The organism is Deltaproteobacteria bacterium (assembly GCA_016874775.1).
GTDB lineage: Bacteria > Desulfobacterota > Binatia > Bin18 > Bin18 > VGTJ01.
Map to the genome: position 1 here is coordinate 1 of VGTJ01000013.1, position 51,178 is coordinate 51,178.

Consider the following 51,178-nt stretch of genomic DNA (forward strand, 5'->3'; position numbering starts at 1 on the left):
GTTGGTGTGGGAGGCCCAGCGAGTTTCGCGCGTTGGGGTTTGAGGGCGTGCTCAATGAGGTGTTGGCGACCGACATAGGTCCCCGAGATCGGGCAGGTGCCCAGTACAGTCCACGTGGCGGTATCAGCCAGCAAATTGAAGAAGGTCATGCCATCACCGTTTGCCGCGGAGCCGCACATAGAGGGTCGCGCCGTAGTACGCAAAACCGAGACTCTGCGCGAGCGCGAGCGAGTGTGTATTCCACGCGACCGCGCGCCATTGGAGAATTAAGCCACGAGCGAAGGCTGCGGTCGCGAGCGCCTGGATGGCGGCCTGCGCAAATCCGCGGCGCCGGTGGTCTGGATGGGTAGCGACGCTAATATGCGCAATAGAAGGTAGCCAAAGTTCGTAGCTTGCTACGGCACAGAGGCTATCACCGGAGAACACACCAAATGCAGGTACAGCATCCGCAGTGACTCCACTCTCTTCGATTTCGTGTGGAGGGAGTGCCGCGACGAGCGCACGATAAGCAGCCGCATCTGCCGTAGAAAGTGCGCGACCACGGTGAGGCTGTGCTGCCCGAAACGTCGTGTCATCGGCATAGAGGCAGTACTCTTTTTGTCGAGCGCCACCGTTCTGCTCTCCGTTACTCGGGTTACAAATTCGGCATCCTTCTGAGTCTTGTTACTCGGTGTGTTTCCATACAGGTTCGTCCACACTTTCTGGACCAGCGTGATACTCTGCGGGAGTTGTTGCTTCCCTAAGGGGCCATCTGTACAGCGGCTAATGATGAGGACGGGGTGCTTTCGTTCTTCCACTTCATCAGGATCGGCAATGCGAAACGCTCGCATCTCATCACAAAAGCTCGGGTGCGCTTGTCCTGCGTCAGAGACGGTAACGACGGCAGGAGTGCCGAACACTTTCAGACAGTGATCTTTTTGTGGAGCAGGACAGCGGTTACACACCTCCTGAGGATCATACACCCGGTACGGTGGTGACAGCGTTAATATGTTTGCCATATCGTTAGAGGTAATCTTCGAGAGAAGCGACTGACCAGCAAGAGCGGATACGCATATTCCGTGCTGAAGAAAGACGGCCAGGAGAACGATGTGTAGTCTCGTATATGTTTGTCGTACGGGTTTCATAGTCCTGGTCCATATCGGGGATTCCGTGAAACGCTTTATCGGTTGTCCAGCGAGGAAGGGAGGAGCGTTGTTTGTCAGCGTTGCTCTTCTCGTGCCGCTTCTCCTATTCATGCTGGAGCGTTGCAAGTGCCGACCCTCAAGAAAGATGGACACCCGTGCCTGGACTCGCAGGAGGACAAGTACTTGCACGGAGAACCATGGTATCAGCGGCCGATGCCACCAAAACGATGGTGACTACCTCAAAGCTAGCGAAAAATGACGATCCGTATCACATCATCCAACGGATATTGGCTGAGGCGATTGAAGTAAAGAGCGAGTCAACGGATGACACTGCACGCGCCACGTTATGCGAAGAATTACAAAAGGCCGAAGAGACGGCCAATAGCCAGAAAGAAGAAAGACGTGACTTCTGGTCTAGAGCGAACGTCGCTGATTGTGTGCTCGTACGCGCGCTACTTGATCACAACCTCGAAGCGCAAGTCGATACTATCGTCAAACTGTATCGCGAAGCCCAGTCGCGCGGTGCATCGTTACGCGAATGGCGTTCCATCGTCGAGAATTTAGATTTTATTCGCCGATTTGTACGTGCGCAGTGGAAAGCAGAAGATCAAACGCGAGTCTTACCTGCGTTGAGGAGTATCTATGAGAAGTTGGAGTTCTTCTTAGATGAGCGCAATGGCTCAAGTGCACCTCAAGGAAGGCGGACTCGACCTCGACGGCGATGAGCTCCAGTGCTACACCTCCTGGCGTTACAATCCAGTGAAAGAGGGACGCTATGGAAAATGGAACAACGCATCCGCGTATGCTCGCGGGCTGTAAGGTACTCGACTTCACGCAGTATCTCGCTGGACCGACCGTGACACGCCTGATGGCGGAGCTGGGAGCCGACATTGTTAAAATCGAACCTGGGCCAGGTGGCGATCCGTCGCGACTGTTGCCCTTTATCAAAGAAGGACGCAGCGGTTACTTCGTGCAACAAAATCGTGGCAAGAAAAGTCTGTGTATCGATTTCAATAAACCTGAAGGAATTGATGTTCTTAAGGCACTGGTCAAAACGGTTGACGTTGTGGTTGAGAACTTTGGTCCTGGTGTGATGGAGAAACGCGGGCTCGACTATGCTTCACTGAAGAAAATCAATCCCAAGATCATTATGGCCTCGATCTCCGCCTTTGGCCGCAAGAGTCCACTCTCACATCGAGTGGGATACGACCTCATTGCCCAAGCGTTTTCTGGCATTATGCACATGACTGGCGAAGCCGACGGGCCACCGCAGTTTGTCGGCTTAGGCATGGCTGATGTGAGTAGCGGCGTGCATGCGTTTGCGGCACTCGGCTTTGCGCTCTATTACCGCGAGAAAACTGGCGTGGGACAGCATATCGACCTGGCGATGATTGATGCGCTGTACCATATGCACGAAGTGAACCTGCAGGTGCATGCCTTGAGTGGTGGAGCGTATGTTCCTCAGCGTTCAGGATCTCACCATCCGTTAGTGTGTCCAGTCGGGACCTTCAAAGGCCCAAAAGGTTGGATCGTTGTCTTAGCACTTGATCGGCAATGGGAAGGCGTGTGCAAAGCATTGGGCAGACCAGAGCTGGTGAAAGACCCGCGCTTTGCCACTGGCGCAGACCGGGGGAAAAACCAAAAGGAACTGGTCGCGATTATCGAAAGCTGGATGCAGACCTTTGCAACCGATGAAGAAGTGGTAGCAGCGCTGGATCAACATCGCGTACCGTGTGCGCCAGTGATGTCGATTGTGGACACGCTCACGCATCCCTATTTCAAAGCCCGCGATATGGTGCGGCAAGTGCCGGATCCGGTCTTTGGCGAGCTGACCATTCCTGGGTTTCCGTTCAAGTACTCCGAGTTTCCAGACCTGCCGAATATCCAAGCACCGTTGTTAGGCGAGCACAACGCCGAAGTGTTGCACTCGCAGTTAGGATATTCAGAAAAGCAAATCAGCGAATTGCAAGCGAAGGGTATTCTTTTTGTCGGGAACACCTAACCCCGCTACGCCTCAGCAAACTCGCTCTTTTGCCGAAGCGTTTCGCTATTGGTTCACACTTGGTTTTATCAACTTCGGCGGGCCAGCCGGACAGATTGCCCTCATGCATCGCGATTTAGTCGAGCGGCGTGGCTGGATTTCTGAAGAGCGTTTCTTGCACGCCTTGAACTATTGCATGCTGTTGCCTGGCCCGGAGGCGCAGCAGCTTGCCATTTATATTGGTTGGCTTCTTCATGGAGCGCGTGGCGGGGTCGTTGCTGGTGTCTTTTTCGTTCTGCCCTCGGTCTTCGTCCTGCTGTTACTGTCGTACATATACGTTGCGTATGGTCAGGTTCCAGCAGTCGCCGGAGTGCTCGCGGGTGTGAAATCGGTGGTGGTGGCGATTGTTGTTGAAGCCGTGCTCCGCATCGGTCGTCGTGCGCTCAAACGTTCAGAGCATGTCCTCATCGCTGGAGCCAGCTTTCTCCTGATCTATTTCCTGCACGTGCCGTTTCCACTCATCGTGCTAGGTGCGGGAATTGTTGGGCTGTTGGATTCCCATCCTGCGACCAGGCTCAGGACAGGCCGCGACGCGAGTCCAGGTTCTCAGGAACAACGCTTCTTCGTGGCGCGAGTGCTGATAATCTGTCTCATATTGTGGAGTGTGCCGTTCGTTTTGTTGATTACTGTGCTTGGCTGGGACAGCGTCTATGCCCAATTGTATCGCTTCTTTACGGTCGCCGCGTTTGTCACCTTTGGTGGTGCGTATGCCGTGTTAGCGTACGTGACACAAGCTGCCGAGTCGTACGGATGGTTGACGCATGCGCAAGCCGTTGATGGACTCGCGCTCGCTGAGACGACACCAGGCCCGCTGATTATGGTGCTACAGTTTGTCGGCTTTATGGCAGGGTGGAGTCGTGCAGAGAATGTTGCCCCGCTAACAAGTGCAGTGATGGCGGCTCTGGTCACGACATATACGACGTTTCTGCCGAGTTTTATGTTCGTGCTAGTTGGAGCGCCGTATATCGAACGCTTGCGTGATAATGCGCGGCTCACTGCGGTGCTTTCTGGCATTACTGCTGCTGTTGTCGGCGTGGTTCTCAATCTTGCCTTGGTGTTCGGTCTTGCGGTGATCTGGCCATATGGGGTTGCCGCAGGACCTGACTGGTTCGCTGTCGTGCTGTGTATCGTTGCGGCCTTCCTCCTTTTTTCTCACGCCCTTGAGGTTTGGTGGGTCATCCTTTTAGGAGGCCTCTTTGGTCTGGGGCGAGAGGTTGTCTAATGGCTGCCACTATCATAGAAGGGACGTGGTCCAAGAAAAGCAAAGGAGGAAGAGTCTATGGCAACGATTCCAAATGAGCAAATCCAAGTGTTTGGTAAAGGCACTTTGCAAGCAGAAGGTGTCGTCATCGATAAGGAAGGCAACGCTTGGGGTGGTGGCCGCAATGGCAAAGTGTACAAAGTGAGCCCGGATGGCAAAGTCCATGAAGTCTGTCAGCTTCCCGAAGGCTCGATTCCCAACGGTGTCGCACTCGATCGCGCTGGGAATTTTGTCTATTGCGATCTCGGAAAACAGGCAGTGATGAAGTGCGCGCCAGATGGCAAGGTGTCGATGATTGCTGACAGAGTAGGGGACGTGAAACTCACGCTGCCCAACTTCTGCAGCTATGACGCTGAAGGCAATCTATATATTTCCAATTCCAGTACTGAGGACATCAGCAAAGTGTTGGGCGAAATCACCGCACCGTCACCGAAAGGCGCACTGGTGCGGGTGCGTCCGAATGGGAAGGGCGATGTGATCGCGACCGGTATTTATCTCGCCAATGGTACGGCGATCGATCCGAAGGAAGACGCTGTCTATGTCCTGGAAAGCACGCGCAATGATGTCTTGCGTATCCAGCTCAATAAGGACGGCACGTTTGGCAAACCGGAAATTTATTCGAAGGATTTTCCTGCGTTGCCAGACGGGATGGCGTTCGATGTCGATCGCAACCTCTACATCACGCTCCCGGCCTTTGTTACCAAGGACGGCATGACGCCTGCGAACATCGTCATCAAAGTTGATACGAATGGCAAATGGACCGAACTGATTAATGATCCGTCAGGTCAGAAGACCATCTTCCCGACAAACTGTGCGTTTGGTGGCCCAGGCATGCAAGACCTCTTCCTTGCTAACCTGGAAGGTGACTTCTTCTCGAAAGTGCGCCTGTCGGCCAAAGGACATCCGTTGTATCATCAGAGATAGTTGTCAGTTATCGTCTTTTTCCCTCTCCCTCTTAGGGAGAGGGCTAGGGAGAGGGTGACTCAATTGGGTATTGTTGATGAAAGATGAGGAAGACCTCTCTTCTCGCCTTCTCAATCCGCAATCCGCAATCCGCAATCGCCATTCTGCAATTCCCCCATTATTTTACCGTCTCTGCCGCAACGCCCGATACTGCCCAACTGCCACTCCTAATATCCGAGGCGCTGGAGATGTTCCCGTCAACGGAATCGGTTCATACGCTGGATTCGCAGCTTCGAGCAACAACGCCGCACCTTTCTTGCGTAGCCGTTTCACGGTGACTTCTTCTCCGAGAAGCGCGACGACAATATCGCCGGGATTGGCCGTCGCTTGTTGGCGGACAATCACATAATCCCCTTCGGTAATTCCCACCTCGATCATACTGTCGCCCTGAACCCGTAGCGCGAAGTGACTCCCGTCTCCTAACAAGGAGTTATCTAAACTTAAACTACCTTCGTGATTTTCGACCGCCAGTAATGGTCGCCCGGCGGCAACGCGTCCAAGAATGGGGATGCTGCCAGCGATCGGCGTAATAGGTTGGATGACTTCAATCGCGCGGCGACGACCAGGCGTGCGGCGTAGATAGCCTTTTCGTTCCAAAGCCGTCAGATGATCCTTCACGCCTTGCAGGGACGTGATGTCCATTGCCTGCGCCATTTCCTCCAAAGTCGGTACGTAACCCCGCTTGCTCACAGAGGTTTCAATAATCCGTAACAGTCGTTCTTGTCGTTCGGTGAGAGGGATAGTTGACATAGGTGAACCATACTGTAGATAAATACAGTATGTCAAGAAACGCTCTTCACAACAGGAGGTGAAGTATGGCTGCTCAGATTAAAGGCGGGTGTGCATGCGGTACCGTGCGTTATGAATGTTCTGCAGAGCCGCTGATGATGGGCAATTGTCATTGCCGTGATTGTCAGAAGGCGAGTGGGGGACCTTTTGTCACGGTCGTCGCGGTGCCGAAGGAAGCGCTCAAAATTACTGGGGAAGTGAAATATCACGAAGTCACGGGAGATAGTGGCCAACCGATCAAGCGTGGATTTTGTGGCAAGTGTGGCTCTCGTCTGTTTGGCTTCCCATCGGTTGCTCCGTTTGTTGGGATCAGCGCCGGGAGCTTAGACGACCCGAGTTGGGTTCGACCGGTCTTTGATATTTACACCTCAAGTGCCCAGCCGTGGGATTATATGAACCCTGAACTTGCGAAATTTCCGAAGGCGCCTCCGATGTAATTGTTCCGTCCGTCCCTCGCTGCTCCTGGCCTGATGACCGATGCTCTGCAGAGCGGCCGTTGGGCTAGGGGCGCTGGCCAGCCGCTTGTCATTGCTCGATTGAATACAAGGAGTCTCTATTATGACCCACTCTGGACAGTGCTTATGTGGCGCGGTTCGCTATCAACTTTCGGGTGAACCCAATGTCGTGGCCTTATGCCATTGCCGCGACTGCCGACGGAGTGCAGGTGCGCCGATGGTGGCCTGGGCGATGTTTCCCGAGGCAGCCTTGACTCTGACGAAAGGCCAGCCGAAGACTATTAACTCGTCTGGTACAGCGATGCGCAGTTTCTGCGCGGACTGCGGGAGCGGGCTGTTTTACCGGAATGCAACAGTGCTCCCAGGGATTGTCGATGTACAGTCTTCAACCCTCGACAATCCCGATGCGCTCCCACCAACCATACAAATTCAAACGGCCGAACGGCTCGGCTGGATGACGCAGGTGCATGAACTTCCTGAATTCGAGCGATTCCCAACGTAGGGCACCCTCGTGACTACGAGTGCTGCAGACAAAGAGCCTCAGTGGAGCCGAACGAGATCGAGGCTCTTCACTACAAGTTTAAGGAGGAATGCGTATGGCAGTCAAAGCAATTCCCGACGGCTATCACACCGCGACACCTTACTTGATCGTACAGAACGCCACTGCCGCGATTGATTTCTACAAGCGTGCGCTCGGTGCCACTGAGCTGATGCGCTTGAACGGTCCTGACGGCAAAGTGGCACATGCAGAGATCAAAATCGGCAATTCACCGATTATGCTGGCTGATGAAATGCCGCAGATGGGGTTTCGCAGTCCTCAGGCGTTTGGTGGATCACCTGTGAGTTTGATGATCTATCGTGAAGATGTGGACGCCCAATTCCGCCGGGCCACTGATGCAGGGGCAAAGGTGCTCATGCCAGTGAAAGATCAATTTTATGGTGACCGTAGCGGAACATTGGAAGATCCTTTCGGTCATGTGTGGATCCTCGCTACGCATATCGAAGATGTGCCCCTTGAGGAGATCAATCGACGTGCCGAAGCGGCGATGGCGCATTAACGAGGGTGGTCATTGCTCTTTGTTCGGAGCAGTTTCGACGCGAAGGAGATAGCATGGTGACATGGAAAAAGTTGGCCGCTGTCGAGCCTGAGCTGGCAAAGATTGGCTGCTTCCTGTTGTTTCAACACGGCGTTGGTCTCGCCTTCTTAGCGACGATTCGCAAAGACGGCGGACCGCGCCTCCATCCTGTGTGCCCGGTGTTAGCGGATGACCACCTCTACCTCTTGATTACACCTACTTCTCCCAAACGCTACGATCTGCTCCGCGATGGTCGCTATGCTCTGCAATCATTCCCGCAAGACAAGGAAGGCAGTGAGGAATTTTATATGACCGGCAGAGCTGAGTGCATCACAGATGGTGTGCTACGGGCGGCAGTGTTTCGGGCAACCAAACATATTGCTAGTGAACATGAAGTGCTCTTCGAGCTGAAGATCGAGCAGGTTATGCACACAAGGTGGGAAAATATCGGAACACCACACATACGACCGATTCACAGAAAGTGGAGAACTTCTCGCGTCACCCAGTACGCTAATTCTAAATTGTAGGGTGGGTACTGCCCACCTTTTTCTTCTTTCGCTAAGGAGATGTTTATGATAGTTTCCCCATCATCACTATTTGATCTCCTATCGACCTATGTCCATCTCAAAGATGGAACTGGTGCTGTGCCAATCGCAGTAGGGGCAGATTTCTGGGAAACGATTGACAAACGAACTGAACTGCACAGCGGACGACTCGTAACGCTCTTCCACATCCAAAGCACTGATGAGTGGACCAACTGGGAAGTACATCCGGCTGGTGACGAACTTGTGTGCCTTCTTTCGGGAGCGATCGATCTGATTCTACAAGAAGAGGGTGGCGAGCGAATCGTCGAACTCCGATCCAGAGCTGCCAGCATTATCCCGCGCAGTGTGTGGCATCGTGCCATCGTTCATACACCTAGTGAGGTGATGTTTATCACTCCCGGTGCAGGAACACAGCTTCGACCTGTCAAAGAAATATAACAGATTTCAGTAGTGCTCTCTTTTCTTGGTTGAGCGAGTGAGTCAGGAGTCTCACATGGCGACCATAAATACAATCCTTCAGTCGGTTTTGTGGCGTAGGCTCGACGTACCAGGGCACGACGCCTGTGCTCTCTGGCATGTTGATGACGGCTGGCGTTTAGCGGGGACGGCGATGTTTCGCACGGAAGAGGGCCGACCCTGCCATCTGAGCTACGTAGTGCATTGTGATTCTTCCTGGCGTACTCGATCTGCCTCGGTTAGTGGGTGGCTTGGCCAGACTCTAGTGCAGATTGCCCTTGAAGTCCTGCCTGGGGAGCGTTGGACGTTGAATGGTGAAGTACAAGGAGAGGAAACTCTGGGTCTCATGGATATCGACCTTGGTTTTACTCCAGCTACCAATCTCGTTCAGTTCCAGCGTTTATCCCTATCTGTTGGTGATAAAATCGAAGCACCCGTCATGTATCTTCATTTCCCTGAATTGACGCTGGGTAGATTAGATCATTGCTATCATCGTATTGCTTTCGACAAATATGACTATCAAGCCCCACGCTTCGGTTACGCAGCTATCTTGCGGGTGTCTGACATGGGATTTGTGACCGACTATCCTGGATTGTGGACCGTTGAGGAGATCCACTCACAACACGAGGATTCACGTAAGCACGAGTAGAGGAGAACATGACGATGCGACGCGAATCATCGGCAAGTCAGAAACGCCAAGAGCGAGAGAAAAACGAGTCACTTGTCTTTCGACCATTGACGCCACGCCTCATGGATGTGCTAGGGACTGTGTTGCGTGGAAGCTGGGGCACAGGGTGCTGGTGCATGTATCCACGCCTTACTGATACTCAGATGCGTGCATTGCCTGGCTTTGGGTCTTTGAACCAACGTCGACGTGAGGCAATGACGCAACTCGCCAGACGCCGCCGTGCTCCGGGAATTGTGGCATTCGAGGGAGATGAACCTGTTGGTTGGGTAGCTATTGCTCCGCGCACTGAACTATTGCGTGTCGAGTCATCACGGGCGACGCCTCGTATCGATGATGAAGATGTATGGGTGATTCCGTGCGTCACTGTTGGTAAGACCGCTCGGGGCCGAGGGATTGCAGTTGCGTTGATCAAGGAGGCTGTAGCGTACGCGTTTAAGCATGGCGCGCCAGTCGTCGAGGCGTATCCACGCGCAGGCGATACGCGTACGAGTAACGACAACGCCTACTTTGGCACGGAGCCGCTTTTTCGTCGCGCTGGATTTCGCGTGGTTCGTACGCCTCCAGAGGATCTTCCACGTAATTGGGTGCCGCGCGTGACGATGCGGTACGTTGAGAGCTAGCAGGAGGGCTTCTAGATAAACACGGAGAAGAGGTTTAAGAAAGTAAAAAATGGTGGTTCCTGCGCAGCCAAAAATTTACCATATCGTGCATGTGGACCGGCTACCATCGATTATCGCAGCTGGCTGTCTGTGGTGCGATGCGGAGATCATTCAGCGTGCACCGTTGGGAACGACCATTGGTATGAGTGATATAAAGCAACGACGACTCAAGGAGTTGACTCTAACCAGTCACCAAGGGTTGCATGTCGGTGACTGTGTGCCGTTCTATTTTTGTCCGCGGTCGGTTATGCTTTATTTAATCCATCAGGCGAATCATCCGAAGTTGGATTATCGCGGTGGGCAAGGTCCAATCGTACATTTGGAGGCTGATCTTCGCGCTTCTGTTGCGTGGGCTCCACGAAATAACCAGCGTTGGGCTTTTACCCTGTCAAATGCCGGAGCGTATTATTTCGAGGACCGCTGTGACTTAGCTCACTTGTATGAAATCAACTGTGAGGCTGTACAGACCAATCGATGGAGTGGGAACGGGATTGCCTCGTCAACTAAGGAAGGGAAACAGGCCGAGTTTCTAATGGAGCATAATTTCCCTTTGGCGTTGGTCGAACGAATAGGAGTAGCTTCATTGGGAGTCCATCAGCAGGTGACCGGTGCATTGCGAGAGAATAATTATCGACCGCTGGTCGAGATCAAACCAGAATGGTACTACCCGTAAGAAGGCGGCGAAGATGATTGAATACAAGTGTGGCGATATTTTGCGAGAAGACGCGGAAGCCCTCGTTAATACGGTAAACTGTGTTGGGGTAATGGGTCGTGGTATCGCGCTTCAATTTAAGAATGCCTTTCCTGAGAACTTTCAGGCCTACGCCGCAGCCTGCAAAAATGAATCGGTACAACCAGGCCGAATGTTCGTATTCGAGACTGGACAACTGACTAACCCACGTTACATCATCAATTTTCCTACTAAGCGACATTGGCGCGGCAAGAGCCGCTTAAGCGATATAGAGGCAGGTCTAAAGTCGCTGGTTGAAACAATACGACGATACAACATCCGCTCCATTGCGATGCCGCCTTTGGGGTGCGGATTGGGTGGGCTCGACTGGTCAGGGGTCAGACCACGTATTGCGGCGGCTCTGCAATCGCTTACGGATGTGCACGTGATTGTTTATGAACCCAACGGAGCACCTGCGGCAGAGAAAATGGTACATACCCGAGAGGTGCCGACTATGACTGCAGGGCGAGCGGCGCTAGTGGAATTGATGAGTCGTTACCTTGGTGGCCTACTCGATCCCTTCGTCACTCTCTTGGAAGTGCACAAACTGATGTATTTCCTGCAGGAGGCTGGCGAGCCGTTGCGGCTGAAGTACAAGAAAGCCCCTTATGGTCCTTATGCTGAAAATCTTAGTCACGTCTTGCGTGATATTGAGGGGCACCTTGTTTCTGGCTATGCCGATGGTGGTGACACACCGAACAAACAGCTCAAGCTGGTACCAGGAGCAATTGAGGATACCACAACGTTCCTGCAGCAGCATCCTAATACTCGAACTCGCTTTGACAGGGTTGCAGATCTGGTAGAGGGGTTCGAGTCGCCCTTTGGCCTGGAGCTTTTGTCTACAGTCCACTGGGTAATGAAACGCGAGTCCGTTAGCTCTGTGGACGAGGTGGTTACTCACACGTACGCTTGGAACAGTCGAAAGCGACAATTTACCTCTCGACAGATTGCTCTGGCTGTGGATGTGCTGTCGAACAAGGGATGGGCCAAAAAACTGGAACCGAGAATGCGCCCATAAGACCAGGCTCTAACAGGGATGGGAATCGGTATCCTCTTGTGAGGTTATCTGGCCGATCTGCATGTGTATGCTTTGGAACCTCGGTATCTTGTTCGTTTGGCAATGCATGCATTCAAGTATCGTATGCGTACGGGTAGACACTGGCACCAATACGCGTCCGACTGCAGATTATGGCTGTACTGAAGATCGCTGCTGTCTACTTTTCCCTCGTGTTCGGTACTGGGTTTGTGCTGGGCATACTCCGTGTCTTAGTGCTTGTTCCTTTGGTTGGTACACGCGCGGCTGAGCTGATCGAAATGCCTTTTATGCTGCTGGCGATTATGGTTGCCGCACGCTGGTTGTATCGTCGATTTGCGACGGCAATTACCCTGCACGCCTGGCTCGCGGTCGGCCTTCTTGCGATGGGTCTCGTTCTTGTTGCCGACGTGTTTGTTGGTGTCGGTCTGCGAGGAATGGCACTGACCGAAGTTATGTTCAATCGCGATCCGGTGTCAGGGACAGTGTACTATGTACTGCTGGTCGTGTTTGCACTGATGCCGTACTGCGTCGCGCGCTTCTTTCCTAAATTTTCTCCATAAACAACTGACACGGCCCGTTTATGAGGATTCCTTGGGATGGTGTGGCCGTTGATAGGCGCTGACATAGGACGGGATAGCAATCGTAGGGGCAAGCCGAGAGTCAGCAACCGGCATTTGTGGTGTCAAGCGTAACGGCAATTCTCCAGCCCAACATGACAACTGGTAATCTTCCTCATCATCAAGTGGCGGACCGGTACGAATTTTTGCTGAGACCTCTTCGAGGGGGAGTCGCAACACACTGGTTGCTTTGAGCTCTTGTTCATTGGGCCAGCGCACCTCATCCCAGCGTTGTGGCGCGACATGATCAACCACAGCTTTGAGCGCGTCATACTTCTCTTGTGGATCGATCACTTCGTGAGCCATGCCAAGGACGAGGGCCGAGCGATAGTTCATCGAGTGATGAAATGCCGAACGTGCCAGCACGAGTCCATCAAGAATCGTTACCGTCACACACATCTGTACCCCTTGTTTCAGATTGCGCAACATACGGCTGGCGCTGGAGCCGTGGACATAGAGTCGATCGTCGAGCCGTGCGTGAATCGTCGGAATGACGTAGGGTTGGTCATCAACCGTGAACCCGACATGGCAGTATAAGCCTTCATCAAGAATGGCGTGGACAACTGCGCGATCATACGCTGCGCGTTTTGGCATGCGGTGCAACGTGGTGCGCTCGGTCGGGGTGAATTGTGACATTGCGTGATCCTTTCTTATTTGTTACAGTACAAAAATATGAAAGTAGTGTTACAATATCTAATCGCTGGAGATGATGCAAGAACCATTGTCGACAGCATCGAAGACGGGGTGCAGAAAGGAAGTATTCCCAATGGTGCGATGCTTCCTACGGTGCGGGCTTTAGCTACTGCACTGAGAGTGAGCCCCACGACTGTTGCTGCCGCGTATCGCACTTTGCGAACGCGAGGAGTATTGAGTGCGCAAGGACGGCGTGGGACGCGGATCAGCGCGCGACCTCCGGTTGCGAGTCGTCCGGCGGTATCAATTCCGCGCGGTTTACGGAATCTTATTCAAGGCAGTCCAGATCCGCAGTTACTGCCAGACCTCCGCGCACTCGCACCGAAGCTTGTGCTTCGTCCACGTTTGTATGGTGAAGTGACCAATCGACCACAACTTCTCGCTTTGGCTGCTGAGCAATTCGAAGCTGATCGTATTCCCACAACAGCATTGGCGATTATGGGTGGCGCACTTGATGCGGTTGAACGGGTACTGCAGGCTCACGCTCGTACGGGGGATCGTGTCGCCGTCGAAGATCCAGGCTACAGTGAGGTCTTCGATCTGTTCGGCGCGTTAGGTTTGATTGCTGAACCAGTGCCGATTGATGATCGCGGATTGCTTCCGGTTCCCCTTGAACAGGTACTGAAGAGTGGAGTAGTTGCTTGTATTCTCACTCCGCGCGCACAAAACCCCACTGGTGCGGCGCTTGATGAGCAGCGTGCTAGAGAGCTGAGAAAAGTCTTCGACAAATACGATGACGTTCTGGTCATTGAAGACGATCATGCCGGTCCAGTGGCTGGTGTTCCTGCCTTCACAGTCTGTCATCCGAAGAAACTACGCTGGGCGGTAGTTCGCTCAGTATCAAAGTCACTCGGACCTGACTTACGGCTGGCAGTCGTCGTAGGCGACACCACGACCATCGCCCGTGTCGAGGGTCGACAAAGCCTCGGGGCAGGGTGGGTGAGTCACATTCTGCAAGAGATTGTCGAAAATCTGTGGTCAGACGCCGCGACAACAAAGAAGCTGCAAGTTGCAGCAAAGACCTATACGGAACGAAGAAACGCGTTAATTCAGGCCCTCAAACTACACGGCATTGCCGCACATGGTCGCTCGGGGCTGAATGTATGGATTCCTGTACGTGAAGAAGGAAGCTTGATTACCAGCCTCTCCGCGGCTGGATGGGCTGTACGCGGTGGCGAGCGTTACCGTATCAAAAGCCCGCCGGCGATTCGCGTGACGATCTCTACTTTACAACCCACGGAAGCTATCCGCTTGGCCGAAGACATCGCGCAGAACCTACAGCCGGACCGACGAACGCATTCGGTGTAGCGCTTAGAAGAGCGGACTGGTCGCTTTCATCCCAAACCGTACTCGCCCACTATCTTCTATCCATTTGTGTGAGAGAATCATATGCTGTGCAATCACATGAACGTCGCGATGGGCGCGCTCAAGTGGACAATCGACATACAGCGATGACGTAGCGGCTGCTTCATACATGGCTGTCACGGTACTCTTCGCTGTGCGTGCGGCATGAATCGCCGCTTCCCATAGTCGTGCCCGCTGCTGTTCGGTTGCTGGGGTGCCTTGCTTGCTCACACTCCATAGGTTGCCAAGAACATGGTGCAAAAAGAGTCGCGCTGAGTCTACTGCCGCTATCGCCGAAGCAAGTTTCGCTTGCACTTCAGGTCGGTCGCGTATGCCTGGACCGAGGTCGGCTTGGACTTTTGAGGAAGCAAGGGCGAGCAAAGTGTCGATCGCAGTCTGTGCGAGTCCCAGACACATCGCGGCACACCAGGACGACATCATGGCCGCAAACGGCATGCGATACAGCGGTCGATCGAGTTGACTGACATCAGCGAACAAGTGTGTTCGTTCCATGGGAACAAACACATCGTCTACCACAACATCGTGACTACCCGTCCCACGCAGGCCGCCGACATGCCAGGTGTCTAAGATCCGATACGAACCCTTGGGTACATACGCCATCCGTAACTCAGGAGCCCCCGAGGCTCGCAGACGTGGAGTATGCCCTTCAGTGACGACATTCGCCAATACAATCCAGTCGGCCAACTCACAACCAGAGACGAGCGACCATTGTCCCGATACACGAAATCCACCGTTGGTGACAACCGCTTTCCCGGTCGGGCGCGTTGAGTTGGCGAAGAGGTAACGAGGATTGTGAAAAAGCTCTGCCCGCACGGAGTCAGAGAGAAAGTGACTGAGCAAAGCTGGAAGCGCGTTGTTCCAGGCAATCCAGGCGACCGATGCTTCAGCAGAGGCAAGTTCCTCGTACACTTGTAGAGCAACAACTGGGTCTACCTCATGGCCACCAAGACTGGCTGGTACCGCCAAGCGACACAGACCAGTATCAATGAGTCCGGCAACTACTGATGGAGCTAACCGACGGGTGTTTTCTGTTTCCTTCCGCACGGCTAGAATCGTGGGCCTCAGTGTTCGCGCTGCCTGCAACGGATCGTGCTGTATCATCGCGTCATTCCTCCGGTATTCGATTGTTGCGCTATCGTATTGCCGACACTCGTTCCTGTGAAATTCTTACTGCTCGTCTGTATCAAATCGTCGGAACAGGCTCTACGAGTTCTGGATCAACAAATCCCACTCCCCAGGTATTGATGCCAACCGTACCCCGCTGTCTTTTGATATTACGCCAATGCCCCCCAGTAAAAACGAGCTGAACACCTCGTCTCTGGTCCCCAATTGTAAAGCACGGAGGAACAGGTTCAGGGAGGTCCGCTGCAGACACGTAGTAATCTGGCTGGTCACGACGCACGGCATCACCGATAGGATTGAGCCACTCTGGGAGGCCACCCACAAGCGGGTAATACGGCTGAATGGTCGCGCCGCATGCGTCGCATGCATCTCGATCTGGGTTACTGCCGCGTAATGCGACGGTATAAACGAGATAAGCGGAGTGAATGAGTTCGAACATTTCTTTTGTGATCTTCGTTGGATTGCGCACCTTAACCTTACGCCAGCGGAACAGTCGATGTTCTTGCGTAGTCAAGAGAGAGAGAAAGTCTTTTGAGAATACGTGAAATGTTGGTCCACGAGACATATCAAGTTGTGCTAAAGCACCATCACAACGCCGGGAAACAGCACTAGAGTAAGTCACCTCCATGACCCGTTTTGTCCGCTGACCCCGAGGAGTCAAGCATTCCGAACAACACCCTTCGCTAAACAGAGATGGGAGGTTTTGCACGGTTACTCCACCAACTGGAGACAAGAGCGTGAATACAGAAAGGAGACGAGCCTTGCCTGGTGGTGGTTGATACGGTGGGCGGCCTGCGGCTGCCTTGGCGCTCAGGCGGCGTCCAATGTCCACCAGATCATCAAGCATCTTCACAATTGGTTCCGATGCAGGTAACGGTGGGTTCAGTTGCGGATCGTGCGTTTGCGGCTTCCTCGCATTGGCAGAGTTTTTCGCGGGGCGTTGTTTTTTCATTTTAGGCTACTTCTTGATTGAGGTACCGCGAAATTCCATGCGTGACGCTTTTCGCCCTGACCGTAGTCAAGGAGGTCTCACCCTTCAGTAAGGGCCCATACAATTATGCATTTGAAATGCATAATTGTATGGGTGGGTCATAGCGATGTTGCACTTGCTTGACGGAACCCGCCTACGTTAAATCTTCAGCCGTTTCTGCGCGACCAATGCTGCTTGCCGTGCGGCTTCGACAGCCGGGGCGCGGCGTTCGCGCACTTTGCTTGTCAGTTCTCCTCCCGCACCGTCCGGGCTTCCGGCCTGGAATGGCGGCTGGGGGTCATATTCGAGCATCAACTGCAACATCTTGGCATATTCTTCATTGCGTAGACGCGCCGCGACTTGTAAACCGAAGTCGATTCCGGCGGTAACCCCACCAGCAGTGATACGATTGCGATCGGTGACGACCCGTTGCGCGACTGGCTCAGCCCCGAATAACGGTAACAGGTCACGGACGGTCCAATGAGATGTAGCCCGATAGCCGCGCAGCAAGCCTGCAGCCCCTAGTAGCAGCGACCCGGTGCACACGCTGGTGACATATTTTGCGCGTTGCCCACGATCGGCGAGAAAGTCGATGACCTCAGCGTCATTCATAATCGCCGTGCCCCCTTCGAGTCCGCCTGGGACGAAGAGGATGTCGAGATCCTTGGGACATTCACTAAACGTTGTCGTTGGTTGGATGGGGATGCCAGTTGCCGCGACAATTGTCTCACGATTTTTCCACACCAGATGGACATTGACATTGCCCAGCAGCGCAAACACTGCCTGCGGTCCAAACAGATCAAGCGGAATAAACGCCGGATGAATGACCATTGCTACCTGTGTTACTGGCCCTGCAGGTGTAGCGCCGCGATTGGCATCTGCCTTATCAGCGGCATGGGCGTCCGTTCCGTCCAATGACTTCTTCGCCAGGAGCGAACCAGCCAGGGTCATACTGGCAGTCTTGTTGAATTGTCGTCGGTTCATAACGAACTCCTTCGCGCAAGTTGTGACCAGAGCCTTTACACACGTAAACTATATCACTCGATGTTCCTGAGCGACAAAGCTGCGCGCAATGGGTAGATCAAGAAACTTTTCGCCGTCTGGCCATGCGCCATCTTTAAACTCTTTGGAATCAAGCAGCCGTTGCATGGCTGTCGTGTCATCAACCCACAATTGCGCCACTCCATCCCATTTCGGTTCCGCATGGCTATACGCTGCGTCTACGAGGTGGCTTTGCACGTAACGACGAAGGCCAGGGAGTTTTTTTACAATCGGTCCATGTACCTCGATCCAGTATTTGCGCGCATCTGCAAGGGACCAGCCTGGTTTCCGCTTGAGTTGAAAGATCAACTTCACTGGTTGTGGTGCTGGCGTACCGTCGAGAATCACGTGGTCGTTGGTAATCATCCATTCAACCCGGTTCATATCAATGAAGTTTAGCTCGTCAGAGAGTGCGCCCTGCAGGTATTCCGAACTGGTTCGTAGCGCAGCGAGAGCGGCGCTATCTTCCAGCCACGCTTCGGCTACCCCGTCGTACGTCGAGTTCATACCGGTGAAGGGAATCCGATGGCTTTGGACATAGCCACGGAGTTGACGAATTTGCTTGGCGATCGGGCCATGTACCTCCCGCCAGTAGCGGTGAAACTCTGCGTCCGTCGTCGATGGTTTGCGTGTGATGAAATACAGCGAATGCAACATTCGTTATTCTCCTCTTTTGCTCCCAGGTACTCTACACATTTCTCAGCGGCTGGCTATACGGGGCTTTTCACATTTCTTTGCGTGTGGTGTCTTCTCTACAGACAGAGTCGAATAGACAGATCCTACGAGAATATAACGATGAAACTCTTTCTTGATAGATTTGATTCCCCGCTCGGACAGATTCTTCTGCTCTCTGATGGGGAGCATCTGTGTGCACTTGACTATGCTGACTACGAAGACCGTATGCGGACCTTGTTGAAGCGGCATTATGCAGATTGCCAATTGCGCGAGTTAATTGACCCACAAGGATTCAGCAGCCTTATCCGTGCGTACCTAGCAGGAGACATTGCGTGTATCAACAGTATCCCTGTCGATCCTGGAGGTACGCCGTTTCAGCAGCGGGTATGGACAGCCTTGCGGGCGATTCCTCCGGGAATGTCGCTCACATACGGTGAGCTGGCGTCGCAATTAGGAAAACCGACCGCCTACCGCGCAGTCGGTATGACCAATGCGTTGAATCCCATTGCGATTGTCATTCCCTGTCATCGACTCGTGGGCGCCACTGGTGCCTTGACCGGCTATGCTGGTGGCCTGGAGCGGAAACGTTGGCTTCTGCAGCACGAAGGGGTGCAGGTTGTGAACTTTACCGTTTTTGTTCCTCCTCCGCGAGTGACTTCGTAAATCGATACCCCAGACCTCAAGCGGTGGCGCTTTGAAGAAACGCTCTCAGCTCCGCTAGCGTCTCCTCAGGCGCCTCTTCGGCGAGGAAGTGACCACACGGAAGTGGCTTGCCACTGACATGGTTGGCCCGTTCCCGCCATACGGCGATAACATCGTGCGTGCGATGCATCACGCCTTTTTCACCCCACAAGGCCAGGACGGGACAGGTCACTCTTTTATCCATATCTGCCTCGTCGTGGACCAGATCGATCGACGCGGCAGCGCGATAATCTTCACAGGTAGCATGGATCGTGGCTGGATCGCGAAAGCAACGCAGATACTCCGCAAAAGCTTCTGGGGTAGTCGCATGTGGCTTGAGTCGACCAATGCCGAGCAAGGAGTTGAGGTAAAACTCTGCACTATTGCCAATCAACGTTTCCGGCATGGGAGCAGGCTGGATCAGAAAGAACCAGTGATAATAGGCGGTGGCAAAGGCTTTGTTGACGTTACTGTACAATTTGTGAGTCGGCGCGATGTCGAGAATCGCGAGTTTCGTGACCCGCTCGGGATGGTCGAGCGCCATACGATGTGCGACGCGACCACCGCGGTCGTGCCCGACAACGGCAAATTGCTTGAAGCCCAATTGCTCCATCACTTCAACTTGATCTTGCGCGGTCGCGCGTTTTGAGTAACCGAAATGATCTTGTCCGTCTGGCGGTTTGCTGCTGTCGCCATAGCCACGCAGGTCAGGAAGCACCAGAGAGAAATCTTTCGCTAATCGGGGTGCGATCTTGTGCCACATCACGTGGGTTTGTGGATAGCCGTGCAGCAGAAGGACCGGAGTGCCGTTGCCGCCTTTCAACACGTTGATGGTTGCACCACTGGCTGTGATCTGGATACGCTCGAATCCTTCGAACATAGTTGTTGCCCCTCGCTTTCGTCCCGGTTCATAGCGCGGTCTCGGCGACAAGACCACAGGGGATGGGACAGAGAGTGCCTTATGACAAAATATACGGCGGAGACAGCGGCGGTAGACCCAACAACATACGCCCGGCGGATTCGTACTGCGGCGCGGCAGTGACAAAGTGTTGGGTGACGGCATGCACGTCGCGTAGCGCACGCTGCAAACGGTTACTGCGATAGTTGGCGCCAGCGCCTGAGATGGTATAGATGATGTCAACCGCTTTCGCGGCGCTATGTGACGCGTTGGTAGAGGCTAACAACATGTTGGCGCGCTTCTCGAACTGATCTGTTTCCCCAGCCAAAATTGCCGTGCTGAGTTGCTGTAACGCCTCCCGTAACCACGCGCGCGCTGCCCGGATCAGTGCAACAGCTTCAGCCAGCCGCACCTGAAACAGGGACCGGTCGCGTAGCGGTACGGGGTTACCAATCGACGACTTGTTGTTGGCCAGTTCGATACAGAGGTCGACCGCACCCTGGGCGATTCCTAAGGCGATAAAGCCAATCTGTGTCTCAGGTCGTGAAAGACTTCGGCGCTCGAATTGGTGCCGCCGATGGGTTGATTATCTCAACCCCAGAGTATGCGCATGGCATGCCGGGCGTACTCAAGAATGCGCTCGATTGGCTGGTTGGCGGGTTTGACTTTATCAACAAACCCATTGCGCTGTTTAATAGTTCGCCGCGCTCGACCTATACCATTGCGTCCTTGACCGAAGTAGTCACCATCATGTCTGGACGCATTGTCCCCGAAGCATGTCTGACCATACCACTCCGTGAGTTACACCTTGATGAGGGCGGTATTGTGACCCGTGCGGACATCCGGTTGACGATACAACAGGCGCTGAGGGCTTTCGCTGAGGCGATCCGGCGAGAGCGAGAACAAGCGTCGGAGTGAGTCCCTTCATCTCCCCTTTCTTCAGTGGATTCCCGCGAGCATGTGAACCTTGCTACTCAAGCCTCGCTCCTGAGTCAACCGAAGCTCCGGAACGCCCACCGTGATGGATACGCTCCTTGCTGTTCTGTATAACCTGGCGAGTGTACCTTCAAACCGAGGAGGCATGATGGCAAAAAAACTCATCAATCCACAGCAACTCTATGATGGCTCGGCAGTCGGCCTGTCACAAGCAGTGGTGGACACTGATACGGGATTGGTTTTTGTCTCAGGTCAAGTTGATTGAAACCTGCAACACGAGGTCACCGAGACCACGATTGCGGGTCAGCTCAAGAACGCGCTGACGAATCTCAGCATCGCGCTCCAAGAGAGTGGTTCTTCTGTCGCCAACTTGCTCCACGTTCGCGTGTACATACGTGGGGAACTCGAGGATCACATGGAAGCAGTCGCGCCCATTATATCGGAGTTCTTGGGGACTTCTCGTCCTGCTGTCACGGGGATCGGTGTGGCCTCACTAGTTTCAAAGAAGCTTCTTGTCGAAGTGGAAGCGGTTGCGAGAGTGCATTGATAATGTCAAGTCAGGCAAAATTTCTCCTTTAGCAAAAGGTCACTAACTGTAAGTATCCAATTTCACTCGCGTCATGCGTTCGTGGTACGCGCTAAATGAGTTGTGGATGTGCGCCGTTCATACTTCGATCCTTCGACTAGGCTCAGGACTTCAGCACGAACGGGGACACTATCACGACGCAATCCCGCACCCCCTGAGCTTGCCGAAGGGTCGAAGGGTGGTCTGTGCTTCAGGTGGCTTAACCACGTGAGAATCGTAGGAATAGTACACAGTCATGGTTCGGTTGGGTGTCTTCCCTATCTTCGCTTTTAATGAAATTTCATCACCGGGTTGCAAAATTTCATGAAATTTTTACTATTAACGCATGTATTCGCGAATTTTGGACGTGCGAACGCTGCTGGCGCACAAGTCGCTCTTCCTCTTCGGGCCACGGCAAACAGGGAAGAGTACGCTGCTGCAACACTTTTTTCCCCAGGCAAAGTTCTACGATCTCCTTGAAGCAAACACCTTTCGTGAGTTAACCGCGCAGCCGGAACTCATTCGCCAACGCCTCCAGCCTCAGGACGCGGTCATCGTTATTGATGAAGTCCAGAAATTACCCTCCTTGCTCGATGAAGTGCACCTGTTGATTGAACGCCACAAAGCCCTACGGTTTGTCCTGACAGGCAGCAGCGTGCGGAAGCTCAAGCGTGGGGGAGCGAACTTGTTGGCCGGGCGGGCATGGACCTGCCATCTTTTTCCTCTTGCCTCACCTGAAGTGAATTTTCAGCAGTTGGAGAAGCGGCTCAACATCGGAAGCTTGCCCGCCATTCTCGATGCACCGTATCCGCTCGAAGACCTCAAAGCGTATGTTGGCACCTACCTCAAGGAAGAAATCCAGGCAGAAGGACTCACTCGTTCTATCGAACACTTCTCACGGTTTCTTCCGGTCGTGGGCCTCATGAATGGGGAGCAAGTCAATTTCACAGCTATCGCCAGTGACGCCGGAGTCCCGCCCCGAGTTGTGCGAGAATACTACGAGATTCTTGAGGACACGCGCCTCGGTTTTCTGCTCCCTCCCTTTCAACAGACGAAGAAACGCAAAGCGGTGGCCACTGCCAAGTTCTACCTCTTTGATATTGGGGTTGCGAATGTGCTGGCGCGGCGTGGAACTATCGAGCCTGGGTCTGACCTATTTGGCCGCGCCCTGGAGCATCTGCTCTTTCTTGAGTTGCAAGCGTTTCTTGGCTACCAGCGGCGAGACGAGGAACTGACCTTCTGGCGGAGTCTGTCACAGATGGAAGTGGATTTTGTCGTCGGCGACCGTGTCGCGATTGAGGTCAAGGGCAAAGGGAGAATCTCGCGCCGTGACTACAAGGGGTTGCTCGCTTTGGCGGAGGAAATCCCACTGACGCGGAAGATGGTCGTTTCACTGGAGAGCGAAAAGCGACTCACCGACGACGGCATCGAAGTGTATCCAGTCCAACAATTCTTGCGCGAACTGTGGGCGGGTGAGATCATCACAACCCGATAGCAACAGTGACGCTGCCGTTTGCCGTTTCATGCTCTCCCTCCAGCCTCTGGGTGAAGGCGGCATTGGTATCAGCATCGAAACCAAAAAACAGCCCACAACAATGACAAAGCCGTACGATTGCATGTCACGCAGGTTCGTTGCACCATCGCATACAGTTACTCATTTTCTTCTTTGACTAAATCAAACCATGAAAGATTCATATACTCGCGTCGTCACCCTGAGTGAACCGAAGCCTGTCCTGAGCCTGACGAAGGGGGCCTCTCAGAGAGATTCTTCGCGGAGTTTATCCTGAGCGAAGTCGAAGGGCTCAGAGTGACACGGCTCGAAGTCTGTAGTGTAAAATGTACGAATGTTCTCGGGTCTGATTTAAGTGGCTGACTGCACTGCCGACGGAGCAAATTGTACTGCGTTGATCGACGGCTCTGCCAAGCTCAACAGCGCAACGGTGTCAAAGTAGGCCTGGCCGAAGATTACGCGGCCAGCAAGGAATTCGAAGCGATCGACGAGATTGAGTTGTAATGGTTTGCCGACGAACGTGCCGCGTGCTTGCCACTACACGTAGAGAAGGTGCTGATCTCCAGCCCAGGCAAGTTGCTCTAAACGCAAATCAGGAATCGATGACAACAGGAAGGTGTAGTAGCCAGGGATTTCCGCTCGTCGCAGCGGACGATAGTTGTCTGGATTCAACATCCGTCCTTGTGAGTGATAGAACTCGGCAAACCGTCGTGGCTGTGGTGCTTGCCAGAGCTGCGCATACTGTGTGAGAAACTCTTCCGGCGTGAAGCGTGGCGCTCCTGTCTCCGTCGTGCTCTGACGTTCGAGTTCTTGATCCACGACCGGTTCGTACACTGGTAGTGATGGAAGAGAAGGGGAAACGCGCGCCAGCAACGGTGCACGGTCGTAGTAGCGACGTCCACGAATCACCCGATCGCCACGCAGCGTGACACAATATACGGCGTCCCAGAGGGTTTTGCGCCCGGCAATCGTCGCCGCATTTTGCGCATCGACGAAGACGGTCCCTTTGCGTTCACGCCAGCGATGTACGGTGATATGCAAGTCTGGCATCAGCTTCAGTATGCCGCCCATGTGCATTGCAACTTCCGTCGCCTTCAGCGGGCGTTCCATACCGGAGTCGAACACTGTTCCCTCTGGATCGAACAGTATCGCGTAGTTCTCGGGACTCGGCCGCGCTCCGAAAGCTTGAAATTTCTCAATCCATTGCGTGACATTGGACATGATTGTGTCTCCCCTCGATCAGTTAGTGTTGCGGCAACGGAGAGAAGTGAGCACTGACGATCTTCCATTGCCCGCCCTTTTTAACATACACGTAGGTTGTGCGATTGGCTTGCACCTGTGGCGTGCCACCTCCTTTGGGCATGAGGGTGAGGATGTCATAAGCATTCACAATGCCCGTGTTGTCATTAAACGCACGATATGAGGGTTGATGAAACACGATATTGGCGGTTTCCGCGCCTGCCATCAGCCCTTGCAGATAGGCAAGAAAACTCGCTTTGCTGTCAAAGCGATAGGGTGCATGATCGAAGACTTCTAGATCTTCATCTAATGCAGTAATGAATGGGACCGGATCTCCTTTGTTGAAGGCGGCCATCAACTGCTCAGTTAACTGTTGGATTTCCTCTCGTGCTGCCATAGTAGAATGTCTCCTCTCTAATTGTGATGCGACTGTTCGGCTTTTCTGGACGACACCGCGATGTGTCGTGTCATATGGAGCACGTTACGTGCCAGTACGACCGTTGTTGTTTCACGAGGGAAAACTGGCAAGATGGCGCGAGTGGATGTTGCATCAGTACAACGTGTGTAGCAGCGCTGCAACAAGTGCCGACTGAGGAAGAGAAGTGGTGCTTATCTCGAATCAGTATGCGCACTCGTTGCTACCAAAGGAGAATTCTAGTGGTAGATCAACAAAAGTCTGGTCCTATGCCAGAGCCCGGGCAGGCGTGGCATATTCCGGACATGGTCAAACGTAGGTGACTATCACGAAGTGAGCCTGAAGCTATCTCAAAACTCGCAAAACTTGCAGTTTTCGCAGTAAAATGGCGGGATGAAGCCTGCACGTACACGCCCTTACTCACGAAAAGCCTCCTCGCTTGATGTTCCTTCTCTCACACGAAAGCGGTATCGGTCTGATGTCACTGATGTCCAATGGGACTATCTGTCTGCCTTGTTGCCGAAAGGCGCGCGAACCGGACGGCCTCGCGCCAACGAACGGGAAATTCTCAATGGCATCTTGTACGTGCTCAAAACCGGCTGTCAGTGGGAAGACCTGCCCCACGACATTGCCGCTTCGCCGAAAACCTGCCACCGGCGGTTGCTCGAATACCAACGCCGCCGCGTGTGGCAAAAGATCGTTCACCTCTTGCTTCAAGAAGCCGACCGGCGAGGCTATTTGAATTTCACCAATGCTGATCATGATGCCCGTGTGATCAAGTCAAAAAAAGGGCTGCGGCTCAAGTCGGCTACTCCGGCAAACACCACATTCGCGGCCTCAAGCGCCACCTCCTCATCGAGGCGCATGGGCATCCGCTGAACTTCACCGTCACCAAAGCTAACTGGCATGATCAACGCTCTATCCTGACCACCCTCGATGGCGTTCGTATCGGCACGCGCAAACGGAAACCCAAGCGCCTCGGGTTGGACAAAGGCTATGATAGTGAACCGTTCCGCCGTGCGCTCCGCGCTCGGCGGATTATTCCCATTGCGCCGTATCGCAAAAATCACATCGCCATTCCGCTGGGGCGACCGCCAAAAGATCGTCATCACAAACGGTATTGTCGGCAACGGTGGAAAGTCGAACGCTCCTTTGCTTGGCTCAATAATGCACGTCGCCTGGATCGCTTTCTGGAACGGGATCAGAAAACCTACCGTGCGTTCATGCGAGTTTTCTTCATTCGGTACTACTTGAACCTGCTATTTTCCTGACTTAAATGAGTTTTGAGATAGCTTCCCTCTCTTATGGCACAGCCGTGATCGTTACCTCGATGCTGTGGACGGCGGTGCTGTCTCCCATGTCCGCTTTCCGACCAGGATTGAGCACGTTGACATTGCTCTGTGCCCCCTCACGCTGCGGCCAACGCCCCTTGTGCGTCAACGCCACTCCGCACGGAATCTCGGTGGATAACGTGGCTTGCATACACAACTGGCCAGTGTCATTGGCAAGCACGACGGCAGTACCGTCAGTGATTCCCCGTTCGGCAGCGTCTTGTGGATGAAGGGCCACCGTTGCCGGACCGATTCGCGCTGCGATCTTCTCGACGTTAACAAAACTATCATTCACGAGCCACGCAGATGCGGGCGACAAAAGGCGAAGCCGTCCGGTGCTGGGTCGTGGATCAGCGCTAGGTTGCGGCACGCGTGGATGGCCATCATCTGCCGCACGCGCAGAGGCGAGCTCAATGCGGCCACTGGGCGTCGGAAATGCCAAATCCGCGAACTGGAGTACCGGCTCTGACGAAATAAAGGCCGTGCCTTTCTCTGCCAGTGAGGTAAAGGTTTCGCCAATGTCCATGCGCTCAAGCAAGGTGGCGATGACCTGCGCATCGCTTTCAAATAATTTTGGCTCGGTGTAGCCCATGGCCCGCGACAGACGTCGACAGATCTCCATGTTGGGCAGTGCTTCTCCAGGTGGGTCACTGACTTTCACTTGCGCTGACACAGTGAGGTTGAAATACGCGGTCACGATGTCGTCAAACTCCAAAAAGCTGGCGGCAGGCAGGACAATATCGGCAAAGCGGGTCGTATCAGTGGCAAAGAGGTCCGCTACCACGGTGAAGAGATCCTCGCGGCGCAGCGCGGCATGCAAACGTGCTTGTTGCGGATTGGAAGCGGCTGGGTTTATGTTCCAGCAGAGCAAGGCTTGGGAACGGCTTGGATCAGCTAAGTACTCGACTACATCCATGTGACTCACTGGTGGTGCTATAGCGGTCGCCAATTGTGGCGCTACCAGATACTCCAGATCAACCTTCCGTTCGCCAGGACCATTGAGGTACAGGAACCCGGTACCAGGTTTGCCAATGTTGCCAGTGACAGCGGGTAACAGGCCGCACGCGCGCATGACATTGCCACCCTGCGGTTGGCGTTGCAGTGCTTGTCCAAGCCATAAGAGAGAAGGGCCGCTGCCATACAGACGCGCGGCTTCCTCAATCAGGTGCGCGGGAACGTTAGTGACCGCTTCTCCCCAGCTTGGCGTACAGTCACGCACCAGTGGTTCAACTTCGTTCCACCCCACTGTGTGTGACGCGATAAAATCGCGGTCAATCCGGTCCTCACGCCACAGGACATGCAACAAGGCAAAGGCGAGCGCGGCGTCACTGCCGGGGAAGGGTTGCAGATGGAGATCGGCTGCCTGCGCGGTCGGTGTGCGAACCGGATCTATGACAATTACCTTAGCTGGTGACTCGCGCAGCCAGTGCTCATGGGCATGTGGAGCCGAAGCAGAGGGATTGGCACCCCACACCACGATACACGCAGCATCGCGGGCGGTGCGCGGATCAAACCCAAGCGTGGGGGTGCCATACATATACGAGAGTGCGACTTGTCCAGCTTTATTGCAAATCGTATCAGGGTCTACTTCCGTTGCCCCGAGACGAAAGAAAAAGCGTAAGGGGAAGAGAAATGCGAGCAGCGAGATGGTGCCTGAGTAATGTGCATTGAGGATCGTGTGCGCTCCGTTGGTTGTGACAATGTGTGTGAGTCGCTCGGCAATCGTCGTCAGAGCTGTCTCCCACGACACGGGTGTAAACTTGCCTTCGCCTTTAGGTCCGATGCGCCGGAGCGGTCGTGTAAGCCGCACCTGCGGATCACGCCATTCACGGTTGTAAGCGATGGAACATTTAGCGCAGAGTTTACCGCGACTCACTGGATGTTCGCTGTCGCCGCGAACGTATGCAATCTGGTCGTTCTCCTTCACGACAACGATGCCACACGTGTCGTAGCAATCACGGGGACAGGTGGTACGAATATGTTCTCTCTTGGTTGTCATTGCCTGCTCCTCGGACACGTTACACTGCGGCCACACGTGACTCCTTTTCGTACGATTCCTCCACTCTGCGTTATGCAGCTATCTATTTGGCCGCACGAGGTCAAGCGAGGCACTGGCAAATCAAGGTGCTGGTTTATCGTCAGCGGTGTCTACCGCTCTTCAGTCTGCTCAACAAACCGCGTAAGAGACCGGACAAGAAACAGGAGAGGACATGAAGATCACTCGTCGCAAAGTGTTACAGAACATGGCGTCCGCATCGACCGGCCTGATGCTGGCCCAGCTGTTGGGAGGGGAGCAGCAGTATGCTGTAGTTCAGGCCTCACAACCAGAGCAGAAAAAGCGAAAATTCCGCGTTGGTGTCCAGATGTAGCCCCAACACACTGACTGGGCCACCTATGCCGCCGGTGTGCAACGGTTAGATGTCTCATATAAGCATTTCTCGAAACTGTAGTGATCAAAGGAGGATCGTATGCAAACCCCAGGGTTATTAGTTTCAGGCGGAGGTGTATCAAAAGCGACCGTCGAACACGCAGTTGGGTACGCGAAAGCGGCTGAACAGCGTGGATTTCATAGTTGTTTGGTGACTGAAGTCGCTTCGGATGCGTTGTCGCTTGCGCAACATGTGGCCACCGCAACCTCGCGCATTCAGGTTGGCACCGGCATTTTTAACATCTTCTTGCGCCCACCGTTGCTGGCGGCGTTGCAGGCGCTCACGATCAACGCCATCGCACCGGGCCGTTTGTTTCTCGGTCTCGGCACCAGCCACGGTCCGCTGAACCAAGCGTATGGATTACCGATGGACAAACCGCTTACTGCGCTGCGTATGTACGTGCATACGTTGAACAGCGTCTTTCGTGGCGAGCACGAAGGCTTAACGCAGTTGGCAGCGAGAGGCATGGCGATTGGCAAACCAGAAACGAAGATCCCTATTGCTCTTGCCGGTGTATCACCCAAGAGTCTGCAACTGACGGGTGAAGTGGCAGACGTCAGCATTCCGACGCCGTTTGGCGCGACCATGCTCAAAGAAGTCGTCGACGCCATCGCCGCTGGCGCCAAGAGAGCGGGACGCTCAACGAAGGATATTCCCATCAACCCGATTGTTCACACCTTGGTGTGCAATGATCGTGACGCGGCCATCCGCTCTGCCAAACAGCACCTGTCGTTCTATGCGAGTTTACCGTTCTACAATCGCGTATTTGCTCGACATGGAATGCAAAGTGAAGCAGAACAGGTTCTGGCCGCAGCGATGAAGGGTGACATGGCTGGCGCGGCAGCATCTGTCTCCGAGCGGCTGATTGATACCGCAGCAGTCGTGGGTACGGCACAAGAATGCGCCAAGAAGGTCGAGGCCATCGAGAAGGCCGGAGCCTCACGCGTCATTCTCTATCCGATGGCAATGGATGGCGATTACGATCGCGGGGTGAAGTCCGTATTGGATGCGTTCGGAAGATAGTCGTCTCAGCAGATGGAGCGTCAGCATGTTCGACACGAAGATTGCGATTGTTCTCTGTAACGATCTGGCGACATGGCAGAAACTGAATGTGACGGCGTTCCTCACCAGCGGGATCGTTGGTGCCAATCCCGGTATCCTTGGTGAACCGTATGAGGATGCGGGAGGCAACACCTATGCACCGCTGGTGATTCAACCGATCATTGTCCTCAGTACCGACAGAGATGGGATCAAGACCATTTATCGGCGGGCGATGGAGCGACAGGCACGACTGGCACTGTACATCGAAGACATGTTCAGTACGGGACACGACGCTGACAACCGTGCCAGCGTGAAGCAGTACCAGCCAGACGAATTGAACGTGGTCGGGCTCGCGCTGCGCGAAGCCAAGAACGTGGTGGACCGAATCACCAAAGGGGCAAAGATGCACGAGTGACAGAAGGGAACCTTCATGAAATTTGAACATGGTGTACGACACCTGCTCACGTGTCATCACTCATGATCGGAAAGGGAATGGAGAAAAGACGCGGCAATGATCCGCGCATGAGGGAGAACCCTATGCAAGCCCTCTAGCTTGGAGCGGGCCTGTCGTTTACATCGTCCAGTTTTCGATCTGGAGATCGGGGACGAGTTGAAAGTCTTGTACATTGCGCGTCACCAGCGTGGCATTGTGAGCCAGAGTGATTGCGGCAATACGCAGATCCATCGTGCCCATACGAAGCTTGAGGGAATGCAGCTGCTCATAGTGCGTAATGGCTGGTTGGGTAAATGACAGGATACGTACGCTGCTCAGGAACGCTACGGTGTCTGCCAAACGGTCGTAAACGTGGGCCATCTCTGTAACGTTTCTTGTACGACGTAAAAGCGTGTACCAACCGGAGAGCTGTTCCTCAATGGTAATGACGGTGGTCGCTAACGCGTCAGAAGGATGCGTGAGCGTGTGCCGGACAACCTCGGCATGTCCATGCCGGTACAGACTCAGGATATCCGTATCAAGGACATATAAACTCATGATGCGTTCGGATCATCATCAATGTTCGCACGATTCTGGGCCATAGCCTGAACCCATTCTTCGTACAGAGGGTCGTCTTTCAGGGTTCCAGCAAACCGTCTCCAGGGATGCTCAGGTGTTGCAACCTCAAGCGTCAAGATCTCAGCACCGGAGCGCAGCTTCTGTTCGATCTGTTCACGCACTTTGCTCAGCGCTTCCTCGCGGGACGCACCTTCGGCCTCTACCGCGAAGGGAAAGCCACACAGGGCACGGTATTTTTGCCCATCAGCGGGTTCGAGTAAAATTGTCAGATGCATCGGTTTGTCTCCCTGAACTCAGTGCTTCCTGCATTACAAGGAATTTTTCATCTCCAAGCAATAGACCCTCCGCTCATTGCGTCGGCCAGGTGATCATTGAACTCTCGCAGCCGTATGACCGGCAGTTTCTGCAACGTTTTGCGAGAGGTATTCTACCGGAGTTCCGCTGAGGAGATACGACATGACAACAGTTGAAACTGCACGCCTGCTGCTGCGACGCATTCAACCCGCTGACATGGATGATTACTACCAGCGTATTTACGCCGAGCCCGACGTGATGCGCATGCTGCCAGCGCAACGCCCGCTCTCGCGCGCAGACTTTGATGCACGCATTCCCACGTTCATGATCGATCACTGGACGGAGCACGGCTTTGGCCCGTGGGCGGTAATTCATAAGGCAGACAAGCAATTCATTGGTCACTGCGGGTTACGCTATTGGCCCGAATCGTCAGATGTTGAAGTATTCTATGCCCTTGCCAAACCGTACTGGGGCCTAGGCTTAGCGACCGAAGGCGCACGAGCCAGTCTGCGGTATGGATTCGAGCACCTTACATTGGCAGCAATTCTCATTTTGACCTATGACAACCGTCAATGTAGGCCGGAATAAGCGCAGCGTTTCCGGCAAGCGCGCGCCGGGAACGGCCTGCGGCCTTATCCCGGCCTACGTATCTTGTCCGTAGGCGACTCCATCGGCGCGTTTGGGTTCAGAATGAGAATTGCTAGGGGGAAAGTGCGCATACAGTGCTTGCTGGGTCACGATGCCCAGTGGCGTGTAAGCGCCTGAGAAGCTGTTGAAAAACCCTTCGACACGCTCAGGGTTAACGGAGAAAGACAAAGTGCTGAGAGAGATTTCCCGTACGTACTGAGCTTGTCGAAGTACGGTTTCGCTTTCTGGAACGGCCTCTGAGGAATATATCAACAGCTTCTGAGTCTATGAGGTCAGCGCCCGCTGGACACGCTGGCCAATCCCACGCAAGCGATGCACCGGCTCATTGGCAAAGACAAAGCGCACGTATTTGTCGCTGTTGGCACTGCCCCAATTGGTCATCGCGGTCGCCGCGATCTTCCCCAAGTCGAGCAAGCGTTGTGAAGCCGTGACGCCATCCAGCCCCAATGGAGAAACATCGAGCAATAGTGACCAGCCTCCGTGCGGTGGGATGACTACAAAGTCGCGTAATTCTTCCAGCAAGACATCGCGCCGCCGTTGCCATTCCTCGGCACAACTCTGAATGCCATCATTCGGATCGGCGATGGCGGTGGCAACGGCACCCATTGCGATGCCGGTTTGACAGACCACATTTGTGATGCTGACCCGCGCCACATCGGCGATGAGATCCGCAGGCCCAACGACCCAGCCCACACGCCAACCGATCATGCGATATTCCTTGGAGGCTGCACCGACAGTGATGACCTTGTCGCGCATGACTGGGAACGAGGCCGGATGAATCACACCACGGCCATCATAGAGAATGCGCTCCATCGCCGCGTCGTTCAGTACCCAGCACTGGGCACGGTGGCAAAAGGCCATTAACGCCTGCCATTCCTCGTGCGTGAAGACCGCACCGGTTGGCATGGAGGGACTCATCAACAAAGCCACTTTCACCGGGCGGGGATCAATCACTGCCAGTGTATTCGTATCCAATCGCCAACCTTGTGGTGAGGCGATCAACGGGACATAGCGCGGCACCCCTCCAGCCAGACGCACCCGATTAATCAAGCCTACGTAGATCGGGTCCGTCAGTAATACTTCGTCACCCGGTTCCAGTGTCGCCAGCAGCACATTCAAAATGCCCGATAACCCACCGGCACTGATGACACATTCGCTCTTCCAGTCGTAGTGGTGTCCGGCGTGGCGTCCAACCAAATCGGCTGCGGCCTGACGCAATACATCCAGACCGAAGAACGGCAAATAGCTGTTGGCCGCATCGTCATCAACAGCCTGTTTGGTAAACGCAACGGCACTCTGTGGTGGACGCAAATCAGTGTCGAGGTTTTCTAGGCGCAAAACGTCAGGGTCGTTGAGGCGGTCAACGAGTTCGCCCATCTGCTCCACCCCGATTTTACTGATGTGTGTCAGTCGTGATACGGACATCGGTGTACTCCTCGACAGAAACGTATCTGATGGTGCAAAGCCCCGCCGATACGTAGCGCTTGTGGTCACGACGAGTGAGGTGGCTCTCGTCGTGGCCAGTTGGTTCATTTTGCCTTCGTCGGCCACTGCACCCCATACGAGGCCAAGCCTCCGGCAAGCTTCGTCCCGCCAGCGTCACGGACGACCTCCCGGAAGGAAGGGCTGCCGACGACCTGCGATTTAAACGAGGTAATGAAGCGGTGGACTTCCGTCCGCAGATCCTCAGCGAGCTGAAAGTGGGCATACGCTTCGTCAAGGACTTCTAACAGTTCTTCCCAGTGCCGTTCCGTGATGCCCATGCCTTTGTGCGCCGCGATCATGGTACGGCCTCGGTAGACCGCTGGCCCGCCCCAATGAGAGGACGCAAAGTCACAGAAGTTCTGCAGTTCCACCTTGACACGTTCCTCAGACATGTGCTGCCAAATGCGTCCCACTTCCTCACGAGCCATCAGCTTGGCAATCGCGTATTCAATAAAGGCATAGATGGCGTCATGCCCGCCCAGTCGGTCATACAAAGTGCGACTGTCATTCATCGAGTGCCTCCTTGTGTTGCGATAGTGAGCGAACTTTAGATTCTTTCACCGTTTCGGCCTCGCAGTAGTACCACGAATCGGCATCCGCAGGATACCATATACGCCTTCTCTGCTATGTCCGAGCCACTAACATCAGAGGAGAGGTAGTGCCAAAACTGGCGGCAATCTGCTACGGTCGCGAGCTGTCAAGCGCTGAAGGGGCATAAAAGAGAATGCGGTGAAGACGGAAGCGGCAATCAGCGAATTCTCTCCCGCATCCTTTTGGTGGTTCTCGCTCGTCTATCGCGTGAGGATCGTATCCGCGTTGCAAGGAGAGGAGGAAAACTCCATGACGTTTGTTCAGGAACTCGCCTTTGCGTTTCGTTCGATCGCTAACATGAAAGGCTTGTCGATCGCCATCATTTTGACGTTGGCACTCGGGATCGGCGTGAACATCGCCATCTTCGGTCTGGTGCGGGCCGTGCTCCTGCGACCGTTAGTCAACCGAGGTGAAGACCGCATCGTCTACATTCGTCAAAGCGCACCCGGCATTGGCAGGGAAAACGCGACGTTCTCGGTGCCCGAGATCAAGGACCTGCGCGAACGGGTCCGTTCGCTGTCGGATATCGGCGAGTTCTCCACCATACCGTTCTCGGTGATCGGTCTTGGCGAGCCACGGCAAGTGCGGGCCGGTGTCGTTAGTGGGAACTACTTTGAGGTGATGGGATTGCGTCCGGTCCTAGGTCGGCTCCTCACGGCCAGTGATGACGGTGCGAGCGCCGCCGGAGCGGCTGTGCTGACCTATGCGTTCTGGTCGTCGGCCTTTCAGCGGGACACCGGAATTATTGGCAAGACGGTCCGCATCGATACGACGTTCGGCAGCCGGCCCGCAGTGATCGTTGGCGTGCTTGAACCTTCGGTCCCGTACCCCGCCGAGACCGAAATGCTCGCCAACATGGTCACCAGTCCTCATCATCTGTCAGCGACTATGGTGCAAGGCCGCGAGCATCGCATGACCGAAGTGTTTGCCCGGCTGGCGCCAGACTCCTCAGTCGATGCGGCCCGCAGCGAAATTACTGGAGCGTACGAGTCGATTCGACGCGACTACTCTGAGGCGTACCCGGCGCAAGCGGCATACACGATCCGCACGGTGCCGTTACGCGAACAATTGACGACCAACGCGCGCACGGTGCTGCTTGTGCTGTTTGCTGCCGCGCTCCTCATTTTTGTGATTGCGTGCTCGAATGTTGCCAATTTGATTCTGGCGCGCACGGTCCGCCGTGAATCAGAACTGGCGGTCATGGCCGCTCTCGGCGCTCATCCGATGGCGTTGCGCCGTCTGTTGTTGGCAGAAAGCACGGTGCTGTGCGGACTCGGTGCGCTTGCGGGTGCGGCGCTGGCATGGCCGCTCGCAGCCATGTTGTCGCGTTATGCGGCCCGTTTCTCGGTGCGCGCGCTCGAAGTCACGATCGATCCGGTGATGCTCTCGCTCGGCGTCGTACTCGCCTTACTGGCGGCGGTACTGCTCGCGTTCGTGCCCAGTCTGCCGTCCGACGCACGCAACGGCGGCTTGAAGCTCGCCAGCGGCAGCGCCAGGGTTGCCGCTGGTGCCAGCAAGTTGAATGTCTTCGCGGTGATCCAGATCGGCGCTTGCTTTATTCTCGTGGTCGGCGCCATTGCGCTGGTACGCACATTCCTCGCTCTGCAGGCGTCCTCCCCTGGGTTCGACACCACGAAGATACTCGCGCTCAACGTACCGGTGACTTCGTACGGCCGCACCCCTGAAGATGTCCGCAACTTTTACCGCCGCTTACAAGCGCGACTGGGTGAACTTCCCGAGGTGGAGCAAGTGGCGATCGGCAGCAGCATTCCGTGGCGCAGGGATGAGGTTCTTGATCGCGCAGGCTTTGGCTATCGGCTTGAGGGCGGTGTGAGTGGCGCGGCCAATGAGGATCCCCGTGCCCGCATGCGCTCGGTCTCGCCGGCGTACTTCGCGACCCTTGGTGTCCCAATCGACGCGGGCCGGGACTTTACGACTGACGATCGGGACGGCGCCGAGCGCGTGGTCATCGTCAGCGCCAGCGTGGCGGCAAAGTTGGGACCTGAGCGAGACGTGCTGAATCGGAAATTGTACTGGACCGATCCGATCATGAAATTCATCGGCGTTAGTCAGGAGCCACGCCGCATCGTCGGCATCGTGCCAGACATCGACGACGAGCATGTCATCCCTGGGGCTCTGCCCACGGTGTACCAACCGTTCGAGCAGCAAGTGTTCGGCGGACGCGTTTTCATCCACGTCCGCAACGGCCCTCATGCAATCATTCCGGCGGTGACGCAGACGATCCACGAGCTGGCGAACGATCAGCCGGTGGTGGGCGGAGCAACCCTGTCTGAGATCCGCGCAGAAGTGATCTCGCCCGATCGGCTCAATGCAGCGGTGTTCAGCTTGTTCGCTGTGGTTGCGTTGGCGATCGCCGTAGTGGGCGTCGCCGGGGTGCTCGCTTTCTCGGTCAGCGGACGTACGCGCGAGTTCGGCATCCGCATGGCGCTCGGCGCCACGCCGTCTAACATCCTGGCTGGTGTCATTGGCCATGGCGCGGTGATGGCCGGAGCCGGGATCGCGACTGGCCTGGTGGGTGGCTACTTCCTCCTGCAGCTGACGGCGCGTTTTATCGGACAGATGCAAATGCCGGGTGTAGCGGCACTGGCGGCCGCGGGAGCCGTGCTCGTCCTTGCTGGTGTAGGTGCCGCGTTCGTTCCAGCCGCGCGAGCAGCGGCGACCAATATCGTGGAATCGTTGAAGGCTGAATAGTGGTAGATATTCAGAAATCACAAACTGAGATTACGCAGCGGCGCTGGCGACGGAAAGTGATCCCGGTCGGCGTCGCCGTGGTGCTGTTGGTTGCGGCATATCTTGTCGCTCGCCTCGGACCCGCGACGCCTGAAGTTGACCGCAGTGGACTATGGATCGACACCGTGCAGCTCGGAGACGTGCCGCGGGAACTCCGTGGCGTGGGCGAGCTTGCGCCGCAAGACGACGCCTCACGCTGGGTGTCAGCGGAACTGGATGGTCGCGTCGATCGCAAGCTCCTCGAACGCGGGGCAGTAGTCACGTCCGACACGGTAATCCTGCAATTGAGTAATCGCGACGTCGAACAGGCCGCGCAGGAAGCGCGACTCGAACTGCAAGGAGCCGAAGCGGCATACACCAGTCTGGAGGCCTCGTTGCAAAGCGATCTGTTGGCGTTGCGCTCCGCCTCGGCGTCGATCGAGGCCCAGCAAGCGGATGCGACCTTACAAGCAGAGGTCGACTCCAAACTCGCGAGCGATGGTCTGCTCGCGGAATTGATTGCCCGTCAGTCGGAGGTACGGAAGGCTTCACTCGCCAATCGCGCAAAGTTAGAGAGCGATCGTGTCCGCACGACCGAGGCCTCGGTCTCGACTCGACTAGCAACACAGCGGGCTGAAGTCGAGCGTCGTCGTGCTTTGGCGCAGCTCAAACAGCGTGACTTGGAGTCAATGACAGTGCGCGCCGGTATGGGTGGCGTGTTGCAGGACATCGTCGTCGAAGTCGGGCAGCGCGTCGCGCGCAACGCCAACCTGGCACGGGTGGTGGATCCTGCGCGGCTGAAAGCGGTCATTCGGATTCCGGAAGCGCAGACGCACGATCTGCGGCTCAACCTGCCCGCTGCCATAGACACTCACAGTGGGATCATTCGCGGACGAGTTTCCCGTATTGCGCCCTCTGCCCAGAACGGGACGGTAACCATCGATGTGGAACTCACCAGCGAGCTGCCACCGGGGGCACGACCGGACATGACTGTGGATGGCACGGTGGAACTCGAACGGCTCAGTCAGATCCGGCATATCGGTCGGCCCTCGGCTGGGCAGACAGAAGGCGCGGTCACGCTATACAAACTGAGTCCAGAGGGAACCGAGGCGGTGCGCATTAACGTCACACTTGGCCGTGCTTCGGCGAACCGGGTGCAAATTCTGCAAGGTGATCTGCGGCCCGGCGATCGCGTTGTGTTGTCCGACACGTCAGCCTGGCTCGGTGCCACCGTCAGGTTCCGGTAGGCAATTGCAGAGAGGAGATGGGGACATGGGTGACAAGACCGTCATCAAACTGGAAAACGTCTTCAAGGTGTTTGAGACGGAGACCGTGACTACGCACGCGCTGGCTAACATCGATTTGCAGGTCGAGCGCGGCGAGTACATAGCGATTGCCGGGCCGTCGGGCTGTGGTAAGTCCACGCTACTGTCGATCCTGGGCTTGCTCGATACGGCGACGTCCGGCGCGTATTTTCTCGACGGCCAGCCAGTGACTGGTCTCAGCGCCAAACAACGGGCACAGGTACGGAATCGGCAAATCGGGTTCATCTTCCAGAGCTTTAACCTGCTGGGTGACAGAACCGTGGTGCAGAATGTGGAGCTGCCGTTGATCTATCGCGGCCTGAGCGCGAGTGAGCGCCGCACGCAAGCCATGCGCGCACTTGAGCGCGTGGGGATGACAGCGCGCGCGAGTCACTATCCGTCACAATTGTCCGGCGGCCAGCAGCAACGCGTGGCCGTTGCCAGAGCGGTGGTCGGCGATCCGTCTATTCTTCTTGCGGACGAGCCCACCGGCAATCTCGACTCGAAGAACGGCGCAGCCGTGATGGAGTTGCTCCGCGAGCTCCACGTCGGTGGCGCGACGGTGTGTCTCGTGACTCACGATCCCCGTTTTGCTGAGGACGCCAACCGTGTCATGCGCTTGCTTGATGGGGTGCTGGTGAAGGATGAGGCTGTTTCCCACAATGAAGCGGCAAACTCGGGCGTCTAATATAGGTTTCCTCAATCATTTGTGGATGCACAGCCCGTTCATGCTTCGACAAGCTCAGCACGGACGGGGAGATTATCTTGGCTTTCTTGTTTTTTCCGTGCGTCCTGAGCTTGTCGAAGGGCGGTTTGTGTCATCGGCGTCGTTATCTCAAGTAGGGCTTTTATACGTGTGTCGAAGAGTGGCAGTCATTACCGCCAGCCTCCTCTTGCTGTGGTACACATCTGCACAGGCGCAGCAACCCAACTCGCTTGTGCTCAGCCCGGAGCAAGCCGTCGCTTTTGCGCTTGAGCGCAGCCTGGTTCTCAAAGCGGCGCGGTTCGGTCCGGAGATCGCCGACCTCGACGTCCGCTCGGCCAACACTGCTTGGACGCCGCAATTTTCTGCACGGGCAGGCGTCAGCAATAGTCACTCACCTCCAGTGAGAACTTTCGATTCTCCGTCAGGGATTCTCAGCAGACAACGATCTGCAGCAGCCTCTATCGACCAATTGCTGCCGTGGGGGTCGTCCTATAGCGTCGAATGGGATGGCGTGCGGCGCTCAGGCACCGATGCGCTCGCCCGTTTCAATCCGCAGTTAAGTACAGGCATGCGCGTCACGTTTACGCAACATTTGCTCAGAGGACTGCGCATTGATGAGGCGCGTGCCAACTGGCTGATCAGCGTCAAAGGACAAACCGTTTCCGAGGCGGAGCTTACGAGTGCTGTGGCCGCCACGACCCGCTCCGTCCTGCAGGCGTACTGGTCCTGGGTTCACGCACGCGAATATCTCGCAGTGGAACAACAGTCTCTGGCGCAGGCGCAGAAGTTCCTGCGTGAGGATCGCGAGCGTGCGGCGTTGGGGAAGATTGCCGCGGTTGAGGTGGTCGAGGTGGAGTCGGAAGTGGCGCGCCGGTCGGATGTCATAGTGAGTGCTACGAAAGAGGTCGCCAATGCACAAGACCGCGTGCGTCTCCTGATTTTTGCGCCACTCGATCTCGAACAGAGTCTTGCGCTGGTTCCACCGCCCGACCTTGTGCGGGAGGACATTACGATAGGACAGACGGACGAACTCATTGCGCGCGCGCTTACGCTGCGGCAAGATTTGCGCATCTTGCGGGCGGTGCTCGACATCGATGACATTACCATAGCGCAGCTCAAAGACGAGGCGCTGCCCGATGTCTCGCTAATCCTAAGCTATACCGGACTCGGCATCGCCGGGAGGCAAGTACGGTCTTCACCACTGACCGGCGGCCCTGTCACTGGAAGTGTGGCGCCGAGTTTCGGGTCCGCCCTTGATGACGTGGTAGCCTTCCGCTATCCGGGGTGGTCCGTCGGGCTGTCGGTGCAGGTGCCACTTGGCGAGTCACTGGCCGCTGCTGAAGCAGCGAAAGCGTCAGTCAAACGACGCCAGGATGCGACGACGCTCATGAGTGCAGAACAACAAGCTGTGACCGAGATCAAAGCGGTTATTCGCGGTGTGGAGGCGAATCGCCAACGGTTGCCGCTGACCGCGAACGCAGTGGCCCTGGCCGAGCGTCGGCTGAATGCTGAGGAGCGGAAGTTTCTGGTCGGCCTGTCGACTACTTTCCTGGTCATTCAAGCCCAACGCGATCTGACCGCCGCCCGCGAGCGAGAGTTGTCCTCGCTGCTGGACTATCGTCTTTCGCTTGCGGATCTCCAGGCCGTACAGACCATTCCGGTGCGGTAATGGCTGCGCAGCAGCAGAACACAACCTGCCTACGGGCAGTGGCCCTGAGAGATCAATTCCGGAGCCAGAAACGTTTCTTTTTCGTGTTGGGTCATTGCCGTTGACATGGCATGCTCCTCTATCGTCTCTCGTGTTGTTTCTTTGAGGTTGTCCACGTTAGTGAGGCTCCTCTCATTGCTGCTCTCTCCGCCCATACCGCCACGCGTTCAGCGAAATGAATTGGCCTGCGATCAATACTCCCGCTGCGATGACGTTTCTAATCGCTTGAACGATATCTCCTACACTCATGTCTTTCGTTGGATCGTTGTCCTGATAGATGGCGAGAATTCCTGGATGCTGTGGATACTGCCCATGCAGTTCCTCAAAATCGCGTGGATTCTTGGTAACGAGCACCAGCCCCTGACTCATTGCATACTGCAAGTGCACTTCGTCTGAGTGTCCGGCAACGCCTGCATCGAAGGGAGTGACAACGTCCCAACCGGCCTGACGGAGTACGCGCACTAAGGCTTTATCATAGGCGCAGTCGTCAAGATAAATCTTGAGGCTCAAGAGGATAGCCTTTTTCCAGCAGGTAGCGCTTCTCTGCTTCCGCCTCCGCCTCAATCAGTTCACGGTGAGCCTGGTAATACGCGAGCGCTTCTTCGATCGCTGCAAGCGGCAGATCGTAGCGCTCCGCCGCATCCGCCGGGAGGAGATGGTCTGCACGGATACTTCGAACCAACTGTCCAACCGTGAGATTTCTCTCTTTGACGTAGAGCTGGCGTCTCCTCGGGTGGTCTCTCGCAACGAGGTACGTATACCCTTCCTGCGCATGTTCGTTGATCGCGGGGAGGAGGAGCAGCGTGAGCTGTGCCCCTTCTTCAAGTTCAAGGGTTTCTAGAGGCTTCAGCACGCCCCGTGTGTAGACGACTTCAATGGCTTTCTGCATGCGTAGGAACCTACCATAGAGCCAAGCGACCGAGCAAGCCGATAGCATGCCTGATGTCCTGCAAGCCACTCAACTTGTGACTTTGAGATGTGCCCTTGTCGTTCGTGGATTGCTCAGCGCAACTCGTCGAGTCCCAGCCAACAGCCGTAGTCGGCATAACTGCAGTCGGTAACAATCTTGCCATCACGACAGGTGAGCGCTGCCCAAAATGGCAGTTGTCAATCTGGCCCACAATCGGACTCGAGCAGCGTCACTTCCAGACCACGACGTTGCCGACTGCATGGCTCAAGTCAAGGCGCATCACGGGGTTCTCCCGTTGTTGCAGTTACGCCTTGGGCGGGACCGCGGCGGGACCGGCAATCTCCATCGCCTTTTTATAGGCTGGCCGTTCGCCGATGCGTTTTACATACGCCACAACGTTCGGCAGATCAGCGATAGCGCGTCCACCAAACAGTGGCAGTGCAGTCAGGTTGAAGGTCACCATCACATCGGCACAGGTAAACTCGGGACCGGCCAGATAGGGCGACTTACCCAGGCGTTGGTCCAGATAGCGGTAGTAGGCCTCCTCGCGCCGCTTGATCGCTTTGCCAATCATTTCCGCCTCGGGGCTACCGGCCTTGGCGCCTAGCGCGAGTTTCGCAAAGAATAGTCCCAGGACGTTATTGTTGAAATGCATCCAGTACAAATACTCCGCGTAGTTCGGTTGCGTCGGACCGACCGTCAGTTTGCCACCGGCGTAGCGATGACAGATGTACTCGACAATCACTGCCGATTCGGTGAGCGTGACGTCGCCATCTTGAATCACGGGCGCGGTGGCTGTCGGATGCAGGGCCAGGTATTCCGCCGGGGCCAATTGATCTGGGCCGCGGTTGTACCACTTCAGTTGGTAGGGCAGGTTTAACTCTTCCATCAACCAAACAATACGATCCGACTGCGACACGCCAAGATGGTGAATAGTGATCATCATAAGCTCCTTCTCTATTTATCGCGAGAAAGGCGCGACTGTAACAAACTCGCGGTGCCCGCACAATCCGACGGCGAAGCGGGTGCAGGTCAACGTTCTGGCAGTGACGACACCTGCGCCCGGTAAACCACGCACTCCGCGTGCTCTGATCCAGCCCCTCCGCCCGAAGCTTTAGCGCGCGAGATCTCAAGACCTGGCACATCGATCATTGGCCGGATATGTTGACACAGATGTGGACGCGCAGTGCACAGCCCTGGGTCATTTTATCCCAGCAGATGCTATTGTCTTTGCAGGGCAATCCACCGACTTTACGCCACCGTACGACGCCTGGGTACGGCAATGGCAATAGCGAAGGAGAACTTCGATGGCGCAGTTCAATTACTCAGCCTATTACCGTCGATTGCAAGAGATCAAGAAGCTGCAGATCCCAGCAGAGGCGGTGTGCTGGACTGAGCAGTATCATCCGCCCGATCGTGCCTACGATATTGTCTTGTATCTTGGCTGCAACATTTTGCGCACACCTGATGTGGCAGCGGATGTGGTTACCGTGTTTCGTGCATTAGGGCTTGATTTCATTGCGGTTGCAGGCGTGCAGTTCTGTTGCGGGATTACCTGGGATCGCTTCGGTGATGTCGCCAAAGGACAGACAGTGACAGATTTGACCATTGAGCGGCTGGCCTCGTACAAAGCGGGGACCGTCGTCCATTGGTGTCCGTCATGTGACGTGCATTTCTCTGATGTCGTCACCGGGAGAGATGCGAAAACGATTCCTTTCGATGTCACGAATGCTCCTGCGTTCTTAGCCGACCTCAGTCAGCGTGGGCACATCCCCTGGCATCACGATGTCACGGGTCGTGTGGCGTTACATTGTCATAGTGGACGTGACGGGCATGAGTCCGGCCAGCGGCGTGCGCAAGCGGACCAAGCGCATGTGAGTCAGTTGCTATCACAGATTTCCGGATTACAATTCCTCGGTGCGGTGACAGCCCCGCCAGAGTTTGATTACGACTGTGGCCCCAGCTCGATCCGCGTAGATCGTGCCCAGTGGCTGGCATTACGCGTGAATCAACTCAATGCGGTACGCCAAACTGGCGCTGATACATTGGTGACTGTCTCACACGCTTGTCAACGTGAGTGGTGCGATGCCAGCGATGCAAGTCTGACCGTCAGAAATTATATTTCGCTTGTGGCAGAAGCGATAGGCTGCACTCGGAGTTATGAAAGTGATTCGTTAGGACGCTTAAAGCACGCGGACAATATCGACGAGATCGTTGCCAGTACCCAAGCGAATTGGACCAGTCACGGATTGAGTAAAGAACAAGCCGAAGACATTGCCGAGAAGTATTCCTGGGAAACTCCAGCGCCACGTTCGTCAGCACCGTGAGGGCGAGGATAACGGCAGGACAGAGGAAGGAAGAACGTTTTGCACACACGAGGGAAGCAATGAAAATCTATTATGCACCGAATACCCGCGCCGTCCGCATTGTCTGGTTGTTCGAGGAGCTTGGGCTGCCCTATGAACTGGAGCGCTTCAAGTTAGGCGATGCCGCGATGCGCGCACCAGAGTATCTCACGCTGCACCCGATGGGCCGCGTGCCGACCTTGCAGGACGGTGAGGTCACGATCTTCGAATCTGGGGCGATTGTGCAGTATGTGTTGGCGAAGTATGGCACCGGCCGTCTCGTGCCGGATGTTGCTTCCCCCGAGTTCCCGCTGTACCTGCAATGGTTGCACTATGCCGAAGGCATGATTATGCCGCCGGTCAACACCATCATCGTCGAGACGATTCTGCTCAAGCCGGAACGGCGCAACCAAGCCAACGTCGATCGTGCCGTCAAGCTGCTGTCGCAGATGCTGAGCGCCGTCGATAGCGGATTACGAGGGCGCGAATTTCTCGCCGGCGATTTCAGCGGTGCCGACATCATGACTGGCCATGCCTGCATTGTGGCTACGCGACTGGGGGCAGATGTTTCCAATAAGCCTAATGTCGCTGCTTATGTGGAACGGCTGCAACAGCGACCAGCACTGCAACGCGCATGGGATGCCTGAGCGGACGAAAACCTCAGCCCGCTGTATACCAGACTACAGTAGACTCCCCTGTATACTGCGTGACAGCTGCTGAAATCCCTCCGACCCTGGCTGACTCACAGTGCTGCCTACGGCAGAATGCGACGACGAACAAAGGAGAATTGTCATGGCAGATCAGCAAAAGTCGGCTCCTATGCCTGAGCCCGGGCAAGTGTGGCATATCCCGGACATTGTCAAACATGGAGGATTGTTCGTTACCATGCTCGGTCAACCGCTCGCACCCACCGAGCCGCCGCCTCCAGCCATTCCGACCATGAGTTTGCATGTCTACCATCTCAAGAAAGGCCAACCGGATCAGCAGCTCTCTCACCAAGAAGATGAGGCCTACTATGTCATCACAGGGGCAGGAAAAGTGACGGTCGAGAACGTGACAAAGGAGCTGCGTGAAGGGGATCTCCTTTTTGTTCCACGGCAGGCTCGGCATCACTTTCATGATTACGACGATTTAGCGCTCCTGGTCTTTTTTGCGCCGCAGTTTTCGCTCAGATGACGACCACCCATCCGGAGCTGAGTAGAAGTATCCGTATAGTGACAAAGCACTCCAGCATTTGTGCGAAACCGTGTCGCTGATCCGCTTGATCATCGAGAAAGGCCAGAGTGGTACGCTCGGACAATTCAATGGCGCTTATCACAAAGTGAATCTTAGCGGTATCAATGCCCTGATGCCGCCGCCAGTGCGCCCGCGCATTCCCATTTTTGTAAAAGAAAACGGCTTGAAAAAAGTGTGGAACAGACGAATACTGCAAGTGATATTCTTGGGGGGCAAGACAGTGCAATATTTGGATATACTGCCTATCAGAAGTCGGTGGGTTTACCCCTACCTGTTACGTTCTTCCAGAATAGTGCTGCAATCCCTATATAAAGAGGAAGGGAAGGAGGGCAAACATGAACATTACCGGAATGATGCATGTCAATGTCAATTGCAGCGATTATGAACGGTCTCGCAAGTTTTACGAGTTTCTCGGATTCAAAGTCTTGTGGGAAGTGCCCACTCACAATACGCCGGAAGTAGCGGCGGCTGTCGGCATGCCACCCTACGAGGTCCGCGGCGCGCTGCTGCAATTGGCTGGGTCGCCGACAACCCCTCTCATCGATCTATTGGAGTGGAAAGAGCCCCGTGATAGTGAAGCGCCCTATCCACACCTCTATCACCTCGGGATTGCTCGGATTGCCTTGCTCACCGCGAATATAGAGGCAGATGTGCAAGCGTTGAAAGCTCTGGGGGTCGAGTTTCTCTCCGAGCCTGTGTTATTGAGTCCCCCAGATGCGCCGCCCGCCCGGTTTGTGTGTTTCAAGGATCCAGGCGGCACCATCTTGGAACTAGTGGAAACGAACCCGCCACGAGAAAGGCAAGGTTGAGAAGTGAAACGAGACGTAATAGCGGTTCACGGTGATACCAGTGCGCTCAGGGCCATCGGAATTCTCAATAAGACGGAGCGCGCACGAGTCGAGTTCTCTTTCGCCGTCGTGTAGGTCGAGTTCCTGTTGCAAGCCACGTGATGCTGGTAACAGGGCCGAAGCACATGCGCCACCGCAGCGCGGCCCCGTAGTGTGAAGGAATGAACGTGAAAGGCCGCGAGTGGGCCGCTCGCGGTGCGCTCGAGCGTTGTGTCACAATGATGAACTGAGCTTCTTCACGAGTCGGAAATGCTATGGAGGGGTCAACCCAATCACTGTGCGATGAGGGGCAACAAGGAAAAAATCACTGTTCTTCAAAGAGTGACAAAGGAGTGTTCTCTTATTTGTCGTAGGAGTCATTGCTCCTGGCGTCGCGTGCTTAGTCGCATTTGCCCGGCTGAGAGAATCTACTTCAGAAGAGGGGTGAACTGACCCGTGCTAGGAAAAGCCACAATTCCTTTACCGTTAACCGGCGGTTGCCAATGCGGTAGTCTTCGGTATCACATCAGCGCAGTGCCGCTGACGCTGTATGTTTGTCAAGGAAGCGCATGCGCGTCGCGACCTACAACCTGTTAAAGGGCGGAACCAAACGTGTGCATTGGCGCAAGCTGATCGAAGAGCACGACGTTGACCTGTTACTGGTGCAGGAGTCTGGGCCGCAGGATCAGCACCTCTCACCTCTCTCGCATCCCGACCTGCAAGGCCAGTCGGTGTGGGACATGGCGCCACCGAATCGCTGGGGCAGTGCAGTCTTTTCTACCTCCGGTGCTGTGAAACAAGTCCAGCTTTCGCGGTTCAACGGCTGGGTTGTTGGTGCACACATCTCCGGTCTCACGTGGCGACGAAAGCGCCGCCGTCCGCTGCTGGTCTTCAGCGTACACGTCCCCTACGGACCTGGAGGCTACGTCAAACAAACACTGGACCTGCTTGATGAGATTGCGCGCGTTGCGGCAGGTAGTGACCTCATCATCGGTGGTGACTTCAATCTGTCGATCAGTCCTGAGCGCAGAACCGATAAACCGTTGAGTAAGCGGCTGACAACACTTCACGCACGACTACGGAAAGAGTTCGGCTTAATGAACTGTTGGCAGGAAGCGAATCCAGGGCAGCCACCAGCACAAACGTTGCGGTGGACAGGCAATCGCACCATCCCGTATCACTGTGATGGCATTTTTGTGCCCCGGCGCTGGCGGAATCGACTGCAATCGTGCACCGTATTGTCAGGCGCAGATTGGGATCACCTCAGCGATCATAATCCAGTCATTGCCACCTTTGCCGACTGATGATGAAAGGAGTCAATATGGCACGTCACGATAGTCCACATCCCGGCCATGTGCATGATTTTGATGCTGCGCGGGCGCAGACTCTCTCATCAGTGGTGAGTGTTGCGTCAGAAGAGAGTTTACGCAACTTGCTGTCTTCAGCGGGCTACATCGATATGCAACGCTTCTTTGCGGCCTATTTCTATGGTGGTTGGATCGCGCGGTTTGTGTCGTAACCGGCGATCATAACCGAAAGTTATGGCACCGGAATGACAGGATCGGCACCTTTCTCTTTGACAAAGAACACCAGAAACTTCGCTGGCTTGGTTTTGCTGGCGTTCTTTGAGACTGCGTGGATGTCTTCCGGTGATTCATAAAATGTTTGACCAGGTCCCAGCGTCACCTCTTTCCCACCTTCGACCTGCATGACAATCGAGCCTTCTAAGACGTAGACAAACGTATGTGCGTTGTGGCGATGTTTGGCGGTTGTGCCGCCCGGTGGGTACTCGACCAGGAGCACCGCCCCTTCCTTGTTCGGGGACCCGGTCAAATCCTTCGCCATCAGCGGATTGATCTTGGCGTCTTGAGCCATTGCCGGAACGGCAATGGTACAGATCACTCCCACCAACACTGCTTGTGCTGCTCTCCAATATCGCATCTGACTCTCCTCCTCTTATCTTCCTAGTTTTCCAACGATTACTATATACAGAACTCCTCGAGTTTTGGTATTAGCGGCGAATTCTTGGCGGAATCTCCACATAGCTCCATACCAGCTTGTTTATTGTCGCAGCTTTCGCACCGGATGATCCGGCGGCAACATGCACAGACTGTCACTGTCGATTTTCAATGCGCAGTTAAAGCGCGCGCGGAAGTTCTCCAAGGCAAGGGCTGAAGTCAACTCAACAATTTGTTCGGTACTGAAGAACGCCTGAATGTCTGCGAACACCACATCAGACACATCCGCCGGAGTCTGTGTCATTCCTTCCGCGTAGCGCAACACCGCTTTCTCTTGGGGAGTGAAGTGTGGGCTTGACTCGAACGTGGCCAGTGTTTCTAACTGATCGTCAGTGACTCCTGCATTTCTGCCAACGGCAGAGTTAATGTCCACTCAAAAGGGACAGCCGATCATTTGTGCCGCACGTACGCAGGCCATGGTCTTCAAGCGTGGTTCGACGAGGGTCGAGAAGCCAATTGCTTTTCCTAAGGCTGCATGGCCTAGGAGGATCTCCGGTCTGTGCGCCATGACCAGATAGGGTGTGATCACGTGCCCGAAGAAGTCCCGGCTCCCTTGAAATATGGCTTCAACACTTTCAGGTGCATTTTGTGGGTCGATTCCGTTGATACGCATACGTTGCTCCTCCAGCGGTCAGGTAAGCGGTTGTGGTTAGTGTAGAGATGCTTAAAGGAAACCACCATCTATATACAGATAGCCCCTGAAGCATCTACTAACATATGGGACCATCTACTAATATAAAGAACCATATAGGAGTAGAGGGGTGAAAGATTATTCAATCGCTATACGTTAGACGTTGGCTTGGTTTATCCCGCAATGTCTGTAAAAGTATGGGTGGATGCACTTTGAGATTATTGGAGAGATTGCTGACATTGAGCCGATTGCAACTGGTCCCAGCATTCGCATCCTTCCGTTTCTTCGCAAGCGCTACGGGAGAGGGCGATGGCGGAAACTCAAAGGAAAAGCTCGAGTACGCCTTGCGGACGGAACGGTGAGGCGAGCTGAACTTCATTGGTTCGAGGCACATGGCATCGGCAAACGGAAGATGCGGATCAAACGGTTTCTGGACTAAAGACTATGCCGACACGAGTAAAATCTAAACGACAATTTGCGATTTGTATTCGAGCTGAGGAGCAAGATTTGCTGACGCCCCGTCGAATTTACGAAATTCTCCCGGACGAGAGCGCAGCCAAGTCCCGGTACATTCGGGTGATCGATGATGAGGGTGAAGATTACTTGTATCCGTCTTCACATTTTGTGGTGGTCGACTTTCCGCCGGCAGTCGAACAAGCTCTGCTGCAAGCGTCGTGACCTACTGAAGCTGTTGCGTCTAACTTTTCACGCCGCCGCATCGCGGCTCTGTGATGCATTGGCATGAAACCGACAGGCCGCGGCTGGGCCGCTCACGAGGCGCTGAGACGTTCAACAAAGACCTATGCCAACCGTCATTAGCAAAGCAACAATTGAGATCCAGGGGCACCCACCTGAAGTGGTCTTTGATGCAGTGACTGCGCTAGAGAATCTGCCTGCTTCTTTAACCAGCTACGGACCAATTCCGGCCATTCTTTCTGCCTCGATTGAAGGAGCTGACCAGACTACCGAGGGATGTACGCGAGTAACGACAAACTCGGACGGATCGACAATACGGGAACTCATCGTCAAACACCAACGTCCCTCGCTGCACAGTTATCAAATAACTTCCGGCCTCAAGCCTCCTTTGACGTGGCTCGTTTCCTCTGCAGGGGGAACCTGGAGTATCGTGAGCACGACAAATGGTACCCGCATTACGTGGGAGTTTACCTTTACCTGCCGAGGAGGTGTGACCGCTCAGCTTTTCAGACTCTTCGTTCTGCCGAAGTTCCAGAAGGCTCAAGAGATTTGTCTGAGTAACCACAAGAGGCGGATAGAAAACCACGAGTGCTGACAGTCCTTCACCTTTCGTGGAGATATTCAGCCAACCGCTGGCTGTACGAGGAACACCATCGCTGAATGACTAAAGCGCAGCACGCCATCTTCGCGGCGCACGTTGAGTCCCGTGCGGTCTACGTCCACTGAGGCTTCGAGCAAGGCAACGATTTCCCGTGCGGTGGCCTCATCTGGCCCGCCGTGGTCCATCCACTCCGCAACAGAATAACTAAGGGTGACGGTCGGCTGGAATAGCACTTGAAGACCGGCGACAGCAAACAGTTGATTGAACTCCGACTCTGGCAACGCCCGCACGTGCGTAGGGTCACATAAGCGCTCAACCCGGTTGTGATACGCTGCTTGCTCTGTATCTTCAGATGCGATCATATCGAGGATCAACAACTTTCCCGATTGATCGCGAATTTTTTACAGATGGTGTTGAGAGTCGCTCATGGTCGTACTATAGGCTGATGCTGGCTAAAGAACCAAGAGGGGCTACTGTGAGTCGGAAACAGTCATTTTCTATCGGTGCGAGTCTCTATGAGATAGGTTTTCCTGAGCATGGTGTAGAAGGGGGCATATATGAAAGTAGACGCGTGGATAGTGGGAGGAGTGTTCATTGTTGCGTTTCTCCTCTCTCTCCAGATGATGAGTACGAGCCGGGCGTCAGAAAAACGTACCTGGCGGTATGTGAATGAACTCTCTCAAGAAGAGTTGCAGAAACTGGATCTTCGTGCTGAGACTCCACGCGACACAACCTTCCCCTATCTCCCTGCCGAACCCTATCCGTATGCGGCGCCGTACTCCGCCGAAGAGATGGGTTTCATTGCGACTGACTTTGCTCATATGCCACGGCACAACTGTGCGTTGATCGAAGACTATGGCACGATCTCAGCCAACGGCTACCTTACTACCGCTCAGGCGATCGGTTTAGTCTCTTATCGTGAGCCCGCTGGATTGCTTGGACAGCTGCAGACGAAGCCGGGCGAGTGGTATACCCAATGGCTTTTCCAGACCATTGCTCCAGCTGAGAGGCATGGCCGCCAATCTCTCTATACGCTGTACCGTACAGATCAGACACATCAGATTAGACTCGATCTGTTTGTCTATTCACCTGAGCTGCGCCGCGTGCGGCGCCAGCCGCAGCCTCGTCGTCAGGACAAAGCATTGGGTACTGCTTTAGGGTATGAAAACTTCTTGAATCGCGATGCCTGGGAGTTTCGCTGGCGCATTCTCGGTACCGATGTCCTCTATGAAACAGTCCGTTTCCCGCGCACGCGCGCGTCTATTACGCTGACCGCCGCTGATGGGTCGCTATCTGAAGCTGCCCCCAACGCACTCAAGATTATGGGGCGCGACTATCCTGCCTACACTCCTGAAGGCGGTGTTGCCTGTTATGTGGTCGAAGCGCGTACACGCGAGGAGTGGATTCCAGGATATTATGCCCCCAAGATCCTGTACTGGCTGGACCAGCAGGCCTTCTTCCCGTTACGGATTGAAGAATACGATCCCGCGGGTGTTCTCACGTACATCGAAGATCGAACTGCACAATTCGTGAACCCTGAGTTGAAGAACAAGGGATACGAAGCGCACATCTTCCTCTCCTGGGACATTCCTCAAGACATTATGAGTTACGATGTGCATGATGCGTATCGACCGCAAGCATGGACCGCGGCAGACCAGGAGATCTTTTTCAGTCCAGATTTCTTGCGTCGTGTGTGGTTTGTCGCGCCATTGAAGAGTCAGGCGACGGTGCCGAGTCCTGAGACGTTTTTTCTCCGGCCTGCGTTGTATCGCGACAAGTTCCCCCAGGACCGCAAGATTGAGATCTCTTCTCAGCTTCAAGCCCGTATTCGTGCACAGGACGCGGCAGGCCGGTTAGTCTTTGAAGAAAACCACAGCACCCGCTGAGGTGCTGTGGTCTGCTTTTTCGCTCACGTCGGTGTCGACGATTGCTGTATCACACTAGAGGCGATTTTTTCATCTAAATCAGACCTGAGAACCTTCGTACACGTTACACTCCAGGCGCCAAATCGTGTCATTCTGAGTCCTCCACAGCGCGCGGCGCGGAGCGTGGAGGCAGAAACGAGACAGTGCTATGCTTGGCGGC

Annotated in this window: 61 protein-coding genes and 2 pseudogenes; 39 read left to right on the forward strand and 24 right to left on the reverse strand. The window is 55.0% G+C overall.

The features are described from left to right. Both FJ147_03535 and FJ147_03540 read right to left on the reverse strand, forming a co-directional pair. Positions 1-149, reverse strand: a 149-nt coding sequence (locus FJ147_03535) for a nuclear transport factor 2 family protein (GenBank protein MBM4254950.1), incomplete at its 3' end; no start/stop codon positions are given. A 4-nt stretch (positions 150-153) separates the two neighbouring features. Next, positions 154-642, reverse strand: coding sequence for a GNAT family N-acetyltransferase (locus FJ147_03540; GenBank protein ID MBM4254951.1), 489 nt, complete (start codon positions 640-642; stop codon positions 154-156). Positions 643-1,321: 679 nt separating this feature from the next. On the opposite strand from FJ147_03540, the gene FJ147_03545 reads away from it, so the two are divergent. The 4 genes from FJ147_03545 to FJ147_03560 are packed head-to-tail and all read left to right on the forward strand — an operon-like array spanning position 1,322 to position 5,350. Beyond that, a complete protein-coding gene (locus FJ147_03545) occupies positions 1,322-1,849 on the forward strand; it encodes a hypothetical protein (protein ID MBM4254952.1) in 528 nt (175 codons plus the stop codon). A gap of 50 nt (positions 1,850-1,899) precedes the next feature. Then, complete coding sequence (locus FJ147_03550) at positions 1,900-3,126, forward strand: CoA transferase (GenBank protein MBM4254953.1); 1,227 nt, start codon at positions 1,900-1,902, stop codon at positions 3,124-3,126. After that, positions 3,110-4,387 (forward strand): chromate efflux transporter, encoded by a 1,278-nt coding sequence (gene chrA, locus FJ147_03555; GenBank protein MBM4254954.1) that lies wholly within the window; start codon positions 3,110-3,112, stop codon positions 4,385-4,387. Before FJ147_03550 ends, chrA begins: the two co-directional genes overlap by 17 nt. A 57-nt stretch (positions 4,388-4,444) precedes the next feature. Then, positions 4,445-5,350 carry an SMP-30/gluconolactonase/LRE family protein gene (locus tag FJ147_03560; protein MBM4254955.1) on the forward strand — a complete coding sequence of 302 codons (906 nt, stop codon included), beginning with the start codon at positions 4,445-4,447 and terminating at the stop codon, positions 5,348-5,350. Between the two features lie 162 nt (positions 5,351-5,512). Here FJ147_03560 and lexA read toward each other — a convergent pair whose 3' ends face one another. Continuing rightward, entirely contained in the window at positions 5,513-6,139 is a 627-nt protein-coding gene (gene lexA / locus FJ147_03565; GenBank protein ID MBM4254956.1) for a transcriptional repressor LexA, read from the reverse strand. A 65-nt stretch (positions 6,140-6,204) separates the two neighbouring features. Between lexA and FJ147_03570 the strand changes: the two genes are divergently transcribed. The 10 genes from FJ147_03570 to FJ147_03615 all read left to right on the forward strand — a co-directional run bounded on the left by FJ147_03570 (position 6,205) and on the right by FJ147_03615 (position 12,383). Next, complete coding sequence (locus tag FJ147_03570; protein ID MBM4254957.1) at positions 6,205-6,615, forward strand: GFA family protein; 411 nt, start codon at positions 6,205-6,207, stop codon at positions 6,613-6,615. A gap of 121 nt (positions 6,616-6,736) precedes the next feature. Next, on the forward strand, positions 6,737-7,135 hold the full coding sequence (locus FJ147_03575; protein MBM4254958.1) for a GFA family protein: 399 nt from the start codon (positions 6,737-6,739) through the stop codon (positions 7,133-7,135). 94 nt (positions 7,136-7,229) lie between these two features. Next, a complete protein-coding gene (locus tag FJ147_03580; GenBank protein ID MBM4254959.1) occupies positions 7,230-7,691 on the forward strand; it encodes a VOC family protein in 462 nt (153 codons plus the stop codon). 53 nt (positions 7,692-7,744) lie between these two features. After that, a complete protein-coding gene (locus FJ147_03585; protein ID MBM4254960.1) occupies positions 7,745-8,236 on the forward strand; it encodes a hypothetical protein in 492 nt (163 codons plus the stop codon). 45 nt (positions 8,237-8,281) lie between these two features. Beyond that, positions 8,282-8,692, forward strand: coding sequence for a hypothetical protein (locus FJ147_03590; protein MBM4254961.1), 411 nt, complete (start codon positions 8,282-8,284; stop codon positions 8,690-8,692). A gap of 55 nt (positions 8,693-8,747) precedes the next feature. After that, positions 8,748-9,359, forward strand: a complete 612-nt coding sequence (locus tag FJ147_03595; protein ID MBM4254962.1) for a hypothetical protein — start codon at positions 8,748-8,750, stop codon at positions 9,357-9,359. A gap of 8 nt (positions 9,360-9,367) precedes the next feature. Beyond that, complete coding sequence (locus FJ147_03600; protein MBM4254963.1) at positions 9,368-10,018, forward strand: GNAT family N-acetyltransferase; 651 nt, start codon at positions 9,368-9,370, stop codon at positions 10,016-10,018. Between the two features lie 49 nt (positions 10,019-10,067). Next, on the forward strand, positions 10,068-10,730 hold the full coding sequence (locus FJ147_03605) for a DUF4433 domain-containing protein (protein ID MBM4254964.1): 663 nt from the start codon (positions 10,068-10,070) through the stop codon (positions 10,728-10,730). Positions 10,731-10,743: 13 nt separating this feature from the next. Continuing rightward, complete coding sequence (locus FJ147_03610) at positions 10,744-11,805, forward strand: macro domain-containing protein (GenBank protein MBM4254965.1); 1,062 nt, start codon at positions 10,744-10,746, stop codon at positions 11,803-11,805. Positions 11,806-11,975: 170 nt separating this feature from the next. Continuing rightward, the gene (locus FJ147_03615; protein MBM4254966.1) at positions 11,976-12,383 is read left to right on the forward strand and encodes a hypothetical protein; all 408 of its coding nucleotides are present in this window, start codon (positions 11,976-11,978) and stop codon (positions 12,381-12,383) included. Between the two features lie 18 nt (positions 12,384-12,401). On the opposite strand, the gene FJ147_03620 is transcribed toward FJ147_03615, so the two are convergent. Then, positions 12,402-13,076, reverse strand: a complete 675-nt coding sequence (locus FJ147_03620; protein ID MBM4254967.1) for a pyridoxamine 5'-phosphate oxidase family protein — start codon at positions 13,074-13,076, stop codon at positions 12,402-12,404. Positions 13,077-13,112: 36 nt separating this feature from the next. Here FJ147_03620 and FJ147_03625 point away from each other — a divergent pair, with 36 nt between their 5' ends. Further along, the gene (locus tag FJ147_03625) at positions 13,113-14,441 is read left to right on the forward strand and encodes an aminotransferase class I/II-fold pyridoxal phosphate-dependent enzyme (GenBank protein ID MBM4254968.1); all 1,329 of its coding nucleotides are present in this window, start codon (positions 13,113-13,115) and stop codon (positions 14,439-14,441) included. Between the two features lie 3 nt (positions 14,442-14,444). Here the strand turns inward: FJ147_03625 and FJ147_03630 are convergent, their stop codons facing one another. The 4 genes from FJ147_03630 to FJ147_03645 all read right to left on the reverse strand — a co-directional run bounded on the left by FJ147_03630 (position 14,445) and on the right by FJ147_03645 (position 18,288). Continuing rightward, positions 14,445-15,599, reverse strand: a complete 1,155-nt coding sequence (locus FJ147_03630; GenBank protein MBM4254969.1) for a hypothetical protein — start codon at positions 15,597-15,599, stop codon at positions 14,445-14,447. 82 nt (positions 15,600-15,681) lie between these two features. Beyond that, positions 15,682-16,572: a hypothetical protein gene (locus FJ147_03635; GenBank protein ID MBM4254970.1), complete on the reverse strand. Its 891-nt coding sequence runs from the start codon at positions 16,570-16,572 to the stop codon at positions 15,682-15,684. Between the two features lie 177 nt (positions 16,573-16,749). Further along, a complete protein-coding gene (locus tag FJ147_03640) occupies positions 16,750-17,574 on the reverse strand; it encodes a DJ-1/PfpI family protein (protein ID MBM4254971.1) in 825 nt (274 codons plus the stop codon). A 48-nt stretch (positions 17,575-17,622) separates the two neighbouring features. Continuing rightward, positions 17,623-18,288, reverse strand: coding sequence for an EthD family reductase (locus FJ147_03645; protein ID MBM4254972.1), 666 nt, complete (start codon positions 18,286-18,288; stop codon positions 17,623-17,625). Positions 18,289-18,426: 138 nt separating this feature from the next. Between FJ147_03645 and FJ147_03650 the strand changes: the two genes are divergently transcribed. Next, positions 18,427-18,969, forward strand: coding sequence for a methylated-DNA--[protein]-cysteine S-methyltransferase (locus FJ147_03650; GenBank protein MBM4254973.1), 543 nt, complete (start codon positions 18,427-18,429; stop codon positions 18,967-18,969). Positions 18,970-18,985: 16 nt separating this feature from the next. On the opposite strand, the gene FJ147_03655 is transcribed toward FJ147_03650, so the two are convergent. Beyond that, a complete protein-coding gene (locus tag FJ147_03655) occupies positions 18,986-19,867 on the reverse strand; it encodes an alpha/beta hydrolase (protein ID MBM4254974.1) in 882 nt (293 codons plus the stop codon). A gap of 79 nt (positions 19,868-19,946) precedes the next feature. Continuing rightward, positions 19,947-20,414: a hypothetical protein gene (locus FJ147_03660; GenBank protein ID MBM4254975.1), complete on the reverse strand. Its 468-nt coding sequence runs from the start codon at positions 20,412-20,414 to the stop codon at positions 19,947-19,949. Positions 20,415-20,416: 2 nt separating this feature from the next. On the opposite strand from FJ147_03660, the gene FJ147_03665 reads away from it, so the two are divergent. From FJ147_03665 to FJ147_03675, 3 genes and pseudogenes are all read left to right on the forward strand, one after another. Continuing rightward, the gene (locus tag FJ147_03665) at positions 20,417-20,803 is read left to right on the forward strand and encodes an NAD(P)H-dependent oxidoreductase (GenBank protein ID MBM4254976.1); all 387 of its coding nucleotides are present in this window, start codon (positions 20,417-20,419) and stop codon (positions 20,801-20,803) included. A gap of 166 nt (positions 20,804-20,969) precedes the next feature. Continuing rightward, positions 20,970-21,368 (forward strand): annotated as a pseudogene (locus FJ147_03670) (RidA family protein). A 364-nt stretch (positions 21,369-21,732) separates the two neighbouring features. Next, positions 21,733-22,881 carry an ATP-binding protein gene (locus FJ147_03675; GenBank protein ID MBM4254977.1) on the forward strand — a complete coding sequence of 383 codons (1,149 nt, stop codon included), beginning with the start codon at positions 21,733-21,735 and terminating at the stop codon, positions 22,879-22,881. Positions 22,882-23,433: 552 nt separating this feature from the next. Here FJ147_03675 and FJ147_03680 read toward each other — a convergent pair. After that, a complete protein-coding gene (locus FJ147_03680; GenBank protein ID MBM4254978.1) occupies positions 23,434-24,117 on the reverse strand; it encodes a hypothetical protein in 684 nt (227 codons plus the stop codon). A gap of 22 nt (positions 24,118-24,139) precedes the next feature. Further along, the gene (locus tag FJ147_03685) at positions 24,140-24,532 is read right to left on the reverse strand and encodes a nuclear transport factor 2 family protein (GenBank protein ID MBM4254979.1); all 393 of its coding nucleotides are present in this window, start codon (positions 24,530-24,532) and stop codon (positions 24,140-24,142) included. A 411-nt stretch (positions 24,533-24,943) separates the two neighbouring features. Between FJ147_03685 and FJ147_03690 the strand changes: the two genes are divergently transcribed. Then, positions 24,944-25,429, forward strand: a complete 486-nt coding sequence (locus FJ147_03690; GenBank protein MBM4254980.1) for a transposase — start codon at positions 24,944-24,946, stop codon at positions 25,427-25,429. Then, entirely contained in the window at positions 25,378-25,821 is a 444-nt protein-coding gene (locus FJ147_03695; GenBank protein ID MBM4254981.1) for a transposase, read from the forward strand. The genes FJ147_03690 and FJ147_03695 overlap by 52 nt, the downstream gene beginning before the upstream one ends. A gap of 31 nt (positions 25,822-25,852) precedes the next feature. Here FJ147_03695 and FJ147_03700 read toward each other — a convergent pair whose 3' ends face one another. Next, complete coding sequence (locus tag FJ147_03700) at positions 25,853-27,880, reverse strand: dehydrogenase (protein MBM4254982.1); 2,028 nt, start codon at positions 27,878-27,880, stop codon at positions 25,853-25,855. Between the two features lie 469 nt (positions 27,881-28,349). On the opposite strand from FJ147_03700, the gene FJ147_03705 reads away from it, so the two are divergent. Beyond that, complete coding sequence (locus FJ147_03705; protein ID MBM4254983.1) at positions 28,350-29,333, forward strand: LLM class flavin-dependent oxidoreductase; 984 nt, start codon at positions 28,350-28,352, stop codon at positions 29,331-29,333. A gap of 25 nt (positions 29,334-29,358) precedes the next feature. Continuing rightward, the gene (locus FJ147_03710) at positions 29,359-29,766 is read left to right on the forward strand and encodes a DUF2000 family protein (GenBank protein MBM4254984.1); all 408 of its coding nucleotides are present in this window, start codon (positions 29,359-29,361) and stop codon (positions 29,764-29,766) included. Positions 29,767-29,922: 156 nt separating this feature from the next. Here FJ147_03710 and FJ147_03715 read toward each other — a convergent pair whose 3' ends face one another. Together FJ147_03715 and FJ147_03720 are read right to left on the reverse strand one after the other, a co-directional pair. Continuing rightward, positions 29,923-30,342, reverse strand: a complete 420-nt coding sequence (locus tag FJ147_03715; GenBank protein MBM4254985.1) for a type II toxin-antitoxin system VapC family toxin — start codon at positions 30,340-30,342, stop codon at positions 29,923-29,925. Then, positions 30,339-30,638 carry a hypothetical protein gene (locus FJ147_03720; protein ID MBM4254986.1) on the reverse strand — a complete coding sequence of 100 codons (300 nt, stop codon included), beginning with the start codon at positions 30,636-30,638 and terminating at the stop codon, positions 30,339-30,341. The genes FJ147_03715 and FJ147_03720 overlap by 4 nt, the downstream gene beginning before the upstream one ends. A gap of 181 nt (positions 30,639-30,819) precedes the next feature. Between FJ147_03720 and FJ147_03725 the strand changes: the two genes are divergently transcribed. Beyond that, entirely contained in the window at positions 30,820-31,245 is a 426-nt protein-coding gene (locus FJ147_03725) for a GNAT family N-acetyltransferase (protein ID MBM4254987.1), read from the forward strand. A 324-nt stretch (positions 31,246-31,569) separates the two neighbouring features. Here FJ147_03725 and FJ147_03730 read toward each other — a convergent pair whose 3' ends face one another. Together FJ147_03730 and FJ147_03735 are read right to left on the reverse strand one after the other, a co-directional pair. Further along, positions 31,570-32,730 carry a pyridoxal phosphate-dependent aminotransferase gene (locus tag FJ147_03730; GenBank protein MBM4254988.1) on the reverse strand — a complete coding sequence of 387 codons (1,161 nt, stop codon included), beginning with the start codon at positions 32,728-32,730 and terminating at the stop codon, positions 31,570-31,572. 104 nt (positions 32,731-32,834) lie between these two features. Continuing rightward, positions 32,835-33,302, reverse strand: a complete 468-nt coding sequence (locus tag FJ147_03735; protein ID MBM4254989.1) for a group 1 truncated hemoglobin — start codon at positions 33,300-33,302, stop codon at positions 32,835-32,837. A gap of 328 nt (positions 33,303-33,630) precedes the next feature. Here FJ147_03735 and FJ147_03740 point away from each other — a divergent pair, with 328 nt between their 5' ends. The 4 genes from FJ147_03740 to FJ147_03755 are packed head-to-tail and all read left to right on the forward strand — an operon-like array spanning position 33,631 to position 39,790. Continuing rightward, positions 33,631-36,093, forward strand: coding sequence for an FtsX-like permease family protein (locus tag FJ147_03740; GenBank protein MBM4254990.1), 2,463 nt, complete (start codon positions 33,631-33,633; stop codon positions 36,091-36,093). Further along, positions 36,090-37,358 (forward strand): HlyD family efflux transporter periplasmic adaptor subunit, encoded by a 1,269-nt coding sequence (locus FJ147_03745; GenBank protein ID MBM4254991.1) that lies wholly within the window; start codon positions 36,090-36,092, stop codon positions 37,356-37,358. Before FJ147_03740 ends, FJ147_03745 begins: the two co-directional genes overlap by 4 nt. 25 nt (positions 37,359-37,383) lie before the next feature. Next, positions 37,384-38,103, forward strand: coding sequence for an ABC transporter ATP-binding protein (locus FJ147_03750; protein ID MBM4254992.1), 720 nt, complete (start codon positions 37,384-37,386; stop codon positions 38,101-38,103). Then, positions 38,060-39,790 (forward strand): TolC family protein, encoded by a 1,731-nt coding sequence (locus tag FJ147_03755; protein ID MBM4254993.1) that lies wholly within the window; start codon positions 38,060-38,062, stop codon positions 39,788-39,790. Before FJ147_03750 ends, FJ147_03755 begins: the two co-directional genes overlap by 44 nt. Before the next feature lie 171 nt (positions 39,791-39,961). On the opposite strand, the gene FJ147_03760 is transcribed toward FJ147_03755, so the two are convergent. From FJ147_03760 to FJ147_03770, 3 genes are all read right to left on the reverse strand, one after another. Further along, positions 39,962-40,339 (reverse strand): hypothetical protein, encoded by a 378-nt coding sequence (locus FJ147_03760; protein ID MBM4254994.1) that lies wholly within the window; start codon positions 40,337-40,339, stop codon positions 39,962-39,964. Then, positions 40,317-40,766 carry a DUF104 domain-containing protein gene (locus FJ147_03765; GenBank protein ID MBM4254995.1) on the reverse strand — a complete coding sequence of 150 codons (450 nt, stop codon included), beginning with the start codon at positions 40,764-40,766 and terminating at the stop codon, positions 40,317-40,319. Before FJ147_03765 ends, FJ147_03760 begins: the two co-directional genes overlap by 23 nt. A 277-nt stretch (positions 40,767-41,043) precedes the next feature. Beyond that, positions 41,044-41,682, reverse strand: a complete 639-nt coding sequence (locus FJ147_03770; GenBank protein MBM4254996.1) for a glutathione S-transferase family protein — start codon at positions 41,680-41,682, stop codon at positions 41,044-41,046. 364 nt (positions 41,683-42,046) lie between these two features. Here FJ147_03770 and FJ147_03775 point away from each other — a divergent pair, with 364 nt between their 5' ends. From FJ147_03775 to FJ147_03805, 7 genes and pseudogenes are all read left to right on the forward strand, one after another. Then, positions 42,047-43,066: a (Fe-S)-binding protein gene (locus tag FJ147_03775; GenBank protein ID MBM4254997.1), complete on the forward strand. Its 1,020-nt coding sequence runs from the start codon at positions 42,047-42,049 to the stop codon at positions 43,064-43,066. Positions 43,067-43,125: 59 nt separating this feature from the next. Continuing rightward, positions 43,126-43,731, forward strand: coding sequence for a glutathione S-transferase family protein (locus FJ147_03780; GenBank protein MBM4254998.1), 606 nt, complete (start codon positions 43,126-43,128; stop codon positions 43,729-43,731). A gap of 145 nt (positions 43,732-43,876) precedes the next feature. Beyond that, on the forward strand, positions 43,877-44,260 hold the full coding sequence (locus FJ147_03785) for a cupin domain-containing protein (protein MBM4254999.1): 384 nt from the start codon (positions 43,877-43,879) through the stop codon (positions 44,258-44,260). A gap of 395 nt (positions 44,261-44,655) precedes the next feature. Continuing rightward, entirely contained in the window at positions 44,656-45,129 is a 474-nt protein-coding gene (locus FJ147_03790) for a VOC family protein (GenBank protein MBM4255000.1), read from the forward strand. A gap of 492 nt (positions 45,130-45,621) precedes the next feature. Further along, positions 45,622-45,705, forward strand: a pseudogene (locus FJ147_03795) (aldehyde-activating protein). An 11-nt stretch (positions 45,706-45,716) separates the two neighbouring features. Then, entirely contained in the window at positions 45,717-46,451 is a 735-nt protein-coding gene (locus FJ147_03800; GenBank protein MBM4255001.1) for an endonuclease/exonuclease/phosphatase family protein, read from the forward strand. 17 nt (positions 46,452-46,468) lie between these two features. Then, a complete protein-coding gene (locus FJ147_03805; GenBank protein ID MBM4255002.1) occupies positions 46,469-46,666 on the forward strand; it encodes a hypothetical protein in 198 nt (65 codons plus the stop codon). A 20-nt stretch (positions 46,667-46,686) separates the two neighbouring features. On the opposite strand, the gene FJ147_03810 is transcribed toward FJ147_03805, so the two are convergent. From FJ147_03810 to FJ147_03820, 3 genes are all read right to left on the reverse strand, one after another. Beyond that, positions 46,687-47,088, reverse strand: a complete 402-nt coding sequence (locus FJ147_03810) for a cupin domain-containing protein (protein ID MBM4255003.1) — start codon at positions 47,086-47,088, stop codon at positions 46,687-46,689. Between the two features lie 120 nt (positions 47,089-47,208). Further along, entirely contained in the window at positions 47,209-47,538 is a 330-nt protein-coding gene (locus FJ147_03815) for a carboxymuconolactone decarboxylase family protein (protein ID MBM4255004.1), read from the reverse strand. After that, positions 47,539-47,778, reverse strand: a complete 240-nt coding sequence (locus FJ147_03820; protein ID MBM4255005.1) for a hypothetical protein — start codon at positions 47,776-47,778, stop codon at positions 47,539-47,541. A gap of 223 nt (positions 47,779-48,001) precedes the next feature. Between FJ147_03820 and FJ147_03825 the strand changes: the two genes are divergently transcribed. From FJ147_03825 to FJ147_03835, 3 genes are all read left to right on the forward strand, one after another. Then, positions 48,002-48,235 (forward strand): hypothetical protein, encoded by a 234-nt coding sequence (locus FJ147_03825; GenBank protein ID MBM4255006.1) that lies wholly within the window; start codon positions 48,002-48,004, stop codon positions 48,233-48,235. A 5-nt stretch (positions 48,236-48,240) separates the two neighbouring features. Continuing rightward, the gene (locus FJ147_03830; protein MBM4255007.1) at positions 48,241-48,474 is read left to right on the forward strand and encodes a hypothetical protein; all 234 of its coding nucleotides are present in this window, start codon (positions 48,241-48,243) and stop codon (positions 48,472-48,474) included. 124 nt (positions 48,475-48,598) lie between these two features. After that, positions 48,599-49,087 carry an SRPBCC family protein gene (locus FJ147_03835; protein ID MBM4255008.1) on the forward strand — a complete coding sequence of 163 codons (489 nt, stop codon included), beginning with the start codon at positions 48,599-48,601 and terminating at the stop codon, positions 49,085-49,087. A 26-nt stretch (positions 49,088-49,113) separates the two neighbouring features. Here FJ147_03835 and FJ147_03840 read toward each other — a convergent pair whose 3' ends face one another. Further along, complete coding sequence (locus FJ147_03840) at positions 49,114-49,455, reverse strand: hypothetical protein (protein MBM4255009.1); 342 nt, start codon at positions 49,453-49,455, stop codon at positions 49,114-49,116. A 195-nt stretch (positions 49,456-49,650) separates the two neighbouring features. On the opposite strand from FJ147_03840, the gene FJ147_03845 reads away from it, so the two are divergent. After that, a complete protein-coding gene (locus tag FJ147_03845) occupies positions 49,651-50,979 on the forward strand; it encodes a DUF1329 domain-containing protein (GenBank protein ID MBM4255010.1) in 1,329 nt (442 codons plus the stop codon). The last annotated feature ends 199 nt before the right edge of the window (positions 50,980-51,178 follow it).

What these genes read in the sequence shown, in the direction of transcription:
- FJ147_03655 (MBM4254974.1), bottom strand. Translation starts at nt 19,867, where the DNA reads ATGTTCGAAGGATTCGAGCGTATCCAGATCACAGCCAGTGGTGCAACC.
- FJ147_03740 (MBM4254990.1), top strand. Translation starts at nt 33,631, where the DNA reads ATGACGTTTGTTCAGGAACTCGCCTTTGCGTTTCGTTCGATCGCTAAC.
- FJ147_03805 (MBM4255002.1), top strand. Translation starts at nt 46,469, where the DNA reads ATGGCACGTCACGATAGTCCACATCCCGGCCATGTGCATGATTTTGAT.
- FJ147_03675 (MBM4254977.1), top strand. Translation starts at nt 21,733, where the DNA reads ATGTATTCGCGAATTTTGGACGTGCGAACGCTGCTGGCGCACAAGTCG.
- FJ147_03610 (MBM4254965.1), top strand. Translation starts at nt 10,744, where the DNA reads ATGATTGAATACAAGTGTGGCGATATTTTGCGAGAAGACGCGGAAGCC.
- FJ147_03820 (MBM4255005.1), bottom strand. Translation starts at nt 47,778, where the DNA reads ATGCGTATCAACGGAATCGACCCACAAAATGCACCTGAAAGTGTTGAA.
- FJ147_03830 (MBM4255007.1), top strand. Translation starts at nt 48,241, where the DNA reads ATGCCGACACGAGTAAAATCTAAACGACAATTTGCGATTTGTATTCGA.
- FJ147_03620 (MBM4254967.1), bottom strand. Translation starts at nt 13,076, where the DNA reads ATGTCACAATTCACCCCGACCGAGCGCACCACGTTGCACCGCATGCCA.
- lexA (MBM4254956.1), bottom strand. Translation starts at nt 6,139, where the DNA reads ATGTCAACTATCCCTCTCACCGAACGACAAGAACGACTGTTACGGATT.
- FJ147_03680 (MBM4254978.1), bottom strand. Translation starts at nt 24,117, where the DNA reads ATGTCCAATGTCACGCAATGGATTGAGAAATTTCAAGCTTTCGGAGCG.
- FJ147_03710 (MBM4254984.1), top strand. Translation starts at nt 29,359, where the DNA reads ATGTTCGACACGAAGATTGCGATTGTTCTCTGTAACGATCTGGCGACA.
- FJ147_03640 (MBM4254971.1), bottom strand. Translation starts at nt 17,574, where the DNA reads ATGAACCGACGACAATTCAACAAGACTGCCAGTATGACCCTGGCTGGT.
- FJ147_03750 (MBM4254992.1), top strand. Translation starts at nt 37,384, where the DNA reads ATGGGTGACAAGACCGTCATCAAACTGGAAAACGTCTTCAAGGTGTTT.
- FJ147_03790 (MBM4255000.1), top strand. Translation starts at nt 44,656, where the DNA reads ATGAACATTACCGGAATGATGCATGTCAATGTCAATTGCAGCGATTAT.
- FJ147_03575 (MBM4254958.1), top strand. Translation starts at nt 6,737, where the DNA reads ATGACCCACTCTGGACAGTGCTTATGTGGCGCGGTTCGCTATCAACTT.
- FJ147_03600 (MBM4254963.1), top strand. Translation starts at nt 9,368, where the DNA reads ATGACGATGCGACGCGAATCATCGGCAAGTCAGAAACGCCAAGAGCGA.
- FJ147_03545 (MBM4254952.1), top strand. Translation starts at nt 1,322, where the DNA reads ATGGTATCAGCGGCCGATGCCACCAAAACGATGGTGACTACCTCAAAG.
- FJ147_03735 (MBM4254989.1), bottom strand. Translation starts at nt 33,302, where the DNA reads ATGAATGACAGTCGCACTTTGTATGACCGACTGGGCGGGCATGACGCC.
- FJ147_03595 (MBM4254962.1), top strand. Translation starts at nt 8,748, where the DNA reads ATGGCGACCATAAATACAATCCTTCAGTCGGTTTTGTGGCGTAGGCTC.
- FJ147_03645 (MBM4254972.1), bottom strand. Translation starts at nt 18,288, where the DNA reads ATGTTGCATTCGCTGTATTTCATCACACGCAAACCATCGACGACGGAC.
- FJ147_03615 (MBM4254966.1), top strand. Translation starts at nt 11,976, where the DNA reads ATGGCTGTACTGAAGATCGCTGCTGTCTACTTTTCCCTCGTGTTCGGT.
- FJ147_03580 (MBM4254959.1), top strand. Translation starts at nt 7,230, where the DNA reads ATGGCAGTCAAAGCAATTCCCGACGGCTATCACACCGCGACACCTTAC.
- FJ147_03550 (MBM4254953.1), top strand. Translation starts at nt 1,900, where the DNA reads ATGGAAAATGGAACAACGCATCCGCGTATGCTCGCGGGCTGTAAGGTA.
- FJ147_03765 (MBM4254995.1), bottom strand. Translation starts at nt 40,766, where the DNA reads ATGCTATCGGCTTGCTCGGTCGCTTGGCTCTATGGTAGGTTCCTACGC.
- FJ147_03605 (MBM4254964.1), top strand. Translation starts at nt 10,068, where the DNA reads ATGGTGGTTCCTGCGCAGCCAAAAATTTACCATATCGTGCATGTGGAC.
- FJ147_03625 (MBM4254968.1), top strand. Translation starts at nt 13,113, where the DNA reads ATGAAAGTAGTGTTACAATATCTAATCGCTGGAGATGATGCAAGAACC.
- FJ147_03590 (MBM4254961.1), top strand. Translation starts at nt 8,282, where the DNA reads ATGATAGTTTCCCCATCATCACTATTTGATCTCCTATCGACCTATGTC.
- FJ147_03720 (MBM4254986.1), bottom strand. Translation starts at nt 30,638, where the DNA reads ATGCATCTGACAATTTTACTCGAACCCGCTGATGGGCAAAAATACCGT.
- FJ147_03585 (MBM4254960.1), top strand. Translation starts at nt 7,745, where the DNA reads ATGGTGACATGGAAAAAGTTGGCCGCTGTCGAGCCTGAGCTGGCAAAG.
- FJ147_03725 (MBM4254987.1), top strand. Translation starts at nt 30,820, where the DNA reads ATGACAACAGTTGAAACTGCACGCCTGCTGCTGCGACGCATTCAACCC.
- FJ147_03635 (MBM4254970.1), bottom strand. Translation starts at nt 16,572, where the DNA reads ATGAAAAAACAACGCCCCGCGAAAAACTCTGCCAATGCGAGGAAGCCG.
- FJ147_03825 (MBM4255006.1), top strand. Translation starts at nt 48,002, where the DNA reads ATGCACTTTGAGATTATTGGAGAGATTGCTGACATTGAGCCGATTGCA.
- FJ147_03785 (MBM4254999.1), top strand. Translation starts at nt 43,877, where the DNA reads ATGGCAGATCAGCAAAAGTCGGCTCCTATGCCTGAGCCCGGGCAAGTG.
- FJ147_03650 (MBM4254973.1), top strand. Translation starts at nt 18,427, where the DNA reads ATGAAACTCTTTCTTGATAGATTTGATTCCCCGCTCGGACAGATTCTT.
- FJ147_03845 (MBM4255010.1), top strand. Translation starts at nt 49,651, where the DNA reads ATGAAAGTAGACGCGTGGATAGTGGGAGGAGTGTTCATTGTTGCGTTT.
- FJ147_03800 (MBM4255001.1), top strand. Translation starts at nt 45,717, where the DNA reads ATGCGCGTCGCGACCTACAACCTGTTAAAGGGCGGAACCAAACGTGTG.
- FJ147_03770 (MBM4254996.1), bottom strand. Translation starts at nt 41,682, where the DNA reads ATGATCACTATTCACCATCTTGGCGTGTCGCAGTCGGATCGTATTGTT.
- FJ147_03755 (MBM4254993.1), top strand. Translation starts at nt 38,060, where the DNA reads ATGAGGCTGTTTCCCACAATGAAGCGGCAAACTCGGGCGTCTAATATA.
- FJ147_03715 (MBM4254985.1), bottom strand. Translation starts at nt 30,342, where the DNA reads ATGAGTTTATATGTCCTTGATACGGATATCCTGAGTCTGTACCGGCAT.
- FJ147_03630 (MBM4254969.1), bottom strand. Translation starts at nt 15,599, where the DNA reads ATGATACAGCACGATCCGTTGCAGGCAGCGCGAACACTGAGGCCCACG.
- FJ147_03810 (MBM4255003.1), bottom strand. Translation starts at nt 47,088, where the DNA reads ATGCGATATTGGAGAGCAGCACAAGCAGTGTTGGTGGGAGTGATCTGT.
- FJ147_03730 (MBM4254988.1), bottom strand. Translation starts at nt 32,730, where the DNA reads ATGTCCGTATCACGACTGACACACATCAGTAAAATCGGGGTGGAGCAG.
- FJ147_03705 (MBM4254983.1), top strand. Translation starts at nt 28,350, where the DNA reads ATGCAAACCCCAGGGTTATTAGTTTCAGGCGGAGGTGTATCAAAAGCG.
- FJ147_03780 (MBM4254998.1), top strand. Translation starts at nt 43,126, where the DNA reads ATGAAAATCTATTATGCACCGAATACCCGCGCCGTCCGCATTGTCTGG.
- FJ147_03775 (MBM4254997.1), top strand. Translation starts at nt 42,047, where the DNA reads ATGGCGCAGTTCAATTACTCAGCCTATTACCGTCGATTGCAAGAGATC.
- FJ147_03835 (MBM4255008.1), top strand. Translation starts at nt 48,599, where the DNA reads ATGCCAACCGTCATTAGCAAAGCAACAATTGAGATCCAGGGGCACCCA.
- FJ147_03685 (MBM4254979.1), bottom strand. Translation starts at nt 24,532, where the DNA reads ATGGCAGCACGAGAGGAAATCCAACAGTTAACTGAGCAGTTGATGGCC.
- FJ147_03700 (MBM4254982.1), bottom strand. Translation starts at nt 27,880, where the DNA reads ATGACAACCAAGAGAGAACATATTCGTACCACCTGTCCCCGTGATTGC.
- FJ147_03840 (MBM4255009.1), bottom strand. Translation starts at nt 49,455, where the DNA reads ATGATCGCATCTGAAGATACAGAGCAAGCAGCGTATCACAACCGGGTT.
- FJ147_03560 (MBM4254955.1), top strand. Translation starts at nt 4,445, where the DNA reads ATGGCAACGATTCCAAATGAGCAAATCCAAGTGTTTGGTAAAGGCACT.
- FJ147_03690 (MBM4254980.1), top strand. Translation starts at nt 24,944, where the DNA reads ATGAAGCCTGCACGTACACGCCCTTACTCACGAAAAGCCTCCTCGCTT.
- FJ147_03570 (MBM4254957.1), top strand. Translation starts at nt 6,205, where the DNA reads ATGGCTGCTCAGATTAAAGGCGGGTGTGCATGCGGTACCGTGCGTTAT.